At 42.6% G+C, this 46,425-nt stretch carries 31 protein-coding genes; 7 read left to right on the top strand and 24 right to left on the bottom strand.

Going from position 1 to position 46,425, the window contains the following annotated elements:
• Positions 1-98 precede the first annotated feature (98 nt).
• The 20 genes from KFO40_RS19295 to KFO40_RS19200 form a co-directional block, all read right to left on the bottom strand.
• Positions 99-4,115, bottom strand: a complete 4,017-nt coding sequence (locus KFO40_RS19295) for a two-component regulator propeller domain-containing protein (protein ID WP_128859181.1) — start codon at positions 4,113-4,115, stop codon at positions 99-101.
• Positions 4,116-4,274: 159 nt separating this feature from the next.
• Entirely contained in the window at positions 4,275-6,710 is a 2,436-nt protein-coding gene (locus KFO40_RS19290; protein WP_211146707.1) for a glycosyl hydrolase family 95 catalytic domain-containing protein, read from the bottom strand.
• 705 nt (positions 6,711-7,415) lie between these two features.
• Positions 7,416-9,953, bottom strand: coding sequence for a glycosyl hydrolase 115 family protein (locus KFO40_RS19285; protein ID WP_211146706.1), 2,538 nt, complete (start codon positions 9,951-9,953; stop codon positions 7,416-7,418).
• A 508-nt stretch (positions 9,954-10,461) separates the two neighbouring features.
• Positions 10,462-11,277 carry an N-acetylmuramic acid 6-phosphate etherase gene (murQ, locus tag KFO40_RS19280; RefSeq protein ID WP_211146705.1) on the bottom strand — a complete coding sequence of 272 codons (816 nt, stop codon included), beginning with the start codon at positions 11,275-11,277 and terminating at the stop codon, positions 10,462-10,464.
• A 40-nt stretch (positions 11,278-11,317) separates the two neighbouring features.
• Positions 11,318-12,154 carry an ATPase gene (locus KFO40_RS19275; protein WP_008024377.1) on the bottom strand — a complete coding sequence of 279 codons (837 nt, stop codon included), beginning with the start codon at positions 12,152-12,154 and terminating at the stop codon, positions 11,318-11,320.
• 13 nt (positions 12,155-12,167) lie between these two features.
• Positions 12,168-13,451, bottom strand: coding sequence for an MFS transporter (locus KFO40_RS19270; RefSeq protein WP_195344722.1), 1,284 nt, complete (start codon positions 13,449-13,451; stop codon positions 12,168-12,170).
• Positions 13,452-13,465: 14 nt separating this feature from the next.
• On the bottom strand, positions 13,466-14,824 hold the full coding sequence (locus tag KFO40_RS19265) for a SpoIID/LytB domain-containing protein (protein ID WP_128859180.1): 1,359 nt from the start codon (positions 14,822-14,824) through the stop codon (positions 13,466-13,468).
• Complete coding sequence (locus tag KFO40_RS19260; RefSeq protein WP_128859179.1) at positions 14,821-17,286, bottom strand: DUF4922 domain-containing protein; 2,466 nt, start codon at positions 17,284-17,286, stop codon at positions 14,821-14,823. Before KFO40_RS19260 ends, KFO40_RS19265 begins: the two co-directional genes overlap by 4 nt.
• Positions 17,286-18,779, bottom strand: a complete 1,494-nt coding sequence (locus KFO40_RS19255; protein ID WP_118407382.1) for a sodium:solute symporter — start codon at positions 18,777-18,779, stop codon at positions 17,286-17,288. The genes KFO40_RS19260 and KFO40_RS19255 overlap by 1 nt, the downstream gene beginning before the upstream one ends.
• 92 nt (positions 18,780-18,871) lie before the next feature.
• A complete protein-coding gene (locus KFO40_RS19250; RefSeq protein ID WP_087317054.1) occupies positions 18,872-20,146 on the bottom strand; it encodes a hypothetical protein in 1,275 nt (424 codons plus the stop codon).
• Between the two features lie 259 nt (positions 20,147-20,405).
• Entirely contained in the window at positions 20,406-21,440 is a 1,035-nt protein-coding gene (locus KFO40_RS19245; protein WP_087317051.1) for a DUF4857 domain-containing protein, read from the bottom strand.
• 41 nt (positions 21,441-21,481) lie between these two features.
• Positions 21,482-22,150, bottom strand: a complete 669-nt coding sequence (locus tag KFO40_RS19240; RefSeq protein ID WP_015532263.1) for a hypothetical protein — start codon at positions 22,148-22,150, stop codon at positions 21,482-21,484.
• Positions 22,151-22,220: 70 nt separating this feature from the next.
• The gene (locus tag KFO40_RS19235) at positions 22,221-23,108 is read right to left on the bottom strand and encodes an ABC transporter ATP-binding protein (RefSeq protein ID WP_004314891.1); all 888 of its coding nucleotides are present in this window, start codon (positions 23,106-23,108) and stop codon (positions 22,221-22,223) included.
• A 23-nt stretch (positions 23,109-23,131) separates the two neighbouring features.
• The gene (locus tag KFO40_RS19230) at positions 23,132-23,698 is read right to left on the bottom strand and encodes a PepSY-associated TM helix domain-containing protein (protein ID WP_087321566.1); all 567 of its coding nucleotides are present in this window, start codon (positions 23,696-23,698) and stop codon (positions 23,132-23,134) included.
• A complete protein-coding gene (locus tag KFO40_RS19225; RefSeq protein ID WP_008642972.1) occupies positions 23,685-24,272 on the bottom strand; it encodes a hypothetical protein in 588 nt (195 codons plus the stop codon). Before KFO40_RS19225 ends, KFO40_RS19230 begins: the two co-directional genes overlap by 14 nt.
• 107 nt (positions 24,273-24,379) lie before the next feature.
• A complete protein-coding gene (locus KFO40_RS19220) occupies positions 24,380-26,008 on the bottom strand; it encodes a fimbrillin family protein (RefSeq protein WP_211146704.1) in 1,629 nt (542 codons plus the stop codon).
• Between the two features lie 56 nt (positions 26,009-26,064).
• A complete protein-coding gene (locus tag KFO40_RS19215) occupies positions 26,065-27,576 on the bottom strand; it encodes a DUF6850 family outer membrane beta-barrel protein (RefSeq protein ID WP_134985154.1) in 1,512 nt (503 codons plus the stop codon).
• Entirely contained in the window at positions 27,569-28,801 is a 1,233-nt protein-coding gene (locus KFO40_RS19210; protein ID WP_118407423.1) for a DUF4876 domain-containing protein, read from the bottom strand. Before KFO40_RS19210 ends, KFO40_RS19215 begins: the two co-directional genes overlap by 8 nt.
• Positions 28,802-28,805: 4 nt before the next feature.
• On the bottom strand, positions 28,806-31,643 hold the full coding sequence (locus KFO40_RS19205; protein ID WP_015532265.1) for a TonB-dependent receptor: 2,838 nt from the start codon (positions 31,641-31,643) through the stop codon (positions 28,806-28,808).
• A 241-nt stretch (positions 31,644-31,884) separates the two neighbouring features.
• Positions 31,885-32,892, bottom strand: a complete 1,008-nt coding sequence (locus KFO40_RS19200) for an aspartate-semialdehyde dehydrogenase (RefSeq protein ID WP_136000004.1) — start codon at positions 32,890-32,892, stop codon at positions 31,885-31,887.
• 507 nt (positions 32,893-33,399) lie between these two features.
• On the opposite strand from KFO40_RS19200, the gene KFO40_RS19195 reads away from it, so the two are divergent.
• Genes KFO40_RS19195 through KFO40_RS19185 form a run of 3 tightly spaced genes read left to right on the top strand, consistent with a single transcriptional unit; the run spans position 33,400 to position 36,916 of the window.
• Positions 33,400-35,535 carry a cation:proton antiporter gene (locus KFO40_RS19195; protein WP_004314883.1) on the top strand — a complete coding sequence of 712 codons (2,136 nt, stop codon included), beginning with the start codon at positions 33,400-33,402 and terminating at the stop codon, positions 35,533-35,535.
• A complete protein-coding gene (locus KFO40_RS19190; protein ID WP_008016227.1) occupies positions 35,517-36,251 on the top strand; it encodes a ThiF family adenylyltransferase in 735 nt (244 codons plus the stop codon). Before KFO40_RS19195 ends, KFO40_RS19190 begins: the two co-directional genes overlap by 19 nt.
• A gap of 8 nt (positions 36,252-36,259) precedes the next feature.
• The gene (locus KFO40_RS19185) at positions 36,260-36,916 is read left to right on the top strand and encodes an ABC transporter ATP-binding protein (protein WP_004314881.1); all 657 of its coding nucleotides are present in this window, start codon (positions 36,260-36,262) and stop codon (positions 36,914-36,916) included.
• 178 nt (positions 36,917-37,094) lie between these two features.
• On the opposite strand, the gene KFO40_RS19180 is transcribed toward KFO40_RS19185, so the two are convergent.
• Positions 37,095-38,015 carry a helix-hairpin-helix domain-containing protein gene (locus KFO40_RS19180; protein WP_074909674.1) on the bottom strand — a complete coding sequence of 307 codons (921 nt, stop codon included), beginning with the start codon at positions 38,013-38,015 and terminating at the stop codon, positions 37,095-37,097.
• The gene (locus KFO40_RS19175; protein WP_008024389.1) at positions 38,015-39,385 is read right to left on the bottom strand and encodes a sodium-dependent transporter; all 1,371 of its coding nucleotides are present in this window, start codon (positions 39,383-39,385) and stop codon (positions 38,015-38,017) included. Before KFO40_RS19175 ends, KFO40_RS19180 begins: the two co-directional genes overlap by 1 nt.
• A 103-nt stretch (positions 39,386-39,488) precedes the next feature.
• On the opposite strand from KFO40_RS19175, the gene KFO40_RS19170 reads away from it, so the two are divergent.
• Positions 39,489-39,881, top strand: coding sequence for a VanZ family protein (locus KFO40_RS19170; protein ID WP_008024391.1), 393 nt, complete (start codon positions 39,489-39,491; stop codon positions 39,879-39,881).
• 132 nt (positions 39,882-40,013) lie between these two features.
• On the opposite strand, the gene KFO40_RS19165 is transcribed toward KFO40_RS19170, so the two are convergent.
• On the bottom strand, positions 40,014-41,309 hold the full coding sequence (locus KFO40_RS19165; protein WP_049701742.1) for a UDP-N-acetylmuramoyl-tripeptide--D-alanyl-D-alanine ligase: 1,296 nt from the start codon (positions 41,307-41,309) through the stop codon (positions 40,014-40,016).
• Positions 41,310-41,386: 77 nt separating this feature from the next.
• Entirely contained in the window at positions 41,387-43,402 is a 2,016-nt protein-coding gene (locus KFO40_RS19160) for a sensor histidine kinase (protein ID WP_049701743.1), read from the bottom strand.
• Between the two features lie 117 nt (positions 43,403-43,519).
• Here KFO40_RS19160 and folP point away from each other — a divergent pair, with 117 nt between their 5' ends.
• The 3 genes from folP to KFO40_RS19145 all read left to right on the top strand — a co-directional run.
• Complete coding sequence (gene folP / locus KFO40_RS19155) at positions 43,520-44,386, top strand: dihydropteroate synthase (protein ID WP_182019520.1); 867 nt, start codon at positions 43,520-43,522, stop codon at positions 44,384-44,386.
• A gap of 11 nt (positions 44,387-44,397) precedes the next feature.
• Positions 44,398-45,162, top strand: a complete 765-nt coding sequence (gene cdaA / locus KFO40_RS19150; RefSeq protein WP_004299718.1) for a diadenylate cyclase CdaA — start codon at positions 44,398-44,400, stop codon at positions 45,160-45,162.
• Between the two features lie 307 nt (positions 45,163-45,469).
• The coding region (locus tag KFO40_RS19145) for a glycoside hydrolase family 35 protein (RefSeq protein ID WP_162487410.1) at positions 45,470-46,425 on the top strand (956 nt) is incomplete at its 3' end.

The raw sequence follows: 46,425 nt of genomic DNA, 5'->3' as shown, positions 1-46,425 counted from the left end.
GCTTAAAGATACAAAAAAGGCAACTAACTCGCAATGAATTAGTTGCCTTAAATTTTATTATTTTAGGAATATCCCTAGGTAACTATAATTCTTGAAGATTATTCTTTCTTCCCCAACTGCTCTTTCATATACATTGAAGGCGGCATTCCATACAATTCTTTGAATGTTGTCGAGAAATTATTAGGATCAGTGAATCCTGTTAACATGGCTATCTCGGATATGGTATGCTGTTTTTCGGACAATAAACGAGCGGCTTCTTTTAAACGTATATTACGTATAAAGTCACGGGTTGTCTGGTTGGTGAGCTCCTTGAGTTTCCTGTGAAGATGTACGCGGCTGATACCTACTTCGGTGGTGATTGTCTCTATTGTCAAGTTAGGGTTACCGATGTTTTCATTGATCACTTTCATAATACGTTCCATCAATTTCTCATCGGGTGATTTCACTTCCAGTTTCTGAACCTTGTTCTCCAGATTTTGCTGGCCTGTAAATACTTTGCGTAACTGCTGCCGTGTATTAATCAGATTTTCTACCGTCTTTTGCAGAATTTCGATATTGAATGGCTTCATGATATAGGCGTCGGCTCCTGTATTCAGACCTTCAAGGTTGTCTTCTTCCCTCGTTTTCGCGGTAAGCAAAATGACTGGGATATGGTTGAGATTTACATTCTGCTTGATCTTCCGGCATAAGGTAAGTCCGTCCATTTCGGGCATCATGATGTCACTAATGACTAAATCCGGAGTCTTTTTAAATATTTGCTCTAATGCTTCTTTACCATTACGGCTTTCCATGATATGAAATTTGTCCCCAAACTCCTTCGCTATATAATTTCGGATTTCTTCGTCGTCTTCTACAACTAATACGCGATATTTAGTTTTTACCCTGACTTTCTTTTCTTCCTCATTTTCTATAATGGGAGAGATGACAGGAACAGTTGGTATGGTTACTGTTACCTTTTGCTCATTGTTGTCAACTTCTTCAGGTCGTAGATGCTTGTTACCCAACGGCAGCCGGATAATAAAACGGCAACCCGGTTGTTCTTTATTATTTTCTACATAGATAATTCCATGATGTAATTCCACTAATGAACGAGTAAGATGTAATCCTATTCCTGTTCCGCCTTTCGGATTCTGTTGGCTGTTACGGATCTGATAGAAACGTTCGAAGATATGTTCTTTTTCCTGTTCATCGATGCCTGTTCCGGTATCCGCGATAATTATTTCGGCATATTGTTTCAAGGGATCGGGCAGTGTATTATCTTCTCCCGTACGGATGGTAATATCTATGTTTCCTTTTTCAGGAGTAAACTTGAAGGCATTAGACAGAATATTCAGGATAATCTTATCAAAATTACCTGTGTCTACCCATACATTCAGTTCCCGGAGCGTACTGTGAAGTTGTAGTTGGATATTTTTTGTATTTGCCTGTTGACCGAAAGTTGTACATAAATCTTCTATAAAAGGAATAATATTGGTCTCCCGGAACATCAGGAACATTTGTCCTTTATCAATTTTCCGAATATCCATTAGTTGATTGACAAGATTCAGAATACGTTCCGCATTTCTGTAGATAATATGATATATTTTCAGGCGTTCATTGTTCTCCTCATTCTTAATCAGTTTCTGTAGAGGGCTGATGATTAGAGACATCGGAGTGCGTATTTCATGAGAGATGTTGATAAAGAACTGCAATTTTGCTTCATTGATTTGTTCGGCATGGATATGTTGCAGCATTTCCTGATGCATTCTGTACCGATGTCTGATCTGAAGAATAATGATAAATATAATGGTCAGTAATAATAAGGAGTAGATAACTTTGGCCCACCATGAAGCATACCATGCAGGAGATATAAAGATGGTAATTTCTTTTATATTTGAATACACAGTGTTGTCTTTTGCTCTGATTTTAAAGTTATAGGTACCGGGTTTCAGATTGCTGAATGAGATACGGTTTACACCTTTGGGCAAACTAATCCATTTTTCATCGTTGATAGAATAAAGGTAGTTGATGTGTTCGGGGGCATTTAATTCCAGAGTGGCAAACTCGATACTGAACACATTGTCTTTATGGGATAGATAAAACTCTTTAGCGTTGAATACAGGGCAGTTGATAATATTGTGAATACCGGATTTCATTCCTTTTCTAACCGGATTGTTATGCAGGAAAAAGTCGGTAATCCGGATATTCCATGTTTTTGCCGGATTGATAATGTCTTGCGGATTGAAATAGGTGATACCATTCATTCCGCCAAACCAGATAATACCTTGTTTATCTTTGAAGGAGGCATTCTTGTAGAACTCATTTCCCTGTAATCCGTCGCTGACATAATAATTGATAAATTTGTCGTTTTTCTTTTGGAATTGGGAAATTCCGGCATTGGTGCTTATCCAAAGAAAATCTTTTCCATCTCCTTGTATGGCATATATTGTATTACTGGGCAATCCGTCTGCAGTAGTATAAGTGGTTAGTTCTTTCGTATTTTTATTCCAACCGGATAATCCTTCGGAACTGCCCAACCAGACAACTCCTTCGTCATCTTCAAAGATTGAATAAATAACATTTTGTGAGAGTATCTTATGACTTTGAAAATCAGGACTGTCAAGGTCTATACAGTTGACGCCGTCATAAGTTCCGACATACAGTTTATTATCATCGGAATAGTGCAGGCAACCTATCCATTCGTTGATTAGAGATGTCTGAGATTGTACGGATGTAAATTCTTTCGTTTTCAGGTCATAGTAGAACAAACCGAATCCCATTGTCGCAATCCAGAGACGCTTGTTTTTATCTTCTGCGAAATCATATACACGTTGTATATAGTTGTTGTTCTTATCTACCAGTTTGTACTGGTAATCGCATAATCCTGTCTGTTTGTTCAGTTTTCCCATACCGTTGATAAAGGAGCCAATCCACATATTGTGTTCGGAGTCTTCATACAATTTAATAACAGTTGAGGGAACTGAATGAGGATGGGTGGTGTGTGAGAAATGTTTTGCCGGCTCCAATTTTTCTGTAAGGGCATAAATACCGTCGTTATCCGTTCCCACCCATAGAGTCCCGTTATTATCTTTGCAGAACGAAGTAATGCAACAGGATCCTATGCAATTTTTATCTGTTGATTTATGTCCGATATACTTAAAGCTGTTGGTGCGGGCTGGGATTAATATAACTCCTTTCTGGTAAACTGCTAACCATAAGTTACCCGAATTGTCCTTTAGGATGGAGTGTATTTTCGAGTTCCCCGAATCGAAATAATTATTGTCAAACTTGTATTCGGAGATTTCGTGTGTTCGGATATTATAAATGACTACTCCCTTGCCGTCAGTGCCGATATACAATTCATTGGGTATCCCGGAATAAAGGAAACAAACAGGAAGTTCGCCTTTCTCTTTCAAATCGATTGGAACAAAGGTTTTACGTTCTTTATCGTAAATGAATAGTCCTTTTCGTATACTTCCTACATAGATGTTGCCTCGTTGATCCTCACATATACTTTTGACGTATCCGTTGTCTTTAGACAAGTGTAACGTAAGCTGATTGTCGGGAGTGAGTTGATATACTCCTTCTTCCCCTTTTGCCATCCATACATTTTGTTTTTTATCTTCAAACAGGCTTCCGGGTGAAGTGACTGCAATATCGACTTTCCGGACAGTCAACAGATGGTCTTTGATGTCCAGCTTGCACAACACATTTCCGGATACCCATATCTCTCCGTTTTTTCGCTCGATGAAAGAATTAATGTTGCTTTCAAGCGTTTCTCCGGTATCTTCCAATTTGGCAAGTGGAGTAAAATTGTCCGTGGCCGGATCATACATTTGAATTCCTATATATGTGCCGATAAGCAAATGACCTTTGCTGTCTTCAAAAACAGTACGAACAAAATTGTGGGCTAACGAATGTTCGTTATTGGGCTCATGTTTGTATATGGTAAATTTAGCACCGTCATAACGGTTCAGACCATCTTCTGTTGCAATCCAAATGAAGCCGTTCCGGTCTTGATATATTTGATTAATCAGACTACTGGAGAGCTCTTTGTCAGTAGTGAATAACTTAGGAGATTGCCCGTTGCATAACAAAGAAAACAATAATAATAGAAAAGTCAATACATTTCTCATAGTCAATAGATCGTTGTTGGTAGTACAAAGAAAACTAAAAACCTACATATAACCTAATAAAAGATGAATATTTTCATTAGGCTCCGGGAGTACAATCGGATGTTGTAACATCGTTTGTAAATAATGTAACATGAGAAAAGATTTACCTCTCGTTATGTATTATTGTTTTCCTTCGGTTGTACTTACAATATAGGTTTTACCGGGCTTTGTTTCAATGTCATATTCATAAACCTTCTGCAGTTTGGGAGATTGCGCACTTACCCCTTTGGCTACAAGAGGTCGTTTGATAGGAGTGGTGGCGAATAATCTATTTGAGCACTCTTTCCCGTTTACTTGTTTTAAGCCTTTCCCTTTCAGTGGGACATAAGACCGGATGCGGAGCGTACCGCCTATATTCGATCGGATGATCGCTTTATTTAACACATTGTTTTTCCACTCCATATCGACAGTAAAGTTTCCACGTGCCACCAGCCCCTTCACACTTCCTTCTTCCCATGCATCAGGCAATGCTGGCAATAAATGTACGGCACCGTCATGACTTTGGAGCAACATTTCCGCTACTCCGGCTGTATAACCGAAATTACCGTCAATCTGGAAAGGCGGATGGGCATCCAGCATATTGGGATAGGTACGCCCGTTCGGATATTCTTTAGCCAAGTGATCGTTGGGCAATAGTTGAATCATATTTTTGATAATTTGGAAGGCATGGTTTCCATCCAGCATACGTGCCCAGAAATTGACTTTCCAGCCGATACTCCAACCGGTAGCCTTATCACCGCGTTGAAGCAATGTGTTTCTTGCTGCCTGGAATAACTCGGGATTCGAGTATGGAGAAATTTGATTACTCGGATATAGCCCGTACAAATGTGAAATATGACGGTGCTCGTCCTTGGGATTGTCAACATCTTCCAGCCATTCTTGTAGTTGGTTATGTTTTCCTATTTGCATAGGTGGCAACTTCTCTAGTGTTTGTTTGAGAGAATCTTGGAAAGAGGGGGCTTCGCCTGCGATGTATGAAGCCAATAAGGTATTATACAGCGCATCGAAAGCAATCTGATTGTCCATGGTGCAACCGGCCGTGATAGGTCCGTGTTCCGGCGACACAGAAGGCGACACTACCAACCATTTATACACTGGATGTTCTACCAAGAAATCCATGTAGAACTGCGCTGTTCCTTTCAGGATGGGATAGTACTCTTTCAGGAACTCTTTATTTCCTGTAAAGAGGTAATGTTGCCAGATATGTTGTGCTAACCAGGCTCCCCCACTAGGCCACATGCCGGCTGCAGCAAAGTCTACAACTCCGCAAATTCGCCATAAATCAGTATTATGATGCGCCATCCATCCCCTACAATCATACATGGTTCGGGCTGTTTCTGCTCCTGTGACGGATAAATCTTTCAACATAGAGAATAGCGGACTATGTGTTTCACTTAAATTAGTGACTTCTGCCGGCCAATAGTTCATTTCTGTATTAATGTTGATGGTGTATTTACTATCCCAAGGTGCATGTGTGCTGTTATTCCATATTCCTTGCAGATTAGCCGGTTGTCCACCCGGTTGCGAAGAAGAAATCAGTAAATAACGTCCATAATGGAAAAGTAGAGCTGCCATTGCCATGTCTTCCCCATTTCCGAAGTTTTCAATTCGTTTGGGAGTCTCCAGTTGGGAAGTTTTGCCTGTCGGTAATGTAAGGCGTACACGGTCAAATTGTTTTTTATAATAAGCGATATGGCTTTTGAGAGCTTTTTCGTAAGGTATTTGCATTGCTCTTTTCAGATATTCGCTGGTCCGTCGGGATTCATCGGCGCTGACATCCTGGTAGTTTACGTAGTTGGTTGCTGCCGATATATAAAGGGTGGCTTCTGTTCCTTCATTAATTTGGAGCGTATTTCCTGCCGGGCGGAGAGTGCCATGCGTTTTTACCTGGATTTGACATTCTGCCCGTAGTGCGGCTTTCAAACCTTCCTGCTCCTTCCCTTGACAGGTGACGGTCAGCTGATCATTCTGAACATTCACCTTATGTACTAGAGGGCAGTTATATGCAATAGTAAAGTTCAGTGCGTTTGCTTTACTTGCTTTGATATGCATAATAATGACATTATCAGTAAATGAAGCAAAAGTGGTGCGGGTATAAGTGACGTCATCCACTTGATAACGGGTAGTTGTCGTTGCATTCTCCAGATTCAGATCGCGGTAAAAGCCGGATGCGTTTTGGTGTTCCGGAAATTCCAGGTAAAGACTACCTAATGTCAGATAGCTCATTCCGTGTTGCTGGGTTAAGAAGTTGGCGTCAATGAGTCTTTGCGCTTCCTTGTTTCTCCCTTCAAAAATCAGTTTGCGTACAATCGGTAGCACATGTACGGCATTCGGGTTATTATTATTGTATGGAGAACCTGCCCAAAATGTTTCTTCGTTGAGTTGTAGTTCTTCGCGTTCGATTCCGCCATATACCATGGCTCCAAGACGGGAGTTGCCAATAGGGAGAGCTTCCGACCAATTTTGTGCAGGTTGACTATACCACAGTTTCAGGTCCTGTCCTGAAACAAGGTTGCTTATTAATAGGAATAATACAAAAAAAGTGTTTCTGTTCATATTGTATGGATTTGTAGCAAAGGTAGCTCATTTACCAATACAAAAGGCAAAAAACTGTTTCTGAAATCTACCTTGGAAGTAACTTCTTTCCATATTTATGTTACTAATATATATGTTGTATGTTCCAAATGATAAAATAATAACTGCCGGTTTCTTTTTGATTTATTATCAGCCTTGCCCTCTTGTCATATAGCTTATTTGCAGGCTGATTAAGTGGGAGGTATAAAAAGAGAAGCTGGTATAGTTGCGTTGGGATGCCGGTATCGTTCCATTAAAGTACCGGTATCATTAATTTCCCACGGCCGTGACAAGATCTTCCCACGGCCGTGGTAGGAACTCTTCACGGCTGTGGGAAGAAGCTACCACGGCCGTGAAGAATTAAGTATACCGGTATCCTGATCGAACAATAGTTATTGAATGATATAAGTATGCCGGTTGTATGACGGATGTTTAATGGAGGCTTTTCTTGAAAAGTAAGTAAAGCTGGATAGGAGATATGGGAGAGCAAAATCATAAAATAATAGGCTGACAATAAAACTTATAAAATGTTATTGTCAGCCTATTGTCAGGGCTTATTGTCAGCATCTAATGGATTGAAAATCATTTATCTAATGAATAGGAATGACGGCTGACAATAAGAACTGCAAAATTTATATGTAAATATAATCAGTGTGTAGTAATTGACTTGTTTCTACATGGATCTTTTTATCTATTATCTCTCTTGCTTTTCGATTCATTCATAAACAGATAAGATTTCTTGTAGCCTCCGTAGTCTACAACCAACTTTTCCAGCACGATGCCCGGATCAAGAGGTTTGAAAATTAGTGTCTGCATGCCGTCTGATGTATTCGGCACATTCAGTTTGACCTTTTTCTCGACGATACGTCTTGCAACTGTCGGATAGTATATGCTATACACATTTTCGGGAAGTTCATTCAAATTCTGATTGAAATTGATAGTCTGTTCCTTCGCCCCTTCGAATCCGATACTGTACTCATGTCCTTTCCGGTCGTGGAAAGCAAGAGTCGATTTCACTATCACGTGAACAGTCACTTTGTCGACTCCTTTAGGCAATTTTATTTTGTAGGAGATAGAAGCTCCGTCGGTCGGCTGGGTATAAGGCATCAGAGCCATGCCGCTAAGGGTTCGTCCCATGTAGGGGATCACTGTCCATTCCGTACTTGGTGCTGCTTTAGTGCTGTAATAGTGTTCGGCTTCCATAGCTACATATCCGTCTTGTCCGGTGAAGACGTATCCGCCGACAGCCTTTTCCGGATGCTTGATTCGGTAGGTTTGTGGTAGTGTATCAGCGGGGAAATTATCATTCCATGAGGTATAACCGATATGTTTCTGAATCATCATGTTCTTCCATTTACCGCCGGACATAACATTGTTATAATCGTCACTCAATGCTTTATCCCGTGCAAAAGCCTGTTCCACTTTATCTGCCCATTCGTTAGTTTGCGGATTGTTTTCTTTGTACAATTTATGGTTCATGGCTTGTGCATAATACATCTCGTACAGGTTTGCCATGGCTTGAACAGGGAAGAGGATTAATTGCTTGTAGGCATCTTTATATTCTGATTTCAATGATATGTATTGTCTCAAAGCTTCCGCTTCCAGTTTCAGATATTCATCAGATACTTGTTTCCATTCGCCGGTCTCCAGGTTATAAGTATTCCGGTCGAGCATTTCTCCCGTTACGCGACCGTTATATTTGCTGTACAGGTTTAAGATTCGCATAGCTTCATCCGCTTGATCTTCGCCAAACTGCTGTGCGCAGAAACGACGGGGATGGTCCAGCAAGTTGGAGACGTTGAATTGCTTGGGATTCCATGCCATATCCATGAAGAGCGTGATCGGATATTCCATTGGTTTCAAATCGCCTACATTCAGTATCCACAGCTTTTCTACTCCGTAATCGTATGTGAGTTGAAGTTGCTCCCACATATTTTGTATAGGGGTTACGTTCAGCCATTTGGAGTTTCTCGGAGCACCTACGTAGTCTACATGGTAATACATGCCCCAACCGCCCGGATGCTTACGTTCCTTGGCATTTGGCAGACGGCATACATTGCCCCAATTGTCATCACATAATAGCATGATAACATCATCGGGCACACGCATACCTTTATCATAGTAATCCAGTACTTCTTTGTATAGTGCCCAGACTTGCGGGGTTTCTTTGGCAGGACGTTTAGTCACCTTTTCAATAATTCTGCGTTGGTTCTTTACTATGTCTTCCAGTAGTTTCACGTTGGTGTTTTCGCTCATGGCTGCGTCACCGTCTCCGCGCATACCGATGGTTACGATATCTTCTGTGCCCTGCATCCGTTCGATACCTTCACGGAAAAACTGATCGATCACTTTTTTGTTAGTTGTATAATCCCATGCACCATATTCTTTGCGCTTGCGTGACCATTCCTGATGGTTGCGTGCCATCGGTTCGTGGTGGGACGTGCCGATAATGACTCCCATTTCATCAGCAGTCTTACTATTCTCCGGGTCGTCTGCATAGAAAGCCCAACTCCACATGGCAGGCCAAAGAAAATTACCTTTCAGGCGTAATATCAGTTCGTAAACTTGTGTATAAAAACGGTGGTCACCGTAGTTTGTGCCGTAGGTTTGTTTTACCCAACCAGTCAGACAGGGCGCTTCATCATTCAGGAAGATACCGCGGTAGGTCACCGCAGGTTCTCCGTCTGTATACTGTCCCGGCTTTACATATACATTCTGTTGCTTTCGGATAGGGACGTCTGCCCACCAATACCAGGGAGATACCCCCATTTGTTCGGAAAGTTCATAGATACCATAGATCGTACCGCGTCTGTCGCTGCCGATGATAACCACTGCTTCATCTACTCCTTCACAGGGATTAGTGACAACTTGCAGGATATATTTCTCATTTTTCCCTTCCAGCTCTTTTTTATCTATTTTGTTTGCAGCTATCAGTTTTTTTACAAAAGGAGTATTATAGGTACCTACAATGACACATCGCTTGGCTTTTGCGCTTGTCAGCGACTCGGGCTTCGTTCCGCATATTTGTAGGATGTCTTGCCTGAGATTGTCGACAGCTATCAATACCCCTTTGTTTTCGGAAGGGTCCACATATACCGGACAAGGAACTCCTTGGGATATCAACGGAAAATGATTATCGGTCGGTGTGAATACTACGAATTGTTCAGCGGCAAATGCTGCTATACTCATAACAGAGAGGTAGAAGAATAGAAATAATCTTTTCATGGTTTCAATATTTAATAATTTGTTGTTAATCATTGATCTTACGTTTCACTGTAACCGGATATTCTACTTTGTAGATAATTGGTAATTGAAAAGTATATAACAGCAGGCTCAAAATGATGCAAATATCCTTCTTCATAAATACTATATTTAATGAAATTATCTTCTTTGTGTCTTTAATTCCAAAAATGGTTTATTTTTTGTCTGTACTGTGACACGATGCAAAGATAGTTGGTATTGATAAGAACGGGCTTTGGGTATGTTTCAATTATTTATACTGTTGATACCAATTTGCTTTTTCTTGAAGTTTTTTCTTCGGAGATAAAATGAAGAAGTGTGAACAAACCGGTTTGTTCAATAAATGTTTTTGATTTTGTTTCAAAATCTTTTTGTATTGTATCTATGAGGCTGTCGGATGAATAATGATGGTTAATGTGTCATATTCCGTATTAATAAGATTGGTATGTGATGCGTATAATATAAGTTGGTTAAACAAGAGTAAGTAGAGATTTTAATGATCTTGAGAATATCGGTAAGCGTCAATTGCATTCTTAACCGAACCATGTAACAGTAACAATTTTTGTGCATGGTCATGATTTAATCCTAGTTCCTCCATAATCATCCTGGTGCCTCTTTCTACCAGTTTATGATTACTAAGCTGCATATTTACCATCTTATTTCCTTTCACCCGTCCAAGTTGAATCATCACCGACGTACTAATCATATTCAGAATCATTTTCTGTCCGGTGCCTGATTTCATCCGGGAACTGCCTATCACATATTCCGGCCCTACAATCATTTCGATGGCGACATCCGCTTCTGCTGCCATTGGAGAATCGGGATTACTGGTGATACAACCTGTCAGGACACCGTGTTTACGGGCTTCCCGTAAAGCACCGATTACGTACGGGGTAGTGCCGGAAGCGGCAATGCCGATAACGGTGTCTTTTTCGTTGATCTGGTGTTCGACGAGTTCTTCCCAACCTCGATTTTCATCATCTTCGGCTCCTTCTACCGGATTGCGCAGGGCTGTATCGCCTCCTGCAATCAGTCCGATAATCCAGTTGGGAGACATTCCGAAAGTAGGAGGGATTTCGGAAGCATCCAATACTCCCAGGCGACCGCTTGTGCCGGCCCCCATATAAAAGATGCGTCCGCCTTGTTTCATGCGGGGTACAATCTGATTGACAAGCTCTTCAATTTGTGGAATAGCCTTTTGTACGGCTAACGCTACTTTCTGATCTTCCTGGTTGATATCTTCTAAGATCTCTCGCACAGATTTCTTTTCCAGATGATCGTAAAAGGACGGTTGTTCGGTTATCTGCATTTTTATAATTACTGGTTATAAATTACAATAGGTAAAAGAATTATTGTTGATGGTATTGAATCAGCCCTTCCATCGGACTTTGAAGAATCTTACCGATCTGAATACCTGTTGTTTGCGCAGCCTCCTGCAAAATCTCCTTGTAACAGTGAGCTACGGAACCAATAAAATGTACTGGATATTGCTTATAATCATATTGCATCACGTTTCTGCGGAGAAAAGCGATAAAGCTGTTGAGTACTAGTGAACGGATAGCCGGTTCTTCCAAGTGCTGTGCAAGGAAAGGGGAGAGACTAGCCAGAAAACGGTTCGGAAAGGGTTGGCGGTAAACGCGGTCGATGATTTCGGGGGCCGTCAGGTCGAACTGTTTTAAGAAAGCTTCTTTGATGGCGGGTGGAAGCTGGTTTTTCAGTACATCGCCTACCAGTAGTTTTCCTAAGACTGCGCCGCTTCCTTCATCTCCCAGGATGAATCCAAGAGGGGAGATGTTGTTGACAATCTCTTCACCGTTGTAGAAACAGGAATTGGAACCTGTGCCGAGGATGCAGGCAATCCCTGCTTCATGTCCGCATAGTCCGCGGGCAGCGGCAAGCATATCCGAGTTGGCTTTGATATTTCCGATGACAGGCAGGCTGTCGGCGATGGCCCGCCGGAGGACGGGAGCCTTTTCGGGAGTGCAGCCTGCACCATAAAAAAAGACGGAGTTGATCGTTCCTTCCGGTAGTTGTGGCAGAAGGGAATGTGTCAGCTCTTGTTGAATTTCTTCTTCTGATTGGAAGAAGGGATTAATTCCCTTCGTTCCCATTCGTTTGATTGGGGTGTCGTTGAAAACGATGCACCAGTCGGTTTTTGTAGAACCACTATCTGCAATGAGTATCATATCTTTGAGTTTTTTATTGTTTCTTTCCGAAAGAATCCTCCAGTCGGTTGCGAATCATTAATGAGGCGACGATACCGGGTAGGGTACAAATACAAACCCAGATAAAGAAGTTTGTGTATCCGAGATGTTCCTGTATCCATCCGGCAGGCATACCGGGAATCATCATGCCTAGTGCCATAAATCCGGTTCCGATAGCATAGTGCGCCGTTTTGTGTTCACCTTCTGCTATATAAATCAGATATAGCATATAAGCGGTAAAACCGAAACCATACCCCAACTGTTCGATCGCTACACAAATGGCTATAAATATAGGATTGTCCGGGGTGGCGGCAGCCATCCATACATATAATAGATCGGGAATGTTGATGGCTAATGCCATGGGTAATATCCATTTCTTGAATCCGTCACGGGAAACGAGGAAACCACTAATGATTCCACCGAGCAATAAAGCTATGACACCTATCGTGCCGTAGATCATTCCGACAGTTGCTGTGGATAAACCCAGTCCACCTTTATCGGTCGTGTCGAGCAGGAAAGGAGAAGCTATTTTGGCTAACTGTGATTCTCCCAACCGGTAGGTGAGGAGGAAAAAGAACATGAGACCGAGGTTCTTTTTCTGAAAGAATGTGACAAAGGTCAGGAGGAAATCTCCCAACAACTTACCCGGTGTGAGTCCGGGACGTTTAATGTCCGAATCAGGATGGGGGAGGATAAGCCGATGATAGATAGTAAGAGTCAGAAATAATCCGGCAAGGAGGTAGAATGTAATACTCCATGCTAAGGGAATATTGTTCTGTGATGTTTCCAGCCATCCTGCCAGCATGACTAGAATTCCCTGCCCGAAAATATTGGCAAGCCGATAAAACGTATTTCGAATACCGACAAAGAAAGATTGTTCTTTATTATTGAGCCCGAGCATATAGAAACCGTCTGCAGCGATGTCATGCGTAGCGGAACTGAACGCCAACAACCAGAAAAAAGCAAGAGTCAACTGTACATAATGAGCCGTCGGAATAAAGAAGGCTATCCCTGCAAATCCGGCAGCGATGAAACCTTGCATGGCAATAATCCAGGCGCGTTTCGTTTTCACCAGGTCGACGAAAGGACTCCATAGCGGTTTGATAGTCCAGGGAAGATAGAGCCAGGAAGTATATAAGGCTATTTCCGTATTGGATAATCCCAAACGCTTGTACATGATAACAGCAATCGTCATTACCGCTACGTATGGCAGCCCTTCTGCGAAGTAGAGGGTGGGTATCCAGCTCCAGGGATTTCTTTTTGTAGTGGGTGTTGTCATGGTATTATTCTTTTTTATTGATATTGTTTTTCGAGTGTACTGCCGGGGTAATAGTGAGACAGTATTTCTTCATATTTGTAACCTTGCTCTCCCATTACGGCAGCACCAATCTGGCAAAGTCCTACTCCATGCCCCCATCCGGCTCCGGTAAGGATGAATCGTGAAGGGATTTTATCCTCTTTATGTCCTTTTTCCTCATATTCCTTGTCTACTACGAAGGCGGAACTATACAGATGAGAAGTAGATAAGGTACGGCGTATTTCCAACTCTTTTCCAATGATGAGTGTCTGTAAGGTTCCTACAATCTTTAGTCGGACAAGACGTCCGGATGTTCCCCGTTCTATAGGAATTAAATCCAGAATTTGTCCGAAGTCAATTCCCGAACGTTGATGAATCAGTGTTGAAAGTTCTTGTTGGGTATAACTGACTTTCCAACGATAGAAGTCTGCTGTTTCCTGATCGTAGTTGTTTAGTACTTGGCTTAGAATTTTCTTATCCTGCGTATTACAAAAAGCAACAGGTGAGGTACGTATCCATTTATCAGCTTCCGCCTCTATGTTCAAATCGGGAAGTTGTTTTTCAGTCTTGCTATCCCGTTGTCTGATTAGATAAGGATGCTTTACGTTTTCCCAACAATTTTGGAACTCTTCAAAAGCTCCGCCACAACATTTAGAGAAACGGGCATCACAAATCGCTCCTTTATACATCAGCACTTCCCCCCGCGTGGCGGAGACTGCTTCGATGGCTTGTGGTGTTGAGGCTCGTGTAATTCCCTGATAACGCTGGCAATGATCATCGGCACATACATCGAAATTTCTATGTGCTTCATGGTCATACCACTTAATAAATGAAGAATTAGGAATGAAGAATGAAGAATTGGCTGCGCTGTCTTTTTGCAAAGTTCTTTTAAATTCTTCATTCTTCATTCTTAATTCTTTATTTTTTTCGAGTAACCAGCTTCGGGAGATGACGGCGTGAGCCTTTAGTAGCTCTAAAGAAGCTGTTGCGCTCATTTCGGATGAAATTACACTGGTAAGATATTCTTCAATGGAAATCACATTGATGGCGGTTAGTTGTTCTCCTTCGATGATAATCTTTAATTCCCCTTTGAATTTCTGGACTTCTTTGCGTTCCCAATGGAAGTTGATTCCGATGGTTACATCTTTCAGTTCAAAGAAAGCATGTGCACCTTGTTGGGGAGTGAAAGATAATTCATTATATTCTTTCCCTTGCCAATGAATCTTCCTATCCTGATAAATAACTTTCTGTGTCCCGGAAATTTCCGTTCCGACAGAAGAATTAAATTTTTCCGGGAAAGAGAATTCAATCTCTTTCCCGGAAAGAATGCCAACTGCTATTTGAGGCTCTGTCATAAGGCGGCTTTAATGCGTTCTATTATTTCTTGTAGCTTTTCTTTAGATATCGATACTTCCCGATAGATATCATATACCTTTTCAGGAGTCAGTTTCTCCATATCCTCTTCACGTACTATAGGGAATATGCCGTTCATTTCAGCAATAGCAGGACTGATGAGAATTTGTTCGTCTCCTTTTGCGTAATAGCAGTCAGGACGATGTTTGCTGCGTAAGAAGATAATACAATTGTAAGGGTGTTCGGCCACTGATTCAAATTCTTCTTCGTAGCGCTCTCTAAAATCCTCTTTGGTGCGTTCCAAACCATACCAGGCAAGAATATTCATCATTGGTTCTTTTCCGTTATTATTGGCAGCTAAGATGTCGTAAATCAGATGAAAGGTTTTCGACATTGTTTTCTTATTTTTCGCCTGAATCCTGATGAAACTGTACGGGAAATCTTCATAACTAATTCGCACCTTGTCGTTATCTATTAAATCTATGTGATCGTAATATGATCCCTGCATACTTTCCTCTTTACTGCAAGCTTGAAAATGGGCATGATCGGGAGCGGAAGCTCCACATTCCGGTCCATTATACAAAAGGAAGTATTCTTCCATAATGTCGGTGAATTCTATCATATCTTTAAAACGCCCGACTATGGATTGTGACTTGTGTTCCTTATCTACAATTGTAAAGTGGTGTTTAAATATGGGATAGGGATTAACCAGTATCTGATAATTCCTGTAACTGATGAACTCTTGTTCCTGCGGTCGGTTTGTTTGGCAGAGGAAGCAAGGCCGTGAGTGAATGGAGGCAGTATCTGTCTGTGCGGTAGCCGAAAGAATACGTTTCGGATTAAAGAATAGTTTCGCACTTAAACAATTGTTACCAAACCATTTGGATATTTTTTTTGTTCGTGACCGATACTGTTCCAGTGCTTGGTAATTTTCTTTGGCTAGTTCCCAAGAAAGAGTTTGCTTTTGGAATAACTGTTCGATACTTTGCTGAATTTTCTCTAATGTCGTTTTTTGTTGCAGGATGCGCTGTTCCAATTCCCACGTACGAAGCCGGTCTTTATATAGATTATTCTGGTTGATTTTCTCAACAGGCAGTGCAGCATCCGAGTTGCCTTCCCAACGGCGACAAAGGTAAATCACGTCGTATATTCTGCCTATCTGATAATCGTGTGAAATTTTCAATCCAAGGGCATAATCTTCTCCATAGCTTGTGTTCGGGACTTTGATTTCCCGAAGAATGGGCGTGTAGAATGCACGGGGAGCTCCCAGACCGTTGATACGTAATGCATTATTTCGTCCGTTGTCGGGCGTCCATTCCTTATGATCGATGATGCCGGGGGCAATTTCCTGCATATCAAAGTTAGTCATCATATAAGTGCCGATTACCATTGCACATTTCTGTTTATAGAAAGTATCAATGATGATTTGCAGGCTATGTTCGTCTTTATACACGTCATCGCTATCAAGTTGGACGGCAAACTTTCCACATTTCTCGTGATGGATACCTATGTTCCAACATCCGCCTATACCGAGGTCATTTCTTTCGGGAATGACGTGAATCAGGCGCTTGTTCGAACTAAGTTCACGGAGAACTTCACTGGTCCCGTCTGTCGAATGATTGTCGATGACAATGACATTGAACGGAAAGGTCGTTTGCTGGTTCAGTGCCGAGCGTACGGCATCTTTGACTGTACGAATACGGTTGCGTACGGGTATAATGACAGAAGCTTCATACTCAAAAGTGTGGGAAGAAAAGTCTACAGGACGGAAGATAGGATAAAGATATCCGCCAATTTCCTTCAAATGGTTGGTGCATGCCTGTTCCATTTCGATCTGTACCTGACGGTTTTTAGGGTCTACATAATCGAACTGCTTCTCACCGCTTTTCCGCTTGTCACTTTCTACTTCGGTATATAGATATTCGTTGATATGTACCAGTTTGCTCTTTTGGGATATTTTGAGTCTCAAATCATACAAGCCTGCATATTGATATTCCTCTTCCGTATTTTCTATAACTTCCTTGAATGCGTTGGCATTGAACAGTAAAACCGAGCCGAAATTGAAGTCGTCACGCAGGCTACCGGGTTGGTAATCAATGACCGGAGCTGTTTTTTGCACACCGTCTATCTGTTGGTAATGGTCTGCATATACCATGCCAGCTTGGGTCATTTCCATTACTTGAACCATTCTTTCAAGAGCGAACATGCCTATTTTTAGTGCAGTGTATTTGGTATAGAGCAAGGTATATGTTTTATCAGAATGTTCTGCAATAGCTCGCATCGCTTGTGTAGACTGCATTTTCTCTACAGAGATGAGTTCGCATCCGGGAATACAGACATTGGTAATTGGCGATGCTAATAAATAAATTTTGTCTACCAGCGTCGATGCACGTAACTCCTTAACTGTTTGCATAGTTTCTTCCAACCGGCTGAAAGGAAGAAAACAGTTGATTGTTGTTTTCATTATTTTACTTCTTGTTTTGTAGTATGAGTTGTGTAAGATGTTTCTTTGTCTTGTTTTTTGATGAACAAACAAAGTCCAAGGAATGTGAACAGGGCATTGATTATCAACAACTCGTAACTAATTTGGTAACCGTTGAGCCATGCTTCCGAATTTCTTTGCAGGATATAGCAAAGAATAGGAGAAGCGATAGCTACCAACGGAATATATTTATCATAAACTTGTTTCTTGGTGAAGATGCCGAAAGCGAACAGTCCTAAGATAGGGCCATACGTATAACTGGCCAATGTGTAAATCGCATCAATCACACTGGTGTTGTTCAGCAGATTGAATACGAAAATGACTGCTCCCATCACAACTGCCATACCGATATGTACATGTTTGCGTATTTGGCTAAGTGCCGCCTCTCCTTTTTTCTGTGCATGTAAAATATCTACAGTAAAGGAAGTGGTCAGTGCCGTCAAGGCAGAACCCGCTGCAGAATAGGCGGAGGCTATCAGTCCGATAATGAATAATATTCCGACTATGCCGGGAAAATAATTTCCGGTAGCAATCATCGGAAACAACTCGTCGCTTTTTTCCGGATTCCCAATGCCTTGTTGTGCTGTAAACGTATATAATAGTACTCCCAGCATCAGAAAAAGCAGAATGACAAAGAATTGTGAGATACCGCTTGTAATCATATTCTTTTGAGAATCCCGGAAATTCTTGCAACTAAGATTGCGTTGCATCATATCCTGGTCGAGCCCGTTCATGGCAATGACAGTGAACACTCCTGCCAGGAACTGTTTGAAGAAATAGCGTTTGTCGTTCACGTCGTCAAAAAAGAATGTCTTGGAAAAGTCACTATCTGATATGGTAGTAACCAGGCCGCTAAAGTTGAGGTGCAAGTTGGAGGCTATATAATAGATACATAGTACCACAGAGACTACCAGGCAGAATGTTTTCAATACATCCGTCCAAATCAATGATTTCACTCCGCCCCGGAAAGTATAGAGCCATACTATAAATACGGTAAGCATGACATTCAACAGGAAAGGAAGATGGAAAGGCTCGAAGATCAGCAGTTGCAGCGTCAGGCATACCAGAAATAGTCGAACGGCAGCTCCCAGCATCTTTGAGATAAAGAAGAACCATGCTCCTGTTTTATAGGATGAAGCTCCGAATCTGTTCTCCAAATATTCATAGATAGAAACCAGATTCATCCGATAGAACAGTGGAACAAGCACAAAGGCGATAATAAACTGTCCGACTATAAAGCCGAGTACCATTTGCAGATAAGAGAAACTACTGGCTTGTACCATGCCCGGAACAGATACAAAAGTAACTCCCGAAATGGTGGAACCAATCATGGCAAAAGCAACAACATACCATGCCGATTTACGGTTTCCTACGAAGAACCCTTCATTGTCAGCTTTGCGTCCTGCTATATAAGAGATAGTGAACAGGATTATAAAGTATGCCACAATAGTGATAGATATAACGGCTGGACTCATATCTGCTATTTAAATTCGTTTGAGGATGAATGATCCGAATTAGTTTATCTTTGTCTACAAAAGTAGGGAATTTATCATAGATATGTATACTCTTACCTATTTTTTATTCCCGGTGTGCCTCCGGTCGCGTGTTTGGACGAACGCCAGTTTTTATTGAGCGAGGACAACTCCGGAGATTTCTTTTCAAGCGAAATGCCGGTTATTTTGTCAATGGTGTGCATTTCATCTCTAAAACAACAAGTGTCAAAAGTATGTCCTGGTGCAGTCTCTTTACTACTCGAAAGTGCCAGATACCCACCATTATTGTTCAGTGCCGGGAAGTTCGGTATAATTATTATATTTTCTCCACCAACTTTATGTTTCTGAACAACTCTGTTGAAGTATTTCGTGAAACAAAGATAAGTTTTGGAAGGAATGGCTAGGGGAGTAGAAGGACTCTCATTTTGAAGGATAGTAGTATTGTATATTGTCCCGTCTTCATGCATTTTATATAGATAAAGTGCGGGTAAAATGACTGCCTGTTCAGTTGGATTATAGATTTCTACATATTCTGCACCATCAGTGGCATTGTTATACATTATTTCATTGAAAAGAAGCATACCTCTCACATCTCTCGGTAGTTCGGGAGTGTCCGGATTATCTGGAAGGTCCGTATCGGGGTTATCGGGTGTTTCGTCGGGTGATGTGTTCGTTTCTACGTCATTAGACAACTGTATGTGATGGAACGTGAATCCTTTACAACGGGTTTTGGTGTAAATGCAGTATATACCGCAGTAGCGGGAAGTCTGTATATCGGTATCTTTTATCTGTTTTTCTTTTACGTATTCATTCTCGGATTCAAGCCGTGTCCAAAAAGTCCAGTAACCGTTATTGTCACATTCTACTTTTATGTATAGTTTCGGTGAAGAGTTTCCTTTCATTAGTTCTCTTCCCGAAGCCAGTAGTTTAGATTGGTTTCCGTTTTGGCGATAAAGAGCTACATTATCTTTTGCTCCTCCAATCTGAATGTAATAGCCGTTTAAATTACCGGAAAGAATGTTTGAGGAAGAAGTCAGATAAAATCGTGCATAATTGTTGGCGGAGGGGTTGAAGGTGAGGTGAACTCCAAATTCCCAACGGGTGTTTTTTACAGAGGTAGAAGGAATGGTGATATATGCTGTTCCGGCGTCTTCCTGTGGATCATTTAGATGGATTCCTTCTTTAGAATTGATGGTGAATTTGTCCATCTCTCCTTCCCAAGGAAGTTCGGGTGTGATAGTGTCTCCTCCTTTTAAATCTCCCTTTTCTTCGTCATCAGCAGGGAGCGAACAATTATAGAACAATATGATGAAGATACTTAGGAAAGCAAATGCTTGGTAAACTTTCATACGGTTTTTAGTTTGAGTTATTTCGTTTTACCGTATTTGTTTGAGTATAATGCAGAAGCAATTGCGGTTTAAATAGTTGATGAGTCGGCAAAGGTAAACCTTTTGCTGGGAAAAAACATACTTATTGAAGAAATAATTGTAAATCCTTTTGTTTTCTCTAAATGCGTGGAAAGGAAACAGTGAGGGGTTATCAAAAGTCACATTTAATTTATTGACTTTTGATAACCCCTCACCCATGTTACATTCAATTATTGAAACATTATTCGAAGCGTGGCATTACATATTTATCTGTGTAAGATGTGAACGTAATACCTGGCATGGAATGAACGTTCGATTCGTTCTCCAACTTCTTTATCAACGAATAATCGTTGGCGTCCAATGCGTAATAGTTATCTGAAGCCGGAGTTGTCACACGGACTGTCCAGTCGAACATATTACCGATGATGGTGAGCGCATCCGTTTCCGGATCAAATGCTGGGATTCCTGTTTTTACGATTTCATACGTCCGGTTCTGCAACACATAGAAAGCGTTGTTGGCATCGGTCATAAAAGCAAGCGTCTTTTTATTTCTGAACTCGGTCAGATACAGATGTTCTAATGTCAGGCCTTCAGGCAAGGTGATGGCACGGACATACGGGCGTCCTTTCACCTGTTTCAGATGAAACAGACGACGGTCGGCATCCAACAGAAGATAACCTTCGTCATACTCCTTTTTCACCGTCGGATTTCCTACGATTTCCGTTGCCGGAAAACGAAAATCCTTCTTAGTCATAGCTTCGGTAAACTGAAGGCTTTTGTCTTCCTTCACGCTGTTGGTAGCCATGTCGATAAATTCGATCCCTTTGGAGGTGATACGGAATACGTCATCCGGCATTTTCAGGTCCACACGTCCTGACATAGATTCCATCAGTGGGTAAAGCCCGATAGAAGGTGCGTTTATATCCGAAGGCACACTGCGGAAGTTGAAGTTTTCTGTCTGCACCATTTTAGGAGTCATTGCGATTCCTTGAATGGTATCCGGAAAACGCTCATCAGACATCAACTGACGGAAATAAAACATAGGCAGGATGCTGTCGAAAGCAGCTTCCGAATAAATGTTTCCTGCAAGGTCGCGGCGCACGGTTCCTTTCCCTTCTTCTTGTCCCATCTGGGCGAAATCGCCAATTACGAAACTATACAGGGTAAAGGGAGTCTTTTCTGGCTTTACGACAAAGAAATTGTAGCACCAGGGCAACTGCCAAAGAAGCAGAAAAGCGATGGTTACATATAATAGTATGGTACTGAAACGTCTCATTTCTCAATCTTTTAATTTTTAATCTTTAATTTTTTTATTGGTTAATCCTGTTTTCCGGCCTTGAACCGTACGATAGAGAGCCACGAGAAAGAGGCTGTCAACAAAGTATAGACCACTAAATAAGGGAGAAACTTGTTGTATGCTTCCGGCGTAGGCGACAGGAAGAAGATTCGGAGTAACAATACTGCGATAATGAGATTCAGGATACGGCGTTTCCATGCCGGTTCGAGGCAAATCCATGCGACGAGCAGATAGCCGGAGATGCCGGCGAGATACCACGTTAAAGCGGTAAGCAGTATGTGGTTTTTGAGCTCATGGGCAAGGATTCCGTTCAGATAGATCTCCATCAACAGGAAATTGGAAGCGAAGCAGACAAGAAGCAGTATGAGTCCGGAGAGTAACATATTGCCCGTCATTTTCAGTTCCGGATAAGGCAGATGGAGGGTCAGTTTCAAACATTTGCGTTGCATCTCGGGGACAAATTGCACGATTGCCATCAGGATTCCGGCAATCAGAGGAATATATTGCAACATATCAATGAAGATGACATCCCGTTGCAGCATGACTTCCCATACATGGGCAGCCCCTTTCATTTCTACCACCCGGTTGATACGGAGCATACAGTAGCCTGTAAAACCAAGTGTGGCGAGCACGGCAAGCAGAAAATACCACCGTGTCTTTATCCATTCTTTATAAAATATAGCGTACATTCTTGAGGATTTATGATTTATGAATGATGATTTATGGGTTACGAGTTGCCAACTCTTATTCTTAATTTAATCAGTATTTCCCGGTGAGGCCGATAAAGGCATCTTCCAAATTGACTTGCTCACAGTGCAAGTCTGTATAGGGCACTGACATTGATTTCAGTTTGGCTTCTGTTTCTGCCGGTTGCAGGAAGGAGAAAGTCTCCAACTGGTTCCGCATGATGGAAGGATGGTAGAAATCATCCGATGCAGGAAGCTCGTAACCTTCGGGAATGGTGAAGGTGTAGCGGCGTCCTTTTTCCAGTAATTCGGCGATTGGTTTCTGAATCAGTATCTTTCCGTAGTCCATAATAATGCAGTCGTCAACGAGACGTTCCATATCCTGAATGATATGCGAGGTCAGAAAGACGGTTTTACCTTCCGAACGGGCATAGTCGCGGAGATAGTCCACAAACAGGCGGCGGTAGCCGGGATCGAGTCCGAGCGAGAAGTCGTCCAGTACCAGAAGTTCCGGGTTTTGTGCGAGAATCAGTCCGAGAGCTACTTGAGAGCGCTGTCCGCAGGACATACGTGAGATGCGCTGTCCGGTAGCTACTTTCAATTTATTCATCAGTTCGTAGTACGCTTCTTTTTTCCACTGGCCGGGGTAGAAGGCTGCGTAGAATTTTTCTATTTCGGTGATGGTCATGAATTGGTATTGCACATGACCTTCGATGAGCAGTCCGATATGGCGGCGCAGAGCCGGTGCCATGGTCTGTATCTCCTGTCCGAAGATGCGACATTCTCCCGAACGGGGTTTCAGGTAACCGCTCAAGATATTGATAGTGGTGGTTTTGCCCGTACCGTTCTTTCCCAATAGTCCCAGGATACGTCCTTTGGGCACTGTGAAACTAAGGTTTTCGTAAATCAACCGTTTACCGTAGTAGTGCGTCAGGTTGTTACATTCGATAATTTGTTCCATTTGATTTTATCTGTTATTTCGATTCAAAAGAAGAAAAGGAAAAGAATGGGAATCAAGATTCCGACTATTAGTTCTATTCCTCCTCTGCCGATAATGCCCTTGTTCCCTTTCAGCATGATAATGCCGGAAAGAGTAATGATAATAAGGGCGATAGCGAAAATATCCGCGAAGTAAGTCCACCATTGTCCCGGATTGTAATGTAAACGGGACATCGCTCCGATAAGCGGGCGACGGGTGACGGATTCATATACCGCTTCTCCTGTCTTCACGTTTACCAGAAGGCTGGAACCGCCTTTCAGGAAGACTTTCATTACGTCCGTTTTCGGGAAGTAAAATTTGGTATAGTTGCCGGTTTCTCCCAACGGTTCCAGTAGAGTAAGTACTTTCTCTTTACTCATTCCTGCTTTGTCCGGTAGCTTTTCCGCTATTTTATATTCTTTCCGTGTGATGGAGAAGTTCGGATTAATCGTGTCACGGTGATTCATTACAATTCCGGAAATGGCATATATCAATACCATTCCGGAAAAGAAAAATGACAGGTCACGGTGTATGAGCCGACTCCATTTACGGACAGTACTACTCCACTTCATACGAGTTGGCTTCCATAAAATAGAAAGATAAATACTCTTTTCCTGTTTCTGCTTTGCGGTCGGCTATTTTTGCGCGGAAGTCTGCGATGCGGGCTTCGGGACTGTTGGCTGTTTCGCCACGCGCTTTCTTTTCAGAGTCGCATCCGGCTTCACCGGTTCCGTGTTTTTCGGCAGCTTGTGCTTTGAGTTGTGCTTCCCAGTTTTGGAGGTAGGCTTCGTCGATGCGTTGTTCTTTCAATGTTCCGGTAACACGGACGATAGAGTTCACGCATTTAGGGTCGAAGGCTCCCAATGTTCCGGCTTCTACACGGATCACTTGGGTATCGTCACTGCCCATCAGGAAGATTTTCTTTGCACCATGTTTGCAGGTATGTGTGCAAACGCCTTCAATAGTTACTTCTTGTCCTGCAAGGTTTTCGGCATTGGCAAGGAGAGAATCAATTTCCAAAGCGGAAGATGCAGACTGTTCTGTAGTCGCTTCTGATGCGCTTTTCTGTTGTTTGTTACCACATGAAGTTCCGATAAAAGTCATTGCCATAAGGGCAATTGCGATTGTTAGCTTTTTTGTTTTCATTGTTATTGCTTCGTTTTTATATAGTTTGTAATCTGTTTTTCGTTTGTTTATAGCTTTTAATAGTTCGCCTTACGGGCGGGGAGTTTCAACCATGCTTGAAACAAATACTACTCCTTTTTGGCAGCTTGATCCCTTACGCAACGGAGTTGCATACCGGCTTTAATGCTGACATAAGATAATGATAATCTGCCTTCCGAATACTTTGCATTGATTGTACTCATTAATCCAAAGAACTGTATATTGGTAAGTAGTCCGCTGGTGCTATTGTATACGGGCTTGAAGGCAGTCGAAGTCATAAGATAATTCATTGCCGGTTTTCCGTGCCATGCAGTTTGAATATTGGCATCTTCTGCTATTGCCGTTTTTTGATAGCTGCCGGCACCTGTAAGGCTTGTTGCCATACGAACGCCGGAGAATTGGTAATTGAATCCTGCATTATTCAGTGATGATATTTTGGCGCCGTCATAAACTGCATCATAGAAAAGAGCTTTATCACCATCAGCCGGTACCTTGCCGTCGACATCATTCGTTGTTTTTCCTACCAGATTAAAGTATTCCAGACGTGTTGGTATGTGCCAACCTTTCGGACAAATACCTTGCGCTCCTTCAAAAGAGTTCAGATTACTTTCAGTAATTTCCTTACCGCCCAGTGCAACTTGGAAATCATATAGATAACCTAATTCTTTGATAGCACTTTCCTCTGTTGTGGCTACGGTTGCACCGTCAGCTTTGATTTCATACGGGTACCAAACATGGCTATCAGCAGTAGGATCGGTAGAAGGAGTATATCCTTTCGGAAGATAGATAAGCGGTTCAGCCATCCACGTAGTACCGTTTGCCAAAGTTACCGTGTTATATTTTACATTATCGTATAAGAAATAGTTCTCATCGAGATGTTCTTCGAAAGGAATCTCATTGTCTGCTCCGATTTCACCTTCATCTGTCCAGTTTTCGATGTCACCGATAAGTTTAACCTCTATATCGTCAGGCAATACACGGATGTTTACGCTGTATTGTCCTCCTTGCGCTAAAGTAGTAGATGTGAGTTTCTGCGACAAGGTCTTGCCATCAGAAGTTGCTACTTCGAGCGTCAAAGCTACCGTTTGGGGAACGATGAGGGCGCGGTAAGTTTTGTTCGCTTCAACAACCTGTGCCGTAATGTTTGTAGCTGCGACATTCGCGTCAGCAGTAACTGTAAGGGCAGCCAGATCAAGAGTTGCAGTCGGGATAGAGCCTTTCAATGCAATGGATGTTATGTTGGCTTCTACTTCCTTTGTTACATTAATGACCAGTTTGGTAAGCAGATGCTTAAAGTTCATTGTTATAGTATTTACAGTAGGAAGTACATCTTTATTGCTTGCTGCCATAAGGTCTGATGCCCCATATCCGGTGGTCTGATCGGCTTCTACAGAAAAAGAAGTAGGAGTATTACCTTCTCTATAAGGATAGTATGCTACTATCTGCGATTTGTCATTTCCTTCCGGATACCAAAGCAAGTCACCTGCAAATACTCCGTCATTGAATGTCATCTGTTTATTTTCCGCATATACGAAGTCATCGTTTTGGATGATTGTAACGCCAATTTTATCTCCGGTCTCAAAGTTAACTTCGGTAGCGCGTGTGATAACAGGCGAGATAGTAATACGACTGTTGGCAGGTGTCAGCGTTTCGTTCTCTTCCTGCTGGCAAGATACCAAAAGTGCTGCTGCAAAGATAAATGTTAAACTCTTTTTCATTGCTTAATAATTTAGTTTATATATATTCATTGTTTTCAAAAAGCATATCCCGGTCCTCAAAAAGTATATCCTAACTTGATAGTCTCATTCCAACGGCTCGAACCATCTATATAGTGAAGGTTGAAACCGCGTGTATAACTTCCCTGTACTTCAGCATAGATCCCATGGTTGAAATGATAGCGTAAACCGAGACGAAGCGTTGCTTGTGGAGCGGTAGCATATTCATTCTGCAGATTATAATAATCTGTCAGACGATAAGGTGGATCACCCGGCTCCGTATCTGTTGCAACGACTCTGTTTTTCTCGGTAGAGTTTCCTATGGCAAAGGAAGCGGCTGCCTTTAAGTCAAATTTCCCTATATGAAACACGCTGGATACATAAGTCTGCGTACAAAGCATCTTTTCCGACGCTACATACGGATACATCTGGGTAGTCAGTCGTTTGAAAGTTGAAATATGTGTTCCCAAACGAACTTCTGTACGAGGACTTATAAATTCATATTCGGGATGGACCGAGAAAGCATCTCTTTCGAAAATGCGGTTGGAGCCGTTGATATAAGTCGTCGTTATTCCGTTAACAGTCTCCTTATTAATCACATTCTCGTTGTTGACCAAATGTGACCATTGCAGGTTCAATCGTAGAAAATGCTCTTTCTTTCCCTGTTTGAAATGATAACTCAAATGAGAGGCAATCCGGTGAGTGGGGAATTTGAACCAGATAGCATCTCTTTCACCGGCAGACCCCGAAGAATAGGTATATTCGATATCTCCATAAAATCCCTTCCATTGAAGTTGCAGTGCTCCCCCGTTAGACAGTTCTTTGATCGGAAAGCCGTTGATTCCCGATTCGCTTAGATGAATCCCGCTGCCGTCCCATGCTTCATAAGCTCCATACATCAGTCCTTTATCCAAGAAGGCGTTGTAAGAGTTTTCGGTAGTCCCGATTACTTCCGCCTTGATCGATTCGCTGTTTTTGCTGAATATATAAGAAAAACCAATGGCTAGATCGCCCGAGTGATACATCACGCTGGGGGCTACTTTCAAATCCAGTCGATAATTGGTATGTCGCAAGTCTTTCCGTTTGGAATAGTTGGAGGCGGCAAAGTCAACCTTTCCTCCCAATCGCCAGTTAGGTGCAATATCTGATGCAATACCGCCCATAAAAGCGTATCGTTGCAGGTCTTTGCGTCCGGGGGTGAACTCCAGAATGTCTACCGGATAAAATCCCGGCTGGATAAACATGGAACCACTCATGTCCTTACCGGAAGTATGATCGAATGAGAAAGAACCAGTCAGCGAATACCCTTTCAGATGAGTGATAGACTTGGCTATTGCTCCGGCATTCCATGATTTCTCCGCTTCGTAAGAGTGGTGGAAATCACCATGGTTATTCTTACCATACAGTTCGGCATAGGAAGAAGAGATGCTATCCATCCTGATACCTGTGACATTTTCTCCGGCATTCCAGGGATTACGCCGTTCTATAATGTCGTAAGTCTGTGCCGAAACGCCGTACACTATACATAGTAACCAAAGACCTGTTATATATATTTTTTTCATCTCACTCATGCAAAGATTGTTTTTCTCTTTCATAAAAATCGGTAGAAGAGTTGTTGGTGTCCATCAATACTTCATAACCTGCTTCCTGCGTAGCTTCTTCGTCCACATGTCGATATAAGCTGCGTCCATTGTATGTCGCACTTTGAGTGACATATCCTGCGTCGATGGAAGGAGATATACGTTTCTTGTTGTTGGAGGAACCACCGTAGTACACTTCCGCTCCGTCAATCACCCAGTCGAGCGGAACTGCTATCACCCGGTCGGTGGTACTTCCCGGTTTTTGTATCACACTTCCCTCTTTTAGAACAAAGTCCTGTATCGTGGTATCCTTAGCTTTAAAGATAACCGTAGCAGGAGAAAAAATAGAGAACGAGTAAGCATTTGCCTGTCCGGTTTTCAATACCACATTCAGATAATGATCCGGTGTGATCTGATCGCCCGGAGCCGGATGATACTGCGTATTCGGAAAATAAACGTTATTGTAGCAGACAAAATATCCCGGTTTGTTCAGATTGACAGATTGCGGGTATTGCGCTGCATGGTCAACTGCTCCATTGATGGCAATCACTGCATCTTCTCCCGGTTGAAGCGGGAAAGTCTTGCCGGTACCGCCAAACTGCCAGATGCACTGAACGATGGGAGCAAAATCCCGGAAGATGGTTGCTCCGGTTATTTCATCCTGTGTTACCCATACATTGGTAGCTTGTGAGTTGTAAGGATCGAGCGCTCCGAAACATAAACTATCGAGATATTGCACTTCCGAATCGTTATTATGCAGGATTATATATTTGTCGGACTGGTAGTTTCCCTCCAGCGGCAACTTTGTACATCCTCCGCAATAAATCTCCTTAATAATAATAGCCCCGGCTCTGGAATGGATGAGCGGGAGGTTGAACGCCATGTTTCCGCTGGTCAGTTTCACATTATCGGCCAGCCCGTTGAAAATATCCTGTCCGTCCTTGTCGCTGACCTGCACGCGATATATACCTTTAGTCAGAGAGAATTGCGCCACTCCGTTCTTGTCGGTTTTAGCCTTATAAGAATTTCCACGGTCGACGTCTTCAATCTTTACGGTCACTCCTTCCCGGAGATATTCCGAGTATCCATCCGGGTATACGGCAGTCACTTGCAGGCTGTGCAACTGATCGTCGTACGGATTTTCTTTATCAAGATCCGTGCATCCTGCAAGGAGGCCGGTCACTGTTAGTAATAATATGTAGATAGACTGCTTCATATCTTTAAAATTTAATACGGCAAGTAAGTCCATAATAGAAATCCGGGGTAAAGAGCGCGCTCACACCGGTTGCATGAGATTTTACATACGGCCGTGAATTGGTGAAATTGATAGCGTTGAGAGAAAGAGACACATGGTCGCCAATCTCTTTGGTTATGTTGATATTGGCGGAGAAATAAGGATCATATCCATCCGCTGCAAATGTGTAGGCATTGCCCGATTTGCGTATCAGATAAGAGAATTCCGGATTCTCGGCTTCGGCTGACGTGAAAGGATGCATCTCATTGTTCAGGTCGAGATATGCCACCGGCCAGATAGCCGTATAAGAGTCACCGTTATAAATGCTTCCACCCGTTTGGGCATTGCTGCTTTCACTTACGTTGAACGCGTATTCTTTTCCCTTATATTCGGAGATATTCTGCGAACGCTTCACAAGCGAAGCCTCCAGTCTGCATGAAATAATCAGTCTGGCTTTCGGAATACGGGTGATGGCTGTGATATTGGCATCCAATGAGTGGGTACGTTTACCGTTGGCAGTCGTCGATAAGTTGTCGCCATTGGCATAGATACCTACATATTGGTAGGAGCGGTTGGCAAGACTGGTGTGCGACCATCCGTTCTGATAATAATAGGACAAAGAATTGTCGATATATTTAGTATAAGCATAGGAGGCATCTAACCGGAATTGCGTACGGATAGGAGTTATTTCCGGGAAATCAACAATCATTTCCGCTCCACGGCGAATGACGTCCATTCCATTATCGGGAGAGGTTGACTTGACAAAAGTCTGGTCGGTCACCTTTACATCCATAGGAGTCCAGTAGCTCGATGCATTGTCACGTATGTACACCATTCCCGTCTGATTATCCACATTGATTTGCGGATTAGTCGGCATAGTGAATCCCTCCGGTAATTGGAGAACATCGTAAGAGAACGGGTTATAGGAACTCGTGTATTTATACGGTAACTTGGTACGGTTGAAATAACCGACTAGCGAAATCCTGGTCCGGGCTATATGGACGTCAATGCCCAATTCCGAATTCTGATTCCGTTGCCAGCGTAGATTCTCATTGTGCAGTAATGTGTAGGGCTGGCTGTAATAGATATAAGATGATTCATTGTTATTATAGGAAAAACCGAATGTCTGTATGTCCCGGTATTCCTGTTTGGGGTACAAGGTATAGAAAGAGGGAAGCTTTTCAGTGATTCCCCAACCGCCACGGATAGCGATATGTTCGTTCAACTGCCATCTGGCATTGAAACGTGGTGAAAGAGTATTCAGGTTTTTATAGTTCGTTCCCTTGATAAACAAATGTTCCCAACGCACTCCCGCCATCAGTCTAAGCAGGGTGTTTCCCACTGGTAACGACAGACTTTCTTCGGCATAAAGCGAAACGTTATGCATATATGGATAAGCGGTGTAAGGGCGGGGGCGATAACCGTTCGGAGCCAGTGAAGGGTCTTTGTAATATTCTCCTTCACCCACATTCCCTGTTGCTTTCCACTGAACACCCGCTTTCAGGTTGCTGTTTACAGTCTTGAACCGTCTGTTCCATTCATACTTTAACGATGCGGCATAATCCAGTTCTTTGGAGTCGATGATCTGATCTGCGAAGTAGGTATATGGCAGTTTGCTTGCCATAAAATATCCTTCTTGCGTGGCATGAACAGCCGGCTGTTCCGATGCATACGAATAGAAAGTATGTGCATGGGAGTTATTGTCATTGTAGTATACCGATGCGTCGAACTTGAGGTTGGTGACCCACGATTTATTGAGCAGCCAGGCCAGTGAAGTGTTTGCCCGGAATACGTTATCCCTCACTTTGTTGTATTCTCCCGAATAGGCATCCGGGTCATCTTTGGTATTCATTCCTCCGATATTACCTGTAACACCGATATCGAATCTGAACACTTTGCTGAAAGTGTTGCTATATCCGGCAGAGAATCCCCTTCTTGTATAAGACGAATAGGGAGATACCAACTTTTGGGTAGCCTTTGTCCATTCTCCGTTTATGTTGATAACGCCTTTGTCGTTTCCTAAATCCAATCCTTTGGAGAAGGAAACCTGTTCGGTGCGGGGATTGATGGACAATAATATGTTCCAGGGTGTTTTCCCTTTCCGGGTGTGAATCTTGACCATTCCGCTATTCAAATCCCCGTATTCAGCCGAAGGTACTCCGGTGATGACTTCAACCGATTCAATATCCGCCACGGTGATATTACGGGTATCTGCTCCGTTCATATTTCCAAATGAGCCATTATTGCCAATACGTACCCCATCCACTTCAACGGCTGTCCCAAAGGCTGCATTACCGACTGTCGACCCTCCGTCGCGTAATGAGAAGATATTATTAGTGGTAAGATCCGGCACTTTTGTCTTTCCTCCCGGAAGAAGAGCGGAGATATCGCTCACGTTGGATACCTGCAAATGTTCCAGCGCATTATTACCGATAGTGAGCGTAGTGTTTAACTCATTCTTGGGCGCTTGTGCAGTAACGACTACATCATCCAGTGCAAGCGTGTTTTCTTTGAGTTCTATATGTAGGTTTTTGATATTACTGTGCACATTTACCGGAATTGTTGCCGGTACATAACCCAGAAAAGAAACTTCCAGATTATATTTTCCCTCCTGCACTCCTTGTATCGTGAATTCGCCTTTCTGATTGGATACAGCCCATAAATAGGTGCCTTTAATGAGAATGGAAGCACCGGGCAAGGGGGAATTCGTTTTGGGCTCGGTCACACGTCCCGAGATTGTATAGATGTTTGAATTAGCTGCGGCCTCAAATAAATTGAAAAATAGCAGCCCCCAGAATGCTATGTTAAAAAGACAATATTTCATAGATAAGTTTTGTGCAAAATTCGATAAAAACCAAGTTTATATCAATCACTATAAATAGTTATTTTCACAAATCTTAATACCTGCAACTGGGGATCTTTTACCTAATAATGGGTACCTTTTCTTTAATAGGTAATTTAGAAAATAAAAAAACGGCTTGCATTGCGATCACTATCACATTGCAAGCCGGTTGATTTATTGGGCTTATCTGTCATTGACCGGATATTATATCCAGTCTATTGTATTAGATATTTTTTACTTTAATCAGATATTCGGCAATCTGAACAGCATTCAGGGCAGCGCCTTTCTTGATCTGGTCACCTACAATCCAGAAAGTCAATCCGTTTTCGTTTGTCAGGTCTTTGCGGATACGGCCTACGTATACCGGATCTTTACCTGCCAGGAACAGCGGCATCGGGTATTCTTTTTCTGCCGGATTGTCCTGAAGAACCAGCCCTTCACCGTTAGCGAATGCTTCACGAGCTTCTTCTACGGAAATCGGACGTTCTGTTTCTATCCAGATACTTTCAGAGTGAGCGCGTAATGCAGGAACACGTACACAAGTTGCACTAACCTTTACGTCAGAATGCATGATCTTACGTGTTTCATTATACATTTTCATTTCCTCTTTCGTATAACCGTTTTCTGTAAATACGTCAATTTGCGGAATCAGGTTGAAAGCCAACTGATAGGCAAACTTCTCTACAGTCACAGGCTCGTTTGCCAATACCTGGCGATATTGTTCGTACAATTCGTCCATAGCAGCAGCACCCGCGCCACTTGCTGCCTGATAGGTAGACACATGCACGGTTTTTATATGAGAAAGCTTTTCGATGGCTTTCAGTGCAACTACCATCTGGATAGTCGTACAATTCGGGTTAGCAATAACGCCACGCGGACGTTCCAATGCATCTTCGGCATTTACTTCAGGCACAACCAAAGGTACATCGGCATCCATACGGAATGCGCTGGAGTTGTCGATCATCACAGCACCATACTTGGTGATTGTTTTTTCGAACTCCTTGGATGTTCCTGCACCGGCAGAAGTGAAAGCAATGTCTACCCCTTTAAAGTCATCGTTGTGTTGTAAGAGTTTCACCTCGATCTGTTTACCGCGGAAAGTATAAGTTGTTCCGGCACTACGTTTAGAACCGAACAAAACTAACTCGTCCATCGGGAAGTTTCTCTCATCGAGCACGCGCAGGAATTCTTGTCCTACGGCTCCGCTTACGCCAACAATAGCTACTTTCATCTTTTTCTTTTGTTAAATTGTGAATATTGAATTTCTTTCCTGTCGAATAGAAAAGATTTGGCTGCAAAATTATAACAATTTAGCATATAAACATCGCTTTTGAGAGAAATATTTCAGTTTTTCGGCGGATTTCTTTAACCTTACGTATAATCAAGTGTGGTTGTTGGATCGGATAAATGCACCAAAAGGGATGCGTTCTCCGTCGCGATGCGAATCGGATTGGTTTCGTAGCTTGATAAGATTATCTTTATTGCCTAATATTACTTCGTTTAACTATAGTGTAACGTAAGGGTAACTATAGTCTCCCTTGCGTATAACTATAGTCATACGCAAGAGACACTATAGTAGAACGAAATAAAAGTGCCTAATGAAATAGATCTTGATAGGTAAGCGGGGGAAGAAAAGTAGTAAAGTGAGTAATTGACTACTGAATAATACGTCTGGACATTCATTGTGATTCTGCAAACTTTTTTGTTCCTTTGCATTGAATTCCTAAAGCCACAGCCTATGAACCTGTTTGATTTTAATTTAACCTTACCGATTACCGACCCGACTTGGGTATTCTTTTTGGTATTGATTATCATTCTCTTTGCTCCGATGATCCTCGGACGTCTTCATATACCTCATATTATAGGCATGATTCTGGCGGGTGTATTGATTGGCGAACACGGCTTTCATGTGCTCGACCGTGACAGCAGTTTCGAACTCTTCGGCAAAGTGGGATTATATTATATCATGTTTCTTGCCGGGCTCGAAATGGATATGGAGGACTTTAAGAAAAACCGGACGAAAAGTGTTGTGTTCGGCTGGCTCACCTTTCTGATTCCGATGGCGTTGGGAATATGGAGTAGTATGAGTATGCTGGGTTATGGCTTTCTCACGGCGGTGTTATTGGCAAGTATGTATGCTTCTCATACCTTGATTGCCTATCCTATTATTAGCCGTTATGGATTGTCGCGTTTGCGCAGCGTCAATATAACCATTGGGGGGACGGCTGTCACCGTCACCCTTGCTTTGATTATTCTTGCCGTCATAGGTGGTATGTTTAAAGGCACTGTTGATGGTTGGTTCTGGGTATTTCTTGTGGCAAAAGTGGCTTTTCTCGGATTCCTGATTGTATTCTTCTTTCCCCGTATCGGGCGTTGGTTCTTCCGGAAGTATGATGACAGCGTGATGCAGTTTGTGTTTGTGCTGGCAATGGTCTTCCTCGGAGGAGGATTGATGGAATTCGTGGGAATGGAAGGAATTTTAGGTGCTTTTCTGGCAGGCTTGGTGTTGAATCGTTTGATTCCTCATGTATCTCCTTTGATGAACCGCCTGGAGTTTGTGGGAAATGCCTTGTTTATTCCTTATTTCCTGATTGGCGTCGGGATGATTATTGATGTAAGGAGCCTGTTTACCGGAGGTGAAGCATTGAAGGTGGCTATTGTAATGACAGTAGTGGCGACTTTTAGTAAATGGTTGGCTGCCTGGATCACGCAGAAGATATACCGGATGCAGTCGAATGAGCGGAGCATGATATTTGGCTTGAGTAATGCGCAGGCTGCGGCTACACTGGCAGCAGTACTGATCGGCCACGAAATTATTATGGAGAATGGAGAACGCTTGTTGAATGATGATGTATTGAACGGCACGGTAGTGATGATACTTTTCACTTGCGTCATCAGTTCTTTGGTGACCGAACGTTCGGCCCGCCGTTTCGCTCTGGATGAAAATGTGCAAGCGGAAGAAGAAGCTAAACAGATAAATAAGGAGCAGATCCTGATTCCGGTCGCTAATCCGGAGACGATTGAAGATTTGGTTAATCTGGCTTTGGTGATAAAGGATGCCAAGCAGAAGAATGCATTGGTTGCATTGAATGTGATTAATGATAATAACAGTTCGGAGAAGAAAGAGCAGCAGGGTAAACGGAATTTGGAGAAGGCTGCCATGATTGCTGCTGCCGCCGATGTGCCTGTCACGATGGTGAGCCGTTATGATTTGAATATTGCTTCGGGGATTATCCATACGATTAAAGAATATGAAGCTACGGATATTGTGATCGGTCTGCACCGGAAGGCCAATATTGTCGACTCTTTCTTCGGACATCTGGCTGAAAGTCTATTGAAAGGTACGCATCGTGAAGTGATGATTGCCAAATTCCTGATGCCGGTTAACACCCTGCGTCGAATTAATATTGCTGTTCCGCCAAAGGCTGAATATGAATCGGGTTTCTCAAAGTGGGTGGAACATTTCTGCCGTATGGGAAGCATCCTCGGCTGTCGGGTGCATTTCTTTGCTAATGAGCGTACATTGATGCGCCTTCAGCAACTGGTGAAGAAAAGACATGCAGGTACCCCGACAGAATTTTCCATCCTGGAAGAATGGGAAGATCTCCTGTTATTGACAGGACAGGTGAATTATGACCACTTGCTGGTGGTTGTTTCTGCCCGTCGCGGGTCTATCTCTTACGATACCTCTTTTGAACGTCTGCCGGCGCAACTGGGAAAATATTTCTCTAATAATAGTTTGATTATCATCTATCCCGATCAGTTTGGAGAACCGCAGGAAATTGTGTCATTCTCTGATCCTCGCGGGCATAATGAGTCTCAACATTATGAGAAAGTGGGTAAATGGTTCTATAAATGGTTAAAGAAAAACTGATGGAAAAATACGACTGGCAACAGAGAACAGCACTCCTGTTAGGAGAGGAAAAGATGGAACGCATCCGGAACGCGCACGTATTGGTCGTGGGATTGGGTGGAGTGGGGGCTTACGCCGCCGAGATGATCTGCCGCGCAGGAGTCGGACGGATGACGATTGTAGATGCCGATACAGTGCAGCCTACCAATATGAATCGTCAGTTGCCGGCCATGCATTCCACATTGGGAAAGGCGAAAGCGGAAGTATTGGCTGCCCGTTATAAAGATATAAATCCGGATATCGAATTGACCGTTCTGCCCGTCTACCTGAAAGATGAGAATATACCGGAACTGTTGGATGCCAATCAATATGATTTTATAGTAGATGCTATTGATACGATCAGTCCGAAATGCTTTCTGATTTATGAGGCGATGAAACGTCGTATAAAGATTGTTTCCAGTATGGGGGCAGGAGCGAAGAGTGACATCACCCAGGTTCGTTTTGCCGATCTTTGGGAAACGTATCATTGCGGTTTGAGCAAGGCGGTACGGAAACGCTTGCAGAAGATGGGAATGAAACGGAAACTTCCGGTAGTGTTCAGTACGGAACAAGCCGATCCGAAAGCCGTGTTGCTGACGGATGATGAACAGAATAAGAAATCGACGTGTGGAACAGTCAGTTATATGCCGGCCGTGTTTGGGTGCTATCTGGCTGAATATGTCATTAAACGATTATAAAGGCTATTATGATAAAACTAGAAGGTATAACGAAGAGTTTCGGCTCATTACAAGTGTTGAAAGGCATTGATCTGGAAATCAATAAAGGAGAAATTGTCAGTATCGTAGGTCCGAGCGGTGCCGGTAAAACGACTTTGTTGCAGATCATGGGCACTCTCGATGAACCGGACGCAGGTACGGTGCAGATTGACGGAACAGTAGTAAGCCGGATGAAAGAGAAAGAACTATCTGCGTTCCGTAATAAGAATATCGGTTTTGTTTTCCAGTTTCATCAACTGTTGCCGGAGTTTACGGCATTGGAAAATGTGATGATTCCCGCCCTTATTGCAGGCGTTTCTTCCAAAGAGGCAAATGACCGTGCCACGAAGATTCTGGATTTCATGGGGCTGGTTGACCGGGCTTCTCATAAACCGAATGAACTGTCGGGAGGTGAGAAACAACGGGTAGCGGTAGCGCGGGCTTTGATTAACGACCCGGCAGTTATTCTGGCAGACGAACCATCCGGTAGTCTGGACACACATAATAAAGAAGATTTACATCAACTGTTCTTCGATTTGAGGGACCGTCTGGGGCAGACTTTTGTCATAGTGACGCATGACGAGGGACTTGCCAAAATCACGGACCGGACAGTCCATATGGTGGATGGTATGATTAAAAAATATTAATTAGAGAACCTAACTTCTAAAAATGTATACCAAAAAGGTAGAGCCTTGCAAGTGTTCTATCTTTTAGCTATATATTTATAGTCGCTTCTCTACGGAAGTCTGTGAAGATGATAGTAGAGTGTTTGTTTTGTTTGTGTGTGATGCATTCTTGTCTGGTGTGATAGGAATGCATCTTTTTTTATTTATTATAACAAATGTAAGGCTCGATCCGTTCAAGATCAATAGGAGTGAACTCCTCATAAAGGGATAATTGCTTCAGACTTTTTAAGATTCCTTTCTTTTTCCGATATTCTATGATGACCTTCGCTTGATAGTAGTTTATATATGGATGACGCATCATTCGTTCCATACCGGCTTTGTTTAAATTGATACGGTATATCTGATGGGTGTCAATAGAAAACCACGGGCGGAGTCTTTCTGCTTTTAGATGAATCTCCTGTAACTGCTCTATCCGGCAAAAGCCCCCCAGTCGTTCGCGGTAATTCACGATCATCCGGGCAATGCTGCTCCCGACTCCCGGAATCTTTTTAAGTTCGGTGGTATCAGCAGAGTTGAGGCTGACGACAGTTCCCGGTTGGTATTTCACAAGTGTGTCTCGTTGTATGCTTTGTACGGTTAATAATCGTATTGTATCTTTATCTTTCGAACTGAAATCTTCTGTAATTTGGATATAAGGATGAAGAGTTTGGTATTGTTCTTCTGTGAGTCCGTATATCTTCCGAAAATCCTCCGGATGGCGGAATTTGCCTTGTTTATGGCGATAGTGCAGGATATTCTTTATCATCCACGACGGTAATCCGAGTGAAAGGAAAGTAGTAGAGTCCGCGGTGTTCGGATCAAACATCGTAAGCTTGATTTCCCTTTGAGGGGTTGATGGAAAAGAATGACCAAACCTGTTGTGAGGTTTTGTTTCCCGGAGAGAGGCAACAAAGTCATTATACTCTTGATCGGATTTCTCATTCTCTGTGCAGTCGGTATCTTCGGTACGAGTGAAAAAGGCAAAGAGTTCAGGAGCTGCATATACTCCTAAAATAAGAACGACAAGGACGATAATGCCTTGTCGTTCGGTTTTAGTATAATAAAGGAAGTCTTTCCACATTATAGCTTGATTAGCCCAAGTTCATTGATAAATATCAGTGAGATGGCGATTGGTGCGATATATTTTAATATAAAGATGATAAGCTTGTATACCGGTATCTTTAACGAGCCGTCATTGGTAATTTCTGACCATACAATCTTTTTATCCAGATACCATCCGGTAAAGAGGGAGATACACAGTCCGCCAAGTGGTAACATGATTTTAGCTGTTACGAAGTCGAAGAGATCGAACATTCCCAGTCCGAAAACGGTGAATTCTTTCATGACTCCCAATGATAATGAACAGAATATTCCGAGAAAGACACAACCGCCGGTGACTAACCTTGCTGCTTTTCCACGGGAAAGATTGAACTCCTCGTGAAGATAAGCGGTTACTACTTCATGCAAAGAAATGGTAGAAGTTAAAGCAGCCATCGCCAACAATGCGTAGAACATTACAGAGAATATGTATGCTAGTACGGGAACTCCGCCAAATGCCTGTTGGAATACATTAGGCAGCGTGATAAAGATCAGACTGGGACCTGAATCCGGTTGTATGCCAACCGAAAAGGCTGCCGGGAAGATGATAAATCCGGCTAGTATTGCCACAAAAGTATCAATGATTCCTACACTGAAAGCTGTTTTAGTCAGATTGGTTTCTTTACTGAAATAAGAGGCGTAGGTGCAAAGGCATCCCATACCCAGACTCAAAGAGAAGAAAGCCTGTCCCATAGCACTTAAAAACACATTTCCGTCCACTTTGCTAAAGTCGGGTTTGAGCAGGAATTCAATACCCGCACCAGCTCCCGGTAGAGTGACCGAACAAACTACCAGTATGAGGATAATGATAAACAAGGTAGGCATCATGATCTTCGAAGACTTTTCAATCCCTTTTTCTACTCCTTTCACGATGATGAAATGAGTAATCAATAAAAATGCTACCAACCATACGACCGGTCGCCACGGGCTACTGGAGAATTGTTGGAAAGAAGAGATAAACTCTCCGGAGTTTTTTCCGGCAAAGCCATTGGTGGCAGCCTCAAGAATATATTCAAGTGTCCACCCTGCTACTACTGCATAATAGCTAAGTATCAGGAAACCTGCTAATACTCCCATGCGTCCTACCCAACGCCAATGCGTTCCCGGAGCTAATGTTTGATACGCTCTTGCAGTGTTGGCTCTTGATCGGCGTCCTATCAGGAACTCGGCAATCATAATAGGCAGTCCCAAGAGAAAGATACAACCTAAATAGATCAGTATAAAAGCGGCACCTCCATGATTTCCTGTTTCGTATGGAAACCTCCATATATTACCCAACCCAACTGCAGAGCCGGCAGAAGCGAGTATGACCCCTAATTTGCTGCCGAAGTTCGCTCTATCAATTTTTGCCATAAATCTTGTTTTATCTTACAAATCGTTATAAAATATGCGAGTTAAAGTGCAAATATAGAAAATGATACTTATATTTGCACGAAAATTGTAATATTATTTAGATATGCTATCTTATATTAAGAAATATCCTATCTCGCTTTTTATCATTTTGACAGTGATTTATCTGTCGTTCTTTAAACCGCCTAAGACGGATTTGAATGAAATTCCCAATTTAGACAAACTGGTTCATGTTTGTATGTATTTCGGTATGTCGGGGATGTTGTGGCTGGAGTTTTTGCGTGCACATCGCAGGGATCATGCTCCCATGTGGCATGCGTGGGTAGGGGCATTCCTTTGTCCGGTGCTTTTCAGCGGTTGTGTGGAGTTGCTGCAGGAATACTGTACTACTTACCGGGGTGGTGACTGGTTGGATTTTGCGGCCAATACAACAGGAGCGATCCTGGCTAGTTTAGTGGCCTATTATGGCGTACGGCCGAGGATGAAAATAAATAAATAGTAAAAGGCAACCTATGAACAACAAAGGTGAACGATAAGCCGTGAACGATGGCAAATAATAAACGGTGAATAATGGATATGATATAGTCAACCATTATTCACCGTTTATCATTTGAAGTTTACCATTCCGGCTTTATAGAAATTCTACCGTTGAACTAAGTTTGATTCCATTGGAACCTTTAATAAGAATGGTATATCCTTTGGGTTTATCTTCTTGCAAATCCTTTATAACTTCCTGCACATTTGCATAAGTTTTAAAAGAATGTTCACTTGCGGCAAACTGTTCTCCCACGAGCCATACTTTCTCAAAATCACTTTCTTTGATGTAGTCAACGATTTTCTGGTGTTCGGCCGGGCTATCAGCACCCAGTTCGCGCATATCTCCTAATATGAGCATCTTGTGAGGGACTGTCATGTTCTGGAAGTTTTGCAAGGCAGCCATCATGCTGGTTGGGTTTGCGTTGTATGCGTCAATGATAAGCGTGTTATCTTCCGTCTTTTTAAGTTGGGAACGGTTGTTCTGTGGCGTATACTCTGCCAGAGCTTCATCGATCTTCTTTGCTTCCACTCCGAAGAAACGTCCGATAGTGATTGCAGCCAGGGCATTCGGGAAATTATATTCTCCGATCAACTGTGTACAGACTTGATGGAGTTCACCGTCTTTACCGGCTTTCCATTCGAAAGCAAGATAAGGCGAATTGCCGGTAATCCGGCCATTGACATAGAGATCATCTTCTGTTCCATAAGAAATCAGGTTCAATCCCTGTGAGATATTCATCAAATAGGGGTTATCGTGATGGATAAAGGTGATGGCATCTTTCTTGCGGAGGAAATCATAAAGCTCTCCTTTGGTTTTGATAACTCCTTCGAAAGAACCGAATCCCTCCAGATGAGCTTTGCCTACGTTAGTGATAATCCCATAATCCGGTTCGGCTATTCCGCAAAGAAACTTGATTTCCCCCGGATGGTTGGCGCCCATCTCAATGACGGCAAGGTCATGTTCCGGTTTTAACCGTAGCAGGGTAGTCGGTACGCCGATGTGGTTGTTGAGATTACCTAAAGTATAAAGTACATTGTGGGCTTGGCAGAGAACGCTGGAAATTAACTCTTTGGTGGTTGTCTTTCCATTAGTGCCCGTAATGCCGATCACTCGCGTTCCGAGTTGGCGGCGATGATAGTTGGCAAGCTGCTGCATGGTTTGCAGGCAGTCGTCTACAAGTATATATCGTTGATCGCCTTCTACGGCATACTGTATTTCATCGATAATGGCAAACGCGCATCCGGAGTCCAGCGCTAATTTGGCAAATGCATTACCGTTGAACGACTCACCTTTCAAGGCGATAAACAAAGAACCGTCCGGGCAGTTCCGGCTATCAGTAGTTACTGATTGGCAATCCAGAAAAATCTGGTAAAGAGCAGAAAGTTTCATAACCTGATCTTTTATTTAAAACGTTGCAAAGATAGGCTATTCTTTCGGATTTGATGGGAGTTCGGGCAGTTTTTTGCTTAGGCATATATCAAAGGAAGAGTCAGGATCATCCGGCATCCTTCTGTATAAGAAGTATCGATCCGGAGGCTGCCTCCTAACTTTTCGGCAATACTCCGGCATATCGGAAGTCCGAGCCCGGTGCCCTGCGTGAAAGAATTCATTTTGTAGAAACGTTCAAATACCGCTTCCTGTTGGTCTTTCGGGATGCCTGTTCCTGTATCGGTCACACTGATTTCAATTTTCTTTTCAGCTTCCAATACGGAATAAGCGATGCGAATACTGCCATGAGTCGTAAATTTAGTGGCATTATGTGCCAGGTTGTTCAATACTTGTGATATACGTTCCGAATTACTGCGTATGAGCAGGCTATCTCTTTCAGGTTCGAATAAAACTTTTACATCTTTCTGCGTGTTATCTTTGGCAACTTCAGATGCAAGTTGACAGATCGCATTAAGGTCTGTTTCGGGGTCAGTGGGCAGTTGTTCGTATTGATCCAGTTCGGACAGCGTGAGCACATCAGTCACCAGTCGAAGCAAGTCGTTACTGTTGCTTTTGATGATATTGACAAACTCTTGTGTTTCTGGACTGTTGCTGTAATGGTCGCTTAATACCTGCGAGAAGCCTACGATAGAGTTGAGCGGTGTGCGGATTTCGTGCGTCATGCTTTGGATAAACGTTGTTTTCATCCGGCTGCTTGCCTCCGCTATATCTTTGGCTTTACGCAATTCTTCCCTCGATACCATAAGTTCTTCATTCCTTATTTTAAGTTCGGCTTCCGAAACTTTCAGTTTGCGTTTCAGGAAGTTTTCTCTATAAAGGAATATGAATAAGATACCTAATAAAATAATCAATGAAATAATCAAGGTTGTTTTATTATGCAACTCCTTCTCTTGTGCCTGAAGCATGAGTTCTTTCTTTTCGGCATTGAGCTTTTCTACATTTAATAAGGTGGCGAATTCGCTGCTGGCCACTTGCTCATTGGCTATTTTCAAAGAGTCATCCGTGTTGATGTACATTTGCAGATATTTGACCGCCAGATTCATATTCCCCATCTTTTGGTAGATTTCTCCCTGTGTGCGGTAATGGATGCTGCTAAGTATGCTTTCGCTTAAACGGCGTTCTTCTTTTTCCTGCATCTTTGCGGCTTCCAGTGCTTTCTGATATTGTTTGGTCTGCTGGTAGTATAAACATTCTATATTATACAGTCTCTTTTTGATAGACTCCAGTCTTTTGTCCTGTTCAAACGCTGCCTGACACTCCTTCAGTAATTTTTCGGCAGCTTGAAAGTCGCCGAACTTGCTGTAGTAGTTTACGAATTCCAACTTGGCAGATATTTGTTGCGTAGAGGAATTGGCAGTTGCAATGGCTTTTTCCACAGCAGCCAATGCTTCTTTTTGCTTTTTCTGGTTGATGTAATAGTTGGCTATCTGGGCATAAGTCTGGGAGATGTTGTAGTTTTCGAGCTTGTATTTTTCAGTCAGCTCGATTTCTTTCAATCGCCACTCGAACGCCATCGAATCGAATCTTTTGATGGTGTAGATTTGCGACATGATGTTATAGCAACGGGAGAGGCCGGTCTTATCATCCTCTTCTTGAGCTTCTTTTAACATGTTTTGCACTTCATAAAGTGCTATGTTCGTTCTGCTTGTTTTTAGGTAATAGGTAATTAATCTGTTAGCCCATGCGAAGTAATAGTATTTAGGCTGATGAGTGGCCTTGGCGAATTCTTTTACTTTGTTGGTATAGTGGATTACGCTGTCTTCATTGGTTCCCTGGAAATAATAATAATCCAGTTGAGTAGCTATGGCTACTGCCTGCATCCGTTCGTCCTGCCGTTCGCCGGCCATTCGGAATAAAGTGTCGGACATATTAAGTACAACAGGCTCTAATAAGTATTCTTGACAACGTTGATAATATTCATAGAGAGTAGAGTCAACATTGAAAGTTTCAGCCTCTTTTTGAGCTTTAGCAGTAGTGGTAAAGAACAAAATGAGGAAAAGAAATCCTACGCGAAATAGGGTTAATCGGCTCATGGTATGAATTTTTCGGGTTCTTCTATAGTTTGCAAATATACGTTTATTTCTTCTTTTTAGTACGAATACTTGCTTTTTTTATCTACATTTGTAGGCGATCTAAAAGGAATGTTGTCAATGATGAAACCTATATCTCCTATTTATATAAATGTAAAAGGGCGGTTGCTCGATCTTGCTACTCCGCAGGTGATGGGAATTTTAAATGTTACTCCCGATTCTTTTTATTCCGGCAGCCGGATGCAGACTGAAGAAGACATTGCTGCCCGGGCCTGGCAGATACTTGATGAAGGTGCTTCAATAATTGATATAGGAGCCTATTCTTCACGACCGAATGCCGAACATATTTCTGCTGAAGAAGAGATGAGAAGACTGCGTACCGGTTTGGAAATTCTGAATCGTAATCATCCCGAAGCCATTATTTCCGTTGATACTTTCCGGGCTGATGTGGCGGAAGAATGTGTGAAAGAATATGGAGTGGCTATTATTAATGACATAGCTGCCGGTGAAATGGATCACCGGATGTTTCAGACAGTAGCCGACTTGGGAGTACCTTATATAATGATGCACATGCAGGGAACTCCCCAAAATATGCAGAAAGAACCGTCTTATGATAATCTGATAAAAGATGTTTTCCTGTATTTCGCCCGTAAAGTGCAGCAACTTCGCGACTTGGGAGTGAAAGATATCATTCTCGATCCGGGATTCGGATTCGGAAAGACACTGGAACATAATTATGAACTATTGGCACATCTGGAAGAGTTTCATATCTTCGAACTTCCCGTTTTAGTGGGAGTTTCACGGAAATCAATGATTTATAAATTGTTGGGAGGAACCCCGCAAGATTCATTGAATGGGACAACCGTATTGGACACTGTTGCGCTAATGAAAGGAGCGCATATCCTGCGGGTGCATGATGTACGTGAAGCAGTGGAAGCTGTCCGGATCACAGAGAAATTAAAAATAGAGAGTGGATATGACAAATAAGAGGAGGGTGCATGTTTTTTGAGTTTGGCATAAAAGATTTTATCGATATTCTGCTGGTAGCTTTTGTTTTGTACTATACCTACAAATTGATGAAAGCTTCCGGTTCTATCAAGGTGTTCACCGGAATTCTGGTTTTTATCCTGATCTGGCTGGTGGTGACGCAAGTGCTGGAAATGAAATTGTTGGGCTCTATTTTCGACACATTGATGAATGTGGGTGTGATCGCGTTGATTGTTCTTTTTCAGGATGAGATACGCCGTTTCCTCTTGACTTTGGGATCTCACCGACATGTCAGTGCGCTGGCCCGTCTCTTTAACGGTTCGAAAAAAGAGTCGTTGAAGCATGACGATATCATGCCGGTGGTAATGGCTTGTTTGAATATGGGGAAGCAAAAAGTCGGTGCATTGATTGTCATAGAGCATAACGTTCCTTTAGATGAAGTTGTCCGTACGGGCGAACTGATTGATGCGGCAATCAACCAACGTTTAATCGAAAATATATTCTTCAAGAATAGTCCGTTGCACGATGGCGCAATGGTAATCAGCAAAAAACGTATCAAGGCGGCAGGATGTATTCTTCCTGTATCCCATGATTTGAATATACCGAAAGAACTGGGCTTGCGACATCGCGCAGCAATGGGAATCTCTCAACAGTCGGATGCTCATGCTATTATTGTTTCGGAAGAAACAGGCGGTATCTCCGTAGCCTATCGCGGACAATTTTATCTTCGTCTGAACGCGGAAGAATTGGAAAGTCTGCTGACAAAAGAAAACTGATTTTATAGTGATAGGCCAATGGTCAAATAATGATGGTCGTTTTATGACTATCATTATTTGACCATTGGTGTTTTATTTATTATCTTTAGGGCAATAACAATAGATATGGATAATCCTTTTGTGACTAATGGTTATGTTTCTGCCAGGTATATCTGCGATCGGGAATAAATGAAATAAAGCAAAATAGCGTCAATTGGCGCTATTTTGCTTTATTTCTAACCCTTTTTGAATGATAATTATCCCCTCCTTTTTAGGTGAATCGCCTACCTTTGCCGTATACTATTAAAATTCTATTTTTGAATAAACCATGAAAAACAAAATCATTGCTTTACTGGTACTTTTTACAGTTATTCTCTTTAGTAGTGCACAGGCGCAAACCACTGCCCACAAATTTGAGGCGGGCAAGAACACATTCCTGCTTGATGGAAACCCATTTGTAGTGAAGGCGGCGGAGTTGCATTACACCCGTATCCCACAGGCTTACTGGAGTCATCGCATAGAGATGTGCAAAGCATTGGGAATGAATACGATTTGCATTTATATTTTCTGGAATATCCACGAACAGGAAGAAGGAAAGTTCGATTTCTCCGGTCAGAATGATATTGCCGCTTTCTGTAAACTTGCGCAGCAACATGGAATGTACGTCATTGTCCGTCCCGGTCCGTATGTGTGTGCGGAATGGGAGATGGGAGGACTTCCCTGGTGGCTGTTAAAGAAAAAAGACGTAGCCTTGCGCACGCTTGATCCTTATTATATGGAACGGGTAGGTATTTTTATGAAAGAGGTCGGCAAACAACTGGCTCCGTTGCAAGTGAATAAAGGAGGAAATATTATCATGGTTCAGGTGGAGAACGAGTATGGCTCTTACGGAACCGATAAACCATACGTTTCTGCCGTGCGTGATTTGGTACGTGAATCCGGTTTTATCGATGTGCCTCTGTTTCAATGTGACTGGAGCAGTAACTTTACCAATAATGCACTCGACGATTTGATTTGGACTGTGAATTTCGGAACTGGGGCTAATATCGACCAGCAGTTTAAGAAACTGAAAGAGCTTCGTCCCGAAACTCCATTGATGTGTAGTGAGTTCTGGAGCGGGTGGTTCGACCATTGGGGACGGAAACACGAAACACGTCCTGCAAAAGATATGGTACAGGGCATCAAGGATATGCTCGACCGGAATATCTCTTTCAGTCTCTATATGACTCACGGAGGAACGACTTTCGGTCATTGGGGAGGTGCAAACAACCCTGCTTATTCCGC

This window comes from Bacteroides sp. 1001302B_160321_D4 (assembly GCF_015667765.1).
In the GTDB taxonomy this organism is placed as follows: Bacteria; Bacteroidota; Bacteroidia; order Bacteroidales; family Bacteroidaceae; genus Bacteroides; species Bacteroides xylanisolvens.
The sequence above is the reverse complement of the archived record's forward strand: the minus strand, read 5'-3'. Positions and strand labels throughout refer to the sequence as shown.

Coding starts and splice junctions, on each gene's coding strand:
- KFO40_RS19235 (WP_004314891.1), bottom strand. CDS start 23,108: ATGGAACAAATTATCGAATGTAACAACCTGACGCACTACTACGGTAAA.
- KFO40_RS19245 (WP_087317051.1), bottom strand. CDS start 21,440: ATGAGACGTTTCAGTACCATACTATTATATGTAACCATCGCTTTTCTG.
- KFO40_RS19290 (WP_211146707.1), bottom strand. CDS start 6,710: ATGAACAGAAACACTTTTTTTGTATTATTCCTATTAATAAGCAACCTT.
- KFO40_RS19225 (WP_008642972.1), bottom strand. CDS start 24,272: ATGAAAACAAAAAAGCTAACAATCGCAATTGCCCTTATGGCAATGACT.
- KFO40_RS19295 (WP_128859181.1), bottom strand. CDS start 4,115: ATGAGAAATGTATTGACTTTTCTATTATTATTGTTTTCTTTGTTATGC.
- folP (WP_182019520.1), top strand. CDS start 43,520: ATGATGAAACCTATATCTCCTATTTATATAAATGTAAAAGGGCGGTTG.
- KFO40_RS19215 (WP_134985154.1), bottom strand. CDS start 27,576: ATGAGTGAGATGAAAAAAATATATATAACAGGTCTTTGGTTACTATGT.
- KFO40_RS19210 (WP_118407423.1), bottom strand. CDS start 28,801: ATGAAGCAGTCTATCTACATATTATTACTAACAGTGACCGGCCTCCTT.
- KFO40_RS19160 (WP_049701743.1), bottom strand. CDS start 43,402: ATGAGCCGATTAACCCTATTTCGCGTAGGATTTCTTTTCCTCATTTTG.
- KFO40_RS19270 (WP_195344722.1), bottom strand. CDS start 13,451: ATGACAACACCCACTACAAAAAGAAATCCCTGGAGCTGGATACCCACC.
- KFO40_RS19205 (WP_015532265.1), bottom strand. CDS start 31,643: ATGAAATATTGTCTTTTTAACATAGCATTCTGGGGGCTGCTATTTTTC.
- KFO40_RS19255 (WP_118407382.1), bottom strand. CDS start 18,779: ATGAGTCCAGCCGTTATATCTATCACTATTGTGGCATACTTTATAATC.
- KFO40_RS19230 (WP_087321566.1), bottom strand. CDS start 23,698: ATGAAGTGGAGTAGTACTGTCCGTAAATGGAGTCGGCTCATACACCGT.
- murQ (WP_211146705.1), bottom strand. CDS start 11,277: ATGCAGATAACCGAACAACCGTCCTTTTACGATCATCTGGAAAAGAAA.
- KFO40_RS19175 (WP_008024389.1), bottom strand. CDS start 39,385: ATGGCAAAAATTGATAGAGCGAACTTCGGCAGCAAATTAGGGGTCATA.
- KFO40_RS19275 (WP_008024377.1), bottom strand. CDS start 12,154: ATGATACTCATTGCAGATAGTGGTTCTACAAAAACCGACTGGTGCATC.
- KFO40_RS19180 (WP_074909674.1), bottom strand. CDS start 38,015: ATGTGGAAAGACTTCCTTTATTATACTAAAACCGAACGACAAGGCATT.
- KFO40_RS19190 (WP_008016227.1), top strand. CDS start 35,517: ATGGTTAAAGAAAAACTGATGGAAAAATACGACTGGCAACAGAGAACA.
- KFO40_RS19185 (WP_004314881.1), top strand. CDS start 36,260: ATGATAAAACTAGAAGGTATAACGAAGAGTTTCGGCTCATTACAAGTG.
- KFO40_RS19220 (WP_211146704.1), bottom strand. CDS start 26,008: ATGAAAAAGAGTTTAACATTTATCTTTGCAGCAGCACTTTTGGTATCT.
- KFO40_RS19165 (WP_049701742.1), bottom strand. CDS start 41,309: ATGAAACTTTCTGCTCTTTACCAGATTTTTCTGGATTGCCAATCAGTA.
- KFO40_RS19240 (WP_015532263.1), bottom strand. CDS start 22,150: ATGTACGCTATATTTTATAAAGAATGGATAAAGACACGGTGGTATTTT.
- KFO40_RS19200 (WP_136000004.1), bottom strand. CDS start 32,892: ATGAAAGTAGCTATTGTTGGCGTAAGCGGAGCCGTAGGACAAGAATTC.
- KFO40_RS19195 (WP_004314883.1), top strand. CDS start 33,400: ATGAACCTGTTTGATTTTAATTTAACCTTACCGATTACCGACCCGACT.
- KFO40_RS19285 (WP_211146706.1), bottom strand. CDS start 9,953: ATGAAAAGATTATTTCTATTCTTCTACCTCTCTGTTATGAGTATAGCA.
- KFO40_RS19260 (WP_128859179.1), bottom strand. CDS start 17,286: ATGAAAACAACAATCAACTGTTTTCTTCCTTTCAGCCGGTTGGAAGAA.
- KFO40_RS19170 (WP_008024391.1), top strand. CDS start 39,489: ATGCTATCTTATATTAAGAAATATCCTATCTCGCTTTTTATCATTTTG.
- cdaA (WP_004299718.1), top strand. CDS start 44,398: ATGTTTTTTGAGTTTGGCATAAAAGATTTTATCGATATTCTGCTGGTA.
- KFO40_RS19265 (WP_128859180.1), bottom strand. CDS start 14,824: ATGACAGAGCCTCAAATAGCAGTTGGCATTCTTTCCGGGAAAGAGATT.
- KFO40_RS19250 (WP_087317054.1), bottom strand. CDS start 20,146: ATGAAAGTTTACCAAGCATTTGCTTTCCTAAGTATCTTCATCATATTG.